At 64.7% G+C, this 55382-nt stretch carries 60 protein-coding genes and 1 pseudogene (2 of these 61 only partly in view); 44 read left to right on the forward strand and 17 right to left on the reverse strand.

The window, feature by feature from the left end; genetic code table 11:
- Together VI26_RS01465 and VI26_RS01470 are read right to left on the reverse strand one after the other, a co-directional pair.
- Window positions 1-291, reverse strand: partial view of a cytochrome b gene (locus VI26_RS01465; protein ID WP_048407972.1) — the 5' portion only. Its footprint begins 237 nt before the window's first position; only the first 291 of its 528 coding nucleotides appear in the window; it begins with the start codon at window positions 289-291; its stop codon lies beyond the left edge, outside the window.
- Window positions 292-487: 196 nt separating this feature from the next.
- Window positions 488-1651, reverse strand: coding sequence for a lytic polysaccharide monooxygenase (locus VI26_RS01470; RefSeq protein WP_048407973.1), 1164 nt, complete (start codon window positions 1649-1651; stop codon window positions 488-490).
- A gap of 441 nt (window positions 1652-2092) precedes the next feature.
- On the opposite strand from VI26_RS01470, the gene VI26_RS01475 reads away from it, so the two are divergent.
- The 6 genes from VI26_RS01475 to gap all read left to right on the forward strand — a co-directional run bounded on the left by VI26_RS01475 (window position 2093) and on the right by gap (window position 10605).
- Window positions 2093-2827, forward strand: coding sequence for a GntR family transcriptional regulator (locus VI26_RS01475; protein ID WP_048407974.1), 735 nt, complete (start codon window positions 2093-2095; stop codon window positions 2825-2827).
- Window positions 2824-3945, forward strand: coding sequence for an N-acetylglucosamine-6-phosphate deacetylase (nagA, locus tag VI26_RS01480; RefSeq protein ID WP_156183694.1), 1122 nt, complete (start codon window positions 2824-2826; stop codon window positions 3943-3945). The genes VI26_RS01475 and nagA overlap by 4 nt, the downstream gene beginning before the upstream one ends.
- Window positions 3938-4948, forward strand: coding sequence for an SIS domain-containing protein (locus tag VI26_RS01485; RefSeq protein WP_048407975.1), 1011 nt, complete (start codon window positions 3938-3940; stop codon window positions 4946-4948). Before nagA ends, VI26_RS01485 begins: the two co-directional genes overlap by 8 nt.
- A 159-nt stretch (window positions 4949-5107) precedes the next feature.
- Window positions 5108-7612, forward strand: coding sequence for a phosphoenolpyruvate--protein phosphotransferase (gene ptsP, locus VI26_RS01490; RefSeq protein ID WP_048407976.1), 2505 nt, complete (start codon window positions 5108-5110; stop codon window positions 7610-7612).
- A 119-nt stretch (window positions 7613-7731) separates the two neighbouring features.
- Complete coding sequence (gene nagE, locus VI26_RS01495) at window positions 7732-9408, forward strand: N-acetylglucosamine-specific PTS transporter subunit IIBC (RefSeq protein WP_082150818.1); 1677 nt, start codon at window positions 7732-7734, stop codon at window positions 9406-9408.
- Between the two features lie 183 nt (window positions 9409-9591).
- Complete coding sequence (gene gap, locus VI26_RS01500; RefSeq protein ID WP_048407977.1) at window positions 9592-10605, forward strand: type I glyceraldehyde-3-phosphate dehydrogenase; 1014 nt, start codon at window positions 9592-9594, stop codon at window positions 10603-10605.
- A gap of 55 nt (window positions 10606-10660) precedes the next feature.
- Here the strand turns inward: gap and VI26_RS01505 are convergent, their stop codons facing one another.
- From VI26_RS01505 to VI26_RS01520, 4 genes are all read right to left on the reverse strand, one after another.
- Entirely contained in the window at window positions 10661-11071 is a 411-nt protein-coding gene (locus VI26_RS01505; protein WP_048407978.1) for a PaaI family thioesterase, read from the reverse strand.
- Window positions 11068-12264, reverse strand: coding sequence for an ABC transporter substrate-binding protein (locus VI26_RS01510; protein WP_053074169.1), 1197 nt, complete (start codon window positions 12262-12264; stop codon window positions 11068-11070). Before VI26_RS01510 ends, VI26_RS01505 begins: the two co-directional genes overlap by 4 nt.
- Before the next feature lie 96 nt (window positions 12265-12360).
- Window positions 12361-13182: an IclR family transcriptional regulator gene (locus tag VI26_RS01515; RefSeq protein ID WP_048407979.1), complete on the reverse strand. Its 822-nt coding sequence runs from the start codon at window positions 13180-13182 to the stop codon at window positions 12361-12363.
- Between the two features lie 223 nt (window positions 13183-13405).
- Window positions 13406-13849 (reverse strand): Lrp/AsnC family transcriptional regulator, encoded by a 444-nt coding sequence (locus tag VI26_RS01520; protein ID WP_048407980.1) that lies wholly within the window; start codon window positions 13847-13849, stop codon window positions 13406-13408.
- 429 nt (window positions 13850-14278) lie between these two features.
- On the opposite strand from VI26_RS01520, the gene phoB reads away from it, so the two are divergent.
- The 3 genes from phoB (at window position 14279) to tal (ending at window position 17664) form a co-directional block, all read left to right on the forward strand.
- A complete protein-coding gene (gene phoB, locus VI26_RS01525; protein ID WP_019101332.1) occupies window positions 14279-14968 on the forward strand; it encodes a phosphate regulon transcriptional regulator PhoB in 690 nt (229 codons plus the stop codon).
- A 6-nt stretch (window positions 14969-14974) separates the two neighbouring features.
- Window positions 14975-16282 (forward strand): phosphate regulon sensor histidine kinase PhoR, encoded by a 1308-nt coding sequence (gene phoR, locus VI26_RS01530; protein WP_048407981.1) that lies wholly within the window; start codon window positions 14975-14977, stop codon window positions 16280-16282.
- A gap of 320 nt (window positions 16283-16602) precedes the next feature.
- Entirely contained in the window at window positions 16603-17664 is a 1062-nt protein-coding gene (gene tal, locus VI26_RS01535; protein ID WP_048407982.1) for a transaldolase, read from the forward strand.
- A gap of 90 nt (window positions 17665-17754) precedes the next feature.
- Here tal and VI26_RS01540 read toward each other — a convergent pair whose 3' ends face one another.
- The gene (locus VI26_RS01540) at window positions 17755-18288 is read right to left on the reverse strand and encodes a hemerythrin domain-containing protein (RefSeq protein ID WP_048407983.1); all 534 of its coding nucleotides are present in this window, start codon (window positions 18286-18288) and stop codon (window positions 17755-17757) included.
- Between the two features lie 225 nt (window positions 18289-18513).
- Here VI26_RS01540 and VI26_RS24925 point away from each other — a divergent pair.
- Both VI26_RS24925 and ampD read left to right on the forward strand, forming a co-directional pair.
- Window positions 18514-18939, forward strand: a pseudogene (locus VI26_RS24925) (GNAT family N-acetyltransferase); the annotation flags it as partial.
- 6 nt (window positions 18940-18945) lie between these two features.
- On the forward strand, window positions 18946-19533 hold the full coding sequence (gene ampD / locus VI26_RS24930) for a 1,6-anhydro-N-acetylmuramyl-L-alanine amidase AmpD (protein ID WP_231580939.1): 588 nt from the start codon (window positions 18946-18948) through the stop codon (window positions 19531-19533).
- Window positions 19534-19595: 62 nt separating this feature from the next.
- Here ampD and kup read toward each other — a convergent pair whose 3' ends face one another.
- Entirely contained in the window at window positions 19596-21461 is a 1866-nt protein-coding gene (gene kup / locus VI26_RS01550; RefSeq protein ID WP_048408038.1) for a low affinity potassium transporter Kup, read from the reverse strand.
- A 309-nt stretch (window positions 21462-21770) separates the two neighbouring features.
- Between kup and VI26_RS01555 the strand changes: the two genes are divergently transcribed.
- Together VI26_RS01555 and VI26_RS01560 are read left to right on the forward strand one after the other, a co-directional pair.
- Entirely contained in the window at window positions 21771-23480 is a 1710-nt protein-coding gene (locus tag VI26_RS01555) for a proline--tRNA ligase (protein ID WP_048407985.1), read from the forward strand.
- A gap of 7 nt (window positions 23481-23487) precedes the next feature.
- On the forward strand, window positions 23488-24123 hold the full coding sequence (locus VI26_RS01560) for a lytic transglycosylase domain-containing protein (protein ID WP_048407986.1): 636 nt from the start codon (window positions 23488-23490) through the stop codon (window positions 24121-24123).
- Window positions 24124-24210: 87 nt separating this feature from the next.
- Here the strand turns inward: VI26_RS01560 and VI26_RS01565 are convergent, their stop codons facing one another.
- The gene (locus VI26_RS01565; protein ID WP_048407987.1) at window positions 24211-24708 is read right to left on the reverse strand and encodes a MarR family winged helix-turn-helix transcriptional regulator; all 498 of its coding nucleotides are present in this window, start codon (window positions 24706-24708) and stop codon (window positions 24211-24213) included.
- 126 nt (window positions 24709-24834) lie between these two features.
- Complete coding sequence (locus VI26_RS01570; RefSeq protein WP_048407988.1) at window positions 24835-25263, reverse strand: carboxymuconolactone decarboxylase family protein; 429 nt, start codon at window positions 25261-25263, stop codon at window positions 24835-24837.
- 106 nt (window positions 25264-25369) lie between these two features.
- Between VI26_RS01570 and VI26_RS01575 the strand changes: the two genes are divergently transcribed.
- The gene (locus VI26_RS01575) at window positions 25370-26272 is read left to right on the forward strand and encodes a LysR family transcriptional regulator (RefSeq protein ID WP_048407989.1); all 903 of its coding nucleotides are present in this window, start codon (window positions 25370-25372) and stop codon (window positions 26270-26272) included.
- Window positions 26273-26275: 3 nt separating this feature from the next.
- Here VI26_RS01575 and VI26_RS01580 read toward each other — a convergent pair whose 3' ends face one another.
- From VI26_RS01580 to VI26_RS01595, 4 genes are read right to left on the reverse strand one after another with little or no spacing between them, the layout of a single operon-like run.
- Window positions 26276-26833 carry an RDD family protein gene (locus VI26_RS01580; protein ID WP_048407990.1) on the reverse strand — a complete coding sequence of 186 codons (558 nt, stop codon included), beginning with the start codon at window positions 26831-26833 and terminating at the stop codon, window positions 26276-26278.
- Window positions 26820-27209: a DUF3106 domain-containing protein gene (locus VI26_RS01585; protein ID WP_048407991.1), complete on the reverse strand. Its 390-nt coding sequence runs from the start codon at window positions 27207-27209 to the stop codon at window positions 26820-26822. Before VI26_RS01585 ends, VI26_RS01580 begins: the two co-directional genes overlap by 14 nt.
- Window positions 27202-27567: a DUF3619 family protein gene (locus VI26_RS01590; RefSeq protein ID WP_082150819.1), complete on the reverse strand. Its 366-nt coding sequence runs from the start codon at window positions 27565-27567 to the stop codon at window positions 27202-27204. The genes VI26_RS01585 and VI26_RS01590 overlap by 8 nt, the downstream gene beginning before the upstream one ends.
- Window positions 27564-28130, reverse strand: coding sequence for an RNA polymerase sigma factor (locus VI26_RS01595; RefSeq protein WP_048407993.1), 567 nt, complete (start codon window positions 28128-28130; stop codon window positions 27564-27566). Before VI26_RS01595 ends, VI26_RS01590 begins: the two co-directional genes overlap by 4 nt.
- Window positions 28131-28326: 196 nt before the next feature.
- Here VI26_RS01595 and ilvB point away from each other — a divergent pair, with 196 nt between their 5' ends.
- From ilvB to ilvC, 3 genes are read left to right on the forward strand one after another with little or no spacing between them, the layout of a single operon-like run.
- The gene (gene ilvB / locus VI26_RS01600; RefSeq protein ID WP_048407994.1) at window positions 28327-30093 is read left to right on the forward strand and encodes a biosynthetic-type acetolactate synthase large subunit; all 1767 of its coding nucleotides are present in this window, start codon (window positions 28327-28329) and stop codon (window positions 30091-30093) included.
- An 11-nt stretch (window positions 30094-30104) separates the two neighbouring features.
- Complete coding sequence (gene ilvN / locus VI26_RS01605) at window positions 30105-30596, forward strand: acetolactate synthase small subunit (RefSeq protein ID WP_019101853.1); 492 nt, start codon at window positions 30105-30107, stop codon at window positions 30594-30596.
- 59 nt (window positions 30597-30655) lie between these two features.
- Window positions 30656-31672, forward strand: a complete 1017-nt coding sequence (ilvC, locus tag VI26_RS01610) for a ketol-acid reductoisomerase (RefSeq protein WP_048407995.1) — start codon at window positions 30656-30658, stop codon at window positions 31670-31672.
- A gap of 74 nt (window positions 31673-31746) precedes the next feature.
- Here ilvC and VI26_RS01615 read toward each other — a convergent pair whose 3' ends face one another.
- Both VI26_RS01615 and asd read right to left on the reverse strand, forming a co-directional pair.
- Window positions 31747-32424 carry a transaldolase family protein gene (locus tag VI26_RS01615; protein WP_048407996.1) on the reverse strand — a complete coding sequence of 226 codons (678 nt, stop codon included), beginning with the start codon at window positions 32422-32424 and terminating at the stop codon, window positions 31747-31749.
- A 52-nt stretch (window positions 32425-32476) separates the two neighbouring features.
- Entirely contained in the window at window positions 32477-33319 is an 843-nt protein-coding gene (gene asd / locus VI26_RS01620; RefSeq protein ID WP_048407997.1) for an archaetidylserine decarboxylase, read from the reverse strand.
- A gap of 235 nt (window positions 33320-33554) precedes the next feature.
- Between asd and VI26_RS01625 the strand changes: the two genes are divergently transcribed.
- The 7 genes from VI26_RS01625 (at window position 33555) to VI26_RS01650 (ending at window position 40891) form a co-directional block, all read left to right on the forward strand.
- Window positions 33555-35363 carry a 2-isopropylmalate synthase gene (locus VI26_RS01625; RefSeq protein ID WP_048408039.1) on the forward strand — a complete coding sequence of 603 codons (1809 nt, stop codon included), beginning with the start codon at window positions 33555-33557 and terminating at the stop codon, window positions 35361-35363.
- Window positions 35364-35663: 300 nt separating this feature from the next.
- Complete coding sequence (gene bioD / locus VI26_RS01630; RefSeq protein WP_048407998.1) at window positions 35664-36302, forward strand: dethiobiotin synthase; 639 nt, start codon at window positions 35664-35666, stop codon at window positions 36300-36302.
- A gap of 177 nt (window positions 36303-36479) precedes the next feature.
- Window positions 36480-37592, forward strand: coding sequence for a cytochrome c oxidase subunit II (coxB, locus tag VI26_RS01635; RefSeq protein ID WP_048407999.1), 1113 nt, complete (start codon window positions 36480-36482; stop codon window positions 37590-37592).
- Between the two features lie 38 nt (window positions 37593-37630).
- The gene (gene ctaD, locus VI26_RS01640) at window positions 37631-39268 is read left to right on the forward strand and encodes a cytochrome c oxidase subunit I (RefSeq protein ID WP_048408000.1); all 1638 of its coding nucleotides are present in this window, start codon (window positions 37631-37633) and stop codon (window positions 39266-39268) included.
- A 10-nt stretch (window positions 39269-39278) separates the two neighbouring features.
- Window positions 39279-39833: a cytochrome c oxidase assembly protein gene (locus VI26_RS01645; protein ID WP_048408001.1), complete on the forward strand. Its 555-nt coding sequence runs from the start codon at window positions 39279-39281 to the stop codon at window positions 39831-39833.
- On the forward strand, window positions 39830-40006 hold the full coding sequence (locus VI26_RS23520; RefSeq protein WP_081544914.1) for a DUF2970 domain-containing protein: 177 nt from the start codon (window positions 39830-39832) through the stop codon (window positions 40004-40006). Before VI26_RS01645 ends, VI26_RS23520 begins: the two co-directional genes overlap by 4 nt.
- A 21-nt stretch (window positions 40007-40027) precedes the next feature.
- On the forward strand, window positions 40028-40891 hold the full coding sequence (locus VI26_RS01650; protein ID WP_048408002.1) for a cytochrome c oxidase subunit 3: 864 nt from the start codon (window positions 40028-40030) through the stop codon (window positions 40889-40891).
- Between the two features lie 78 nt (window positions 40892-40969).
- On the opposite strand, the gene VI26_RS01655 is transcribed toward VI26_RS01650, so the two are convergent.
- Complete coding sequence (locus VI26_RS01655; protein WP_048408003.1) at window positions 40970-41167, reverse strand: DUF2909 family protein; 198 nt, start codon at window positions 41165-41167, stop codon at window positions 40970-40972.
- A gap of 85 nt (window positions 41168-41252) precedes the next feature.
- Between VI26_RS01655 and VI26_RS01660 the strand changes: the two genes are divergently transcribed.
- From VI26_RS01660 to tatC, 20 genes are all read left to right on the forward strand, one after another.
- On the forward strand, window positions 41253-41876 hold the full coding sequence (locus tag VI26_RS01660; RefSeq protein ID WP_082150820.1) for an SURF1 family protein: 624 nt from the start codon (window positions 41253-41255) through the stop codon (window positions 41874-41876).
- Entirely contained in the window at window positions 41873-42391 is a 519-nt protein-coding gene (locus tag VI26_RS01665; RefSeq protein ID WP_048408004.1) for a hypothetical protein, read from the forward strand. Before VI26_RS01660 ends, VI26_RS01665 begins: the two co-directional genes overlap by 4 nt.
- A 74-nt stretch (window positions 42392-42465) precedes the next feature.
- A complete protein-coding gene (locus VI26_RS01670; RefSeq protein ID WP_048408005.1) occupies window positions 42466-43482 on the forward strand; it encodes a heme A synthase in 1017 nt (338 codons plus the stop codon).
- 24 nt (window positions 43483-43506) lie between these two features.
- Window positions 43507-44406, forward strand: coding sequence for a heme o synthase (locus VI26_RS01675; RefSeq protein WP_048408006.1), 900 nt, complete (start codon window positions 43507-43509; stop codon window positions 44404-44406).
- Window positions 44406-44993 (forward strand): SCO family protein, encoded by a 588-nt coding sequence (locus VI26_RS01680; protein WP_048408007.1) that lies wholly within the window; start codon window positions 44406-44408, stop codon window positions 44991-44993. The genes VI26_RS01675 and VI26_RS01680 overlap by 1 nt, the downstream gene beginning before the upstream one ends.
- Window positions 44994-45086: 93 nt before the next feature.
- Window positions 45087-45803: a flagellar brake protein gene (locus VI26_RS01685; RefSeq protein ID WP_231580938.1), complete on the forward strand. Its 717-nt coding sequence runs from the start codon at window positions 45087-45089 to the stop codon at window positions 45801-45803.
- A gap of 54 nt (window positions 45804-45857) precedes the next feature.
- A complete protein-coding gene (gene hisG / locus VI26_RS01690; protein WP_048408009.1) occupies window positions 45858-46499 on the forward strand; it encodes an ATP phosphoribosyltransferase in 642 nt (213 codons plus the stop codon).
- An 11-nt stretch (window positions 46500-46510) separates the two neighbouring features.
- Window positions 46511-47803: a histidinol dehydrogenase gene (gene hisD, locus VI26_RS01695; protein ID WP_048408010.1), complete on the forward strand. Its 1293-nt coding sequence runs from the start codon at window positions 46511-46513 to the stop codon at window positions 47801-47803.
- 105 nt (window positions 47804-47908) lie between these two features.
- Window positions 47909-48850, forward strand: a complete 942-nt coding sequence (locus VI26_RS01700) for an ABC transporter substrate-binding protein (protein WP_048408041.1) — start codon at window positions 47909-47911, stop codon at window positions 48848-48850.
- A 100-nt stretch (window positions 48851-48950) separates the two neighbouring features.
- Window positions 48951-50021, forward strand: a complete 1071-nt coding sequence (gene hisC, locus VI26_RS01705; protein ID WP_048408011.1) for a histidinol-phosphate transaminase — start codon at window positions 48951-48953, stop codon at window positions 50019-50021.
- 3 nt (window positions 50022-50024) lie between these two features.
- The gene (gene hisB / locus VI26_RS01710) at window positions 50025-50618 is read left to right on the forward strand and encodes an imidazoleglycerol-phosphate dehydratase HisB (protein ID WP_048408012.1); all 594 of its coding nucleotides are present in this window, start codon (window positions 50025-50027) and stop codon (window positions 50616-50618) included.
- Between the two features lie 80 nt (window positions 50619-50698).
- A complete protein-coding gene (gene hisH / locus VI26_RS01715) occupies window positions 50699-51340 on the forward strand; it encodes an imidazole glycerol phosphate synthase subunit HisH (protein ID WP_048408013.1) in 642 nt (213 codons plus the stop codon).
- A gap of 20 nt (window positions 51341-51360) precedes the next feature.
- On the forward strand, window positions 51361-52101 hold the full coding sequence (hisA, locus tag VI26_RS01720; protein ID WP_048408014.1) for a 1-(5-phosphoribosyl)-5-[(5-phosphoribosylamino)methylideneamino]imidazole-4-carboxamide isomerase: 741 nt from the start codon (window positions 51361-51363) through the stop codon (window positions 52099-52101).
- Window positions 52102-52176: 75 nt separating this feature from the next.
- The gene (gene hisF, locus VI26_RS01725; RefSeq protein WP_048408015.1) at window positions 52177-52941 is read left to right on the forward strand and encodes an imidazole glycerol phosphate synthase subunit HisF; all 765 of its coding nucleotides are present in this window, start codon (window positions 52177-52179) and stop codon (window positions 52939-52941) included.
- Window positions 52942-53059: 118 nt separating this feature from the next.
- Window positions 53060-53452 carry a phosphoribosyl-AMP cyclohydrolase gene (hisI, locus tag VI26_RS01730; protein WP_048408016.1) on the forward strand — a complete coding sequence of 131 codons (393 nt, stop codon included), beginning with the start codon at window positions 53060-53062 and terminating at the stop codon, window positions 53450-53452.
- Window positions 53453-53577: 125 nt separating this feature from the next.
- Window positions 53578-53904, forward strand: a complete 327-nt coding sequence (locus tag VI26_RS01735; protein WP_043589545.1) for a phosphoribosyl-ATP diphosphatase — start codon at window positions 53578-53580, stop codon at window positions 53902-53904.
- Between the two features lie 22 nt (window positions 53905-53926).
- Entirely contained in the window at window positions 53927-54250 is a 324-nt protein-coding gene (locus tag VI26_RS01740) for a histidine triad nucleotide-binding protein (protein WP_048408017.1), read from the forward strand.
- A gap of 72 nt (window positions 54251-54322) precedes the next feature.
- Window positions 54323-54532, forward strand: coding sequence for a Sec-independent protein translocase subunit TatA (tatA, locus tag VI26_RS01745; protein ID WP_043589548.1), 210 nt, complete (start codon window positions 54323-54325; stop codon window positions 54530-54532).
- A gap of 18 nt (window positions 54533-54550) precedes the next feature.
- Window positions 54551-55051 carry a Sec-independent protein translocase protein TatB gene (gene tatB, locus VI26_RS01750; RefSeq protein WP_048408018.1) on the forward strand — a complete coding sequence of 167 codons (501 nt, stop codon included), beginning with the start codon at window positions 54551-54553 and terminating at the stop codon, window positions 55049-55051.
- 57 nt (window positions 55052-55108) lie between these two features.
- On the forward strand, window positions 55109-55382 hold the 5' portion of the coding sequence (gene tatC / locus VI26_RS01755) for a twin-arginine translocase subunit TatC (protein WP_048408019.1). The gene runs 467 nt beyond the window's last position; 274 of the gene's 741 nt are visible here — the first part of the coding sequence; it begins with the start codon at window positions 55109-55111; its stop codon lies off the right edge, out of view.

The raw sequence follows: 55382 nt of genomic DNA on the forward strand, positions 1-55382 counted from the left end.
CAGCAGATAGAGCAGCGCATGCGCGCGGCGCGCCAGCCGGTGCTTGGCCGGCGGAATGCCGGCCGGCGGCGGCATGCGGAAGCTGGCGCGGTAGACGACGCGCAGCAGGAACACGGGCATCAACAGCGTGGTCAGCGCGACGTTGAATGGCGGAATCGCCGCGGCGACGGCGGGCGGCAGCGCGCCGGAGGCGAGCGCGAAGCCGCTGATCATGGCCCACAGGATCACGACTGCGCAAATCCAGTGCAGCCAGGCGGCGATGGGCGGATAGGTCTGGGTCGAGCTTGGCATCGGAATCGGCTTTCTTGCATATCCCGCAGGCGACGCGCGGCAGCCCTCCTGCCTGTGTCGCGGGCATGGCATGGCCGCCGTCCGAGGCGTGGACCCGCGGCAGGAGGAGGGTGGGAGAAACCGGCCTTCCGGGATCGGGAAGGCCGGCGAGTCAGCGCGTCAGAGCTTCAGCCCGCGCGCCGACTGGGCGGGATGCTCAGACCGGTGCCCACAAGGCGGGCTGGCTGGACGGGGTCCAGCCGGCGCCGGCCCAGGCGGTGTGCGGCTGCAGGCAGCGGTACTTCTTGCCCTGATAGCTGACGATCTGGCCGGCGGTGTAGGACACGCCTTCTTTCCAGGCGTCGCCCACCGGCGGCGGGTTGATGCCGCCGTCGCCCTTCTTCAGGTCGATCTGGTAGGTATAGCCCTTGTAGCCGTCATTCAAATACACGCGGTTGGCGGTGGCGCTGCGTTCCGGCGTGATGCTCACCGTGCGCTGCTTCTGGTTCATCACGCCGATGCGGATCGCCTTGGAAGTCGCGTTCACTTTCACGCCCAGCTCGTATGGCCAGTTGGCCATCTGGCCGCTGACGGCGTCCAACTTGACCTGGATGGTTTCCGCGTCGCCGCCCTTGGCGTCGAACACGCGCAGCGTGGCGGTACTGTTGTTCGGCAGGTTCTCATAGGCGGTCACCTTGCCGATTTCCTTCCACGGATTGGTCACCGGCGGCGGTTCCGGCGGATTGGTGCCATCGCCGAACACCACGTCGGAGCACGAGTAGAACGCTTCCTCGCTGTCCGCGCGTTTCCAGACATTGAAGATGATGTGCGGACCGCTCTTGCCGGCCGGCAGCTTGGCCACCATGTGGTAGCGCTTGTTGGCGTCCAGCGGCGGATTGCCGGTCACGGTGTGGAAGGGCTGCGGATCCAGGTCCGACCATTTCAGCGGCTTGCTCTGATCCCAGCCGTTCTTGGTCACATAGAACTTGAAGTACTTGGTCGAGTGCGGCGCGGTGGCGTGGTAGACGAACTCGTAGTTGCCGTTGGCGTCCGGCACCAGCTTGGTCTTCGGCCAGTCGGTGCGCGCCAGGTTGAAGCCCTTGAACTTGTCCTGGCCGCCGGCGCAGAGCTTGCCGTCCGGCACCACCGCCGCGTGATTGTCGCCCTGCGGATTCTGGTTGATGCCGTTCCAGTCGTACATCGCCTGGGCGCCGCCCACGCGGCGGGCTTCCTGGCAAGCGGCGGACTTGGGTGATTCCGCGCCCTCCTTGAAGCAGCTATAGGTACGGTTGATCGGCACTTCCATGGTGCCGTGGGCCCAGAGCGGCGCGCTGAGGCAGGCCAGGGCGAGGGCGGCGGGAAGGCGCAGTTGTGGTTTCATTCTGACTCCTTTGAGCTACGAGTGGTATGCAAGCGCCCAGCAGTTTGCCGAGCAGTCCAATCATCATATGGATGCCATATGATTTAAAATGGGACGACTATTTTTAATGTAAGTTTGGCGATGGGTACTATTGCCATACTTACTGTGTGGTCTTGCAACCGCTTGATTCTTGCAAAAAACGCTCATCCACAGACCTGTCCCGACGGTCACGGCGCGAGAGGCCGTCATTTTTTCCTGCCAAATCATCCCTTTGTCGTTTTGCTGCCATGCAGCAAGCTGATGGCAAGGCGGGTAAATAAAATGGTATTGACGTGGTATTAATGTGGTATTAACGTTCGCGGTATGCCAGCAGCGCTGGATTCGCGCGGCGCTCGTGTCGGAGATGCCAGCTTGGGGACGCCGGTTATACACTGGTGTTTTCAGACCACTTGCAGACAACCCATGGAAAATCGCTGGCTAGCATTGAAACCGGATGAAACCCTGACCACGCCGCTGTATCTGCAGCTGTCGCGGAAACTGGCCGACGCCATCAACGCCGGCTGGTGGCAGGCGGACGAGGCGCTGCCGTCGGAGCGCACGTTTTCCGAAGAACTGGGCATTTCGCGCGTGACGGCGCGCAAGGCGATGGATGTGCTGCTGGAGCAGGGCCTGATTCGCCGGCGCCAGGGCTCGGGCACCTTCATCACGCCGCGGCTGGAACAGCCCTTGTCGCGGCTGACCGGCTTTACCGAACAATTGCGCCAGCGCGGCTTCGTGCCGTCGTCGGTGTGGCTGGAGCGCGGCGTGTTCGCGCCCAGCAATGAGGAAGTGATCAAGCTGGGGCTGTCGCCCACCTCGCAAGTGTCGCGGCTGAAGCGCCAACGCTTGGCCGACGGGGTGGTGATGGCGATCGAGATGACGACGCTGCCGGTGGCTTATCTGCCGGAGCCGCAGCAAGTGGGCACCTCGCTGTACGCCCATCTGGACGCCAACGGCCATTCGGTGGTGCGCGCGCTGCAGCATATCCGCGCGGTGAACGCCTCCGGCGACATCGCCACGCTGGCCGGCATCCGCCCCGGAGAAGCGATGTTGCTGATCACCCGCATCGGCTTCAACGCCGAGAACATCGCGATTGAATTGACCGATACCTATTGCCGTAACGACTACTACGATTTTGTTGCCGAACTGAGACGATGACCCAACACCGAGTGCTGCAAGGACGCATCCTGACCGAAGCCGGCTGGATGGACGGCGAACTGAAACTGGCTGCCGACGGCCGCATCGAGGCCATAGACGCGCGGCTGGCTTCCGGCCGCGCGGTCGAACGCTATCTGCTGCCGGGCTTCATCGACCTGCACGTCCATGGCGGCGGCGGCGTTGACATCATGGAAGGCGGCAGCGCCGCCGAAAAGGTGGCCAGGCTGCATGCGCGCTTCGGCACCACATCCTTGCTGGCCACCACCATGACCGCGCCGCCGGACGAGATCGAACAGGTGTTGCGCGCGCTCGGTTCCTCCTGTCGCGAACGCCGTCCCGGCGGCGCCCGCATCCTGGGCGTTCACCTGGAAGGCCCCTACATCAACCCCGGCAAGCTGGGCGCCCAGCCGGACGACGCCTGTCGCGCGGTGATGGCCCAAGTGGACGCCTATCGCGCGCTGGCGCCGGTGTCGCTGATCACGCTGGCGCCGGAAATCGCCGGCCATATGGACATCATCCGCCAGTTGGCGCAGCAGGGCGTCAAGGTACAGCTGGGTCATACCCTGGGCAGTTACGAAGACGGGGTGCAGGCGCTGGAGCAAGGCGCGTCCGGCTTCACCCATCTGTTCAATGCGATGAGCGGCCTGCACCACCGCGAGCCCGGCATGGTGGGCGCGGCGCTGGCGCATGCCGAGTACGCCGAGCTGATTCCCGATCTGCTCCACGTCCACCCCGGCGCGATCCGTGCCGCCCTGCGCTCGATTCCGCGCCTGTACTGCGTTACCGATTCCACCGCCGCCGCCGGCATGCCGGACGGCGAATACAAGCTGGGTTCGCACTCGGTGACCAAGTGCATGGGCGGCGTGCGCCTGGCCGACGGTACCCTGGCCGGCAGCACGCTGACCACCGATCAGGCGCTGCGCAATCTGGTGTCCATCGGACTGCCGCTGGCCGATGCGTCGAACCGCATGTCCTTGTACCCGGCCGACTACCTGGGCCTGGCCGATCGCGGCCGCCTCGCCGCCGGCGCCTGGGCCGACATCGTGGTGATGGACGCGGATTTGAATTTGCAGCAAGTCTACGTAGAGGGAGAACAGATTGGCCTCGTTGATGCTTGAAGAAGCGCTGTACGCCGCCGAAGCGGTGGCCGCGCAGCATATGTACGCCGATGAAGCGCTGGCCGCCTTGGGCCGCGCGCTGGCGGCGGAACGCCCCAGCCTGGCGCTGACCGTGGCCCGCGGCAGTTCCGACCACGCCGCCAATTATTTCGCCTACCTGGCGATGCAGCGCCTGGGCGTGCCGGTGGTGTCCTTGCCGATGTCGCTGATCACCCTGCATCAGGCGCCGCTGGCGGTGAAGGGCCAGTTGGCGGTGGCCTTGTCCCAGTCCGGTCAGAGCCCGGATCTGATCGACACCATGAAGGCGCTGGGCGTCGCCGGCGCGCGCACCGTCGCGCTGGTCAACAAACATCAATCGCCGCTGGCCGCCGCCTGCGAATGGGCGGTGCCCTTGTGCGCCGGCGACGAGAAAAGCGTGGCCGCGACCAAGAGCTATATCGCCACCCTGTCCGCGGTGGCGCGTTTGGTCGCGCACTGGCAGGGCGATGAAGGCCTGCTGGCCGCGCTGGCCAATCTGCCGCAGCGCCTGACCGAAGCCACGCGCCAGGACTGGCGGCCGGCGGTGGACGCGCTGGTGGACGCCGAACGCATCATGGTGGTGGGCCGCGGCCTGGGCTTCACCGTGGCGCTGGAAGCCGCGCTCAAGTTCAAGGAAACCTGCGTGATCCAGGCCGAGGCCTTCTCCGGCGCCGAGATCAAGCACGGCCCGATGGCGCTGATCGACGATGGCTATCCGCTGCTGATTTTCGCGCCGCGCGGACCCGAGCAGCAGGGGCTGATCGAATTGGCCGCCGAGATGCGCGGTCGCGGCGCCAAGGTGCTGCTGGCCGCGCCGGCCGATGTCGCCAGCCGCGACCTGACGCTGGCGCTGGCCGACGACCCGGCGCTGGACCCGCTGCTGGCGGTGCAGAGCTTCTACCTGATGGCGGCGAGCCTGTCCGAGGCGCGCGGCCTGAACCCCGACGTGCCGCGCCATCTGTCCAAGGTGACCTGCACCCGCTGAGCGCTCGGCGCGCAGCACCGCACCAGAAGAAAACCGCGCCCCGATCAGCCATGCGAATCGGGGCGCGTCGCAAGCGCCCGTCCTTGCCGGCGGGCTCGCCGCCAGGGCCGATAGGGACCGGCCCGGCGCGGCGCTCAACAACAAGATGGAGGAGTCCCCATGTCTGCTACGCTCGAACTCACCGCGCCGTTCGACGGCCCGGCGGTAGCGCTGAACCGGGTGCCCGATCCGGTGTTCGCCGGCCTGATGATGGGCGACGGCCTGGCGATCGAACCGCTGTCCGGCACCCTGCTGGCGCCCTGTGACGGGGAGGTGGCGCAACTGGCGCGCACCGGTCACGCGCTGACGCTGCGCGCGGCCAATGGCGCGGAAGTGCTGATCCATATCGGCATCGATACCGTCAAGCTGGACGGTGACGGTTTCCGGCCCCTGGTGCGGACCGGAGAGCGCGTGCGTCGCGGCCAGCCGCTGATCGAGGTGGACCTGGACGCGGTGGCGCGCCGCGCACCGTCGTTGCTGACCATGGTGGTGATCGCCAATGGCGAGGACTACGCGCTGGAGCATAAGGCGGAAGGCATGCTGCAAGCCGGGCGCACCCCGTTGCTGACGCTGAGCGGCGGCGGCAATGGCGCCGAAGACCTGGCCGACGAGGGCCCGCAAAGCCGCGGCCAGGCCACGGTGCGCCATGCCGGCGGCCTGCACGCGCGGCCGGCGGCCTTGGTGCAGAACGCGGCGCGTCAATATCGCGCCAGCGTGCGGGTGGAATTCAACGGCCAGGCGGCCAATGCCCGCAGCGTGGTGGCCTTGATGGGCCTGGGCGTGGCCGAGGACGACGATGTGGCGGTGCTGGCCCAGGGCGAGGATGCCGCCGCGGCCGCGGCCGCGGTGATCACCGCCTTGCAGACCCGCACCGAATCCGGCCACGGCGCGCCGGCGACGGTCGTCAGCGCGCCGGCGCGCGACCTGCCGGCCGGCTGGATAGGCGGCGTGTGCGCCGCGCCGGGCCTGGCCATCGGCCAGGTGGTGCGCCTGGACGCTTTCGAGCCGGCGCTGCCGGAGTTCGCGGTCAACGCCGACGAGGAACGCGAACAGCTGCGCCGGGCGCTGGCTCAAGTCAGCTCCGGCATTGCCACCGCCATCGACGACGCGCTGCGTCGCGGCCAGACCTCGCAGAGCGATATTTTCTCCGCGCATCTGGCGCTGGTGGAAGACCCTGAGCTGCAAGCCGCCGCCGAGCGGGACATCGCCGCCGGCCACGGCGCCGGCCACGCTTTCCGCCAGGCGGTGCGCACGCAATGCCGCGTGCTGTCCGGCCTGGGCAGCCCCTTGCTGGCGGAACGGGCAACCGATCTCAAGGACATCGAACGTCAGGTGCTGCAGGCGCTGCTCGGCGACGCGCAAGGCGCGCCCGAACTGTATCCGGCCTCCATCCTGGTGGCCGAGGACCTGGCCCCTTCCGAATTGACCCGGCTGCCGCGCGAGCGGGTGGCCGGCATTCTGTCCGCCGCCGGCGGCGCCAGCGGCCACGTGGCCATCCTGGCGCGCGCGCTCGGCATTCCGGCGCTGGTGGCGTGTGGACCGCAGGTGCTGCGGCTGGAAGCCGGCAGCCAATTGCTGCTGGACGCCGGCCAGGGCTGGTGTCAGCCGGAGCCGGACGCCTACGCCTTGGCCACCGCGCGGCAGCAGATGAGCGCGCTGGAACAGCGCCGCGCGGCGATGCGCGCCGACGCCGATGGCGCGGCGGTGACGCTGGATGGCGTGCGCATCGAAGTGGCCGCCAATATCGCCAATGAGCAGGACGCGCGCGACGCGGTGCTCCACGGCGCCGACAGCGTCGGCCTGCTGCGCACTGAATTCCTGTTCATCGACCGCCAGCACGCGCCGGATCGCTATGAACAGGCCAATGCCTATCAGGCGGTGCTGGACGAATTGCAGGGCCGCGCCGCCATCATCCGCACGCTGGACGTGGGCGGCGATAAGGAAGTGCCCTATCTGACCCTGCCGCCGGAACCCAACCCGGCCTTGGGCCTGCGCGGCATCCGCACCGGCTTCGCCCACCCGGAAATGCTGGACGAACAGCTGCGCGCGCTGCTGATGCTGCAGCCCTTGTCGCGGCTGCGCATCCTGGTGCCGATGATCGCCGAGGTCGGCGAACTGCGACGCCTGCGTCGGCGCATCGACGAACTGGCCGAGGAAATGGGGCTGAGCGAGCGGCCGCAGTTGGGCGTGATGGTGGAAGTGCCCTCCGCCGCGCTGCTGGCCGACCAACTGGCCGCCGAGGCCGATTTCCTGTCCATAGGCACCAATGATCTGACCCAATACACGCTGGCGATGGACCGCTGCAACGCCTCGCTGGCCGCCAGCCTGGACGCGCTGCATCCGGCGCTGCTGCGCCTGATCGCTCAGACCGTGGCCGGCGCCAGCCGGCACGGCAAATGGGTGGGCGTGTGCGGCGCGCTGGCTTCGGATCCGCTGGCGACGCCGGTGCTGGTCGGCCTCGGTGTCGCCGAGCTGTCGGTCAGCCCCGGCCTGGTGCCGGAGATCAAGGCCAGGGTGAGAACGCTGGAACAGCAAGGCTGTCGCCAGCGCGCAGAAGCGCTGCTGGCGCTGGACGCCGCCGCCGCGGTGCGCGCGCGCGCCGCCGAATGGTGGCCGCTGGATTGAAGTTCGAGGTTTGACGCGCATGCCGCGGGGACAACGCGGCAGCGAGACACTTAGCGCAACACACACAAGAAGGCTGGGACGCCATGCCTCCATGGCGACCAAACATTGGGAGATGAGACGTGAGTACCTCTGACAATAAATTCGCCGGCATCCAGCAGCTAGGCCGCGCGCTGATGCTGCCTATCGCCGTTCTGCCGGTGGCGGGCCTGCTGCTGCGCCTGGGCCAGCCCGATCTGCTCAACATCAAGATGATGGCCCAGGCGGGTGACGCCATTTTCGGCAACCTGGCGCTGATTTTCGCCATCGGCGTGGCGGTGGGCTTCGCCAAGGACAATAACGGCACCTCCGGCCTGGCCGGCGCCATCGGCTACCTGGTGATCACCGCGGTGCTGAAGGTGATAGACGAAAAACTCAATATGGGGGTGCTGTCCGGCATCCTGTCCGGCCTGGTGGCCGGCGCCTTGTACAACCGCTACAAGGACATCAAGCTGCCCAGCTATCTGGCCTTCTTCGGCGGCAAGCGCTTCGTGCCCATCGTCACCGGTTTTTCCATGCTGCTGCTGGGCGCGGTGCTCGGCTATGTGTGGATGCCGGTGCAGATCGGCATCGATAGCGTGGGCCGCTGGCTGATCGGCGCCGGCGAGATCGGCGTGTTCGCCTATGGCGTGCTCAACCGCGTGCTTATCGTCACCGGCCTGCATCACATCCTCAACACCATAGTCTGGTTCCAGGTGGGCGACTTCGCCAGTGCCGCCGGCAAGGTGGTGCACGGCGATCTGACCCGTTTCTTCGCCGGCGACAAGACGGCCGGCATGTTCATGTCCGGCTTCTTCCCGGTGATGATGTTCGGCCTGCCGGCCGCCTGCCTGGCGATGTACCGCACCGCCAAGCCGGAAAACAAGCAAGCCGTCGGCGGCCTGCTGTTCTCGATGGCGCTGACCGCGATGCTGACCGGCGTCACCGAGCCGGTGGAATTCGCCTTCATGTTCCTGGCCCCGGCGCTGTACGCCATCCACGCGGTGCTGACCGGCCTGGCCATGGCCTTGATGCACGCGTTCAACATCAAGCTGGGTTTCGGCTTCTCCGCCGGCCTGTTCGATTACCTGCTGAACTTCGGCCTGTCCACCAATCCGTTGTTGCTGATTCCGGTGGGCATAGGCTATTTCGCGCTCTACTACGTGCTGTTCGTGTTCTTCATCAAGAAGTTCGACCTCAAAACCCCGGGCCGTGAAGATGTCGTTGTGGCCATGGCGGCTGTCTCTGCCGGCAGCGGCCGCGCGCGCGCCTTCATCGCCGCGCTGGGCGGCGGCGCCAATCTGAAATCCGTTGACGCCTGCACCACCCGCTTGCGCCTGCAAGTGGCCAGCAATGACAAGGTGGACGAAGCCGCGCTGAAGGCGCTGGGTTCGCGCGGCCTGATCAAGCCGGCCGCCGGCAGCGTGCAAGTGGTGCTGGGACCGGAGGCGGATCTGATCGCCGACGAGATCCGCGTCGCGCTGGGCAATCCCGAAGCGGCTGCCGCGCCGTCCGCCACGGCGCCGGTTCAGGCCTTGGGCGAAGTGGTCGGCATCGACCGCGAACGCTGGCTGGCGGCGCTGGGTGGCGCGGCCAATGTGCGCAAGGTGGAGGCCGTGGCCGGCAGCCGGCTGCGGGTGGAAGTGGCCGACGCGGCCTTGGTGGACCAGGCGGCTTTGCAGCAGTTGGGCGCCAGCGGCGTCACCGCCTTCTCCGGCACGCTATTGCATATAGTATTGAATAGCGACGCTGGCGATTACGCGGCCGCGCTGCAGGGTTGAACACCGGACGGCGGGCAGCGGAATTTGACGCACGGCAAGCGCTGGCGGAATTTCCGCACTGTCGATGTTGGTAATTCGCCCACTACTTATGTAGCGAGTTGATTACAAGCGGAATCAGGCGGACAGTGGTGGCGCAGGGCACGGGAAGATGACCTTGCGCCATTTCAACTTGGAGGATGCATCATGACGTTGCGAGTTGCTATCAATGGTTACGGCCGCATCGGCCGCATGATTGTGCGTGCATGGCAAGAGCGCTATGCCGATCAGGACATCGAGATCGTCGCCATCAACGATCTGGCCTCGCCGGAGCTGCATGAACACCTGACCCGTTACGACAGCGTGCATGGTCCGTTCGCCGCTTCCGTGGCGTTGGACGGCGATCATCTGGTGGTCAATGGCAAGAAGATCAAGCTGCTGGCCATCCGCAACCCGGCCGAGCTGCCGTGGAAAGAATTGAACGTGGACGTGGTGATGGAATGCACCGGCTTGTTCACCTCCCGCGAAAAAGCCGGCGCGCATCTGCAGGCCGGCGCCAAGAAAGTGCTGATCTCCGCTCCGGGCGGCGAAGGCGTGGACGCCACCGTGGTTTACGGCGTCAACCATCAGCAGTTGAGCAGCGCGATGACCATCGTTTCCAACGCGTCCTGCACCACCAACTGTCTGGCCCCGATGGTGCAGCCGCTGATCGACACCATAGGCATCGAACGCGGTTTGATGACCACGGTGCACGCCTACACCAACGACCAAGTGCTGCTGGACACCGATCACAAGGATCTGCGCCGCGCCCGTTCCGCCGCCGTGTCCATGATCCCGACCAAGACCGGCGCCGCCGCCGCGGTTGGCCTGGTGCTGCCGCAGCTGAAAGGCAAGCTGGACGGTTTCGCCGTGCGCGTGCCGGTCAGCAATGTGTCGCTGGTGGACCTGACCTTCACCGCCGGCCGCGATACCAGCAAGGAAGAAGTGAACCAGCTGATCACCGCCGCCGCCAACGGCCCGTTGAAGGGCGTGCTCGGCGTCAACACCTTGCCGCTGGTGTCCTGCGACTTCCTGCACAACCCGGCGTCCAGCACCTTCGACGCGACGCTGACCCGCGTGATCGGCGGTCGCGAAGTCAAAGTGCTGGCCTGGTACGACAATGAATGGGGCTTCTCCAACCGTATGATCGATACCGCGGTGGCCTGGCAGGCCGCCAAGTAAGCTCGCCGGCTGTTGCACCGCTCAGGCCATGGTTCCAAGGAACCATGGCCTGATTTCATTCCGGCGCACCGCGGTAGCGCAGGCAGGCTTCGCCAAAGGCCAGCAGCCGTCGCTGCTCGTCGAACGCTTCCGCGCTGGCATGGTAGATGCGCCGCCCCTGGCTGCGCAGGGTGGCCACCGTGTGGATGCGGCCGGCGCAGACCTGGCGAGTGAAGCTGGTGGTCAGCGACAAGGTGACGCAGGCGCGCGGCGTCTCGCCCAGCGGCCGCCAGGTGCCACACAGCCCGCAGGCCGCGTCCAGCAAGGCGGCGTAGACGCCGCCGTGCACCACGCCGGCCGGGTTCAAATGCCGAGGGCCGATGTCCAGTTCGACGATGGCAAGGCCGGCTTCCCAGCGGACGACGTGGAAGCCCAGCAGTTCGCGCAAGCCGTGCTCGGGGGCGGCGGGGGAAACAAAGTCGGTCATTGATCTTTGCCTTTGATCTGCCACGGCACCGCTGGGTAATTCAGCTTGCCGGTGGCCTGCGCGGCGGGCGAGACCAGCACCACGCGGCCGCCGTCCTGATGCTGGCCTATGTATTGGGTGAAGTGGGGATTGTCGCCATTGGCGTCGAAGCTGAGCGGGCCGATCAAGGTGTCGCGCCGGGTGTTGCGCAGCTCCGCCGCCAGTCCGCCGGGGCGTTTCAGGCTGCCCTTGTCGGCGGCGCGGGCGATGGCCTCGAACAAAACCTGGCCTTGCACATAGGCCATCTCGCTCATGTAGTCCGGCGCATTCCGGTAGCGCGCATGGTAGCTGGCGTAGAAGCGTCGACCGGCCTCGGTTTTGAAACTGGGTGGATAGGACAGCAAGGCCGCTCCCAGCACATTGTTGACCAGTTCCGGGAAATCGGCGGCCATCTTCGAGGTGGCCAGGCCCCAGACCCCCAGCATAGCCTTGACCTCCGGCTTGAGCACGCGGGCGGCGCGCAGCATGCCGATATAGTCGTTTTCATAGGCGATCATCACGATGATGTCCGGCTTGTCCCGCAGCCGCACCTTGTTGAGCAAGGGCTTGAAATCCTGCACCCCGGGTTCGAAGCCATGCATGAGGTTGCGTCGGATGCCGCGTGCCTGGTTGTGCCGCAGCAGCAGCTGAGCCAACTCTTGGCTGGCATCGCGGTTGGAATAAAGAATGGACACCGATGCGACGCCGACCTCTGCGAGGAAGCGGGACACCGCCCGCGCATAGCCGTTGTTGTCGTTGATGCGAAAGAAGTTGGACAGGCCGCGGCGGCTGAGGCCCTGGCTCAGCGCGCCGCTGGTCAGGTAGACCAGGCCCAGCCTGTTGGCGCTGTCCGAGGCCGGAGCGACGATATTGGAGCTGTAGCCGCCGACGATGGCGACGACGCCCTGGCTGGCCAGCCGTTCGACCGCGGCCACCGCCTTGGCCGGCGCGGACTCGTCGTCCTGCACCAGCAAGCGGATGCGATGGCGCGACTGGGACTGGTTGAAGTCGGCGGCGGCGGTGGCGATGCCGCGTTCCATTTCGCTGCCGACGCGAGCCAGGCCGCCGCTGAGCGACAGCGGCACGCCGACCAGGAATTCGGCGGCGCGGCAGTCGGCGGCGAGGGCGCTGGAGATGAGGATGCCGAGCAACAGCCCGCCGTTTAAGACCGGCACCGGACGCGCCCGTGGTGCCGGTTTGTGCAAGCGCCGCGTGGTTTCCGGCCGGGGGCATTGTGAGTTGGGATCGTGAATCATCATCGACTCCTTTTGCTAATGGTCGTTGTCGAAGTCCATCGCGGCCAGACTACGCGCCATGTCCAGCAGCCGCGGTCCGATGTCTTCCTCCAGCCGGCGGCGCTTGAGCTGGAAGCTGGGTCCGCCGCAGTTGAAGGAGATCAGGCCGTGGCTGGGATGGCGCATCGCGACGCCGACTGAGTTGACGCCGCGCTGCCACTCGCCCAGAGACAGGCAGAAACCGCGTTCGGCGTAATCGCGGAATGCCTGTTCCAGCGACAGCCGGATGGCGGCCCAATCGTCGGGGCGGCGGCGGCGGAGGTGTTCCAGCAGAAAGGCGCGTTCGGTTTCCGGCATGGCCGCCAGGCAAGCCTTGCCCATGGCTGAACTGTGCAGCGGAATGCGCGAGCCGACCTGGCGGCGCATGGTGAGGTGGGCCTCGCTGTGCGCCACGTGCAGATACACCATGTCCAAGCGGTCGCGGGCGCCTATCGCCACCGCGGCCTGGGCCTGGCGCGCCAGCGCCGCCATCGGCGCATGCGCGGCGTCGCAGATGGCCAGATTGCCCAGCATCGCATAGCCGAAGGCCAGCACGCCGATTTCCAAATGGTATTTGCCGGAGGCCGGCGTGTAGCGCAGATAACCCAGCCGGGTCAGCGTATGCGTCAGGCGCGACACCGTGGGGCGGGGCAGACCGCTGCGGCATGCCAGTTCCTGATTGCCCAGCGCCTTGCCGTCCGGAGTGAAGCAGCGCAGCAGTTCCAGGCCGCGCGCCAGCGCGGTGACGAATTGCCGCTTATCGTCGGCTTCCACCATGTCTGGCGCCAGCAGCGGCCAGTCCGGAAAGCTGGGCTTCATTGCATCCCCTTCGCTGACGGGCCAGCCATCGGCAACCGGCCCAGAGTGCGCTTCCACTGTATGCGCCGGGGTGGCGGAAGGGGATTGTTTCGAAATTAAGTTTCGCTGTGCGAAATTGCCCGCGTCACTGCGGCGGGGTGCTAGCGCAGGAACGATTAAAAATCAGATAGTTGGGGGCAGAGAGGCGTTGGTGCGGGCTGTGGCCATTTGACCACAAGCGTTTTCAGTCGTCCTGCTGCAGATCGGGTAGGCGTGGCGGCACCGGAACCTCGATCACGATCGAGGTCTTGGTATCGCCGAACTGCATCAGGCGCGCGATCAATGCCTGCAGCGTGGGCATATTGTCCACCACCACCTTCATCATCAGCCCGCTGGTGCCGGTCACCGACATGCATTCGATGATCTCCGGCATGGTGCGGATTTCCTCTATCACCGCGAAGTACTCCAGATGCTTGACCGTCAGCTCTATCATGCAGCAGATCGGCATGCCCACCTTGTTGGGGTCGATGGTGGCGCGGTAGCCGGTGATCACTCCGCCGCGCTCCAGTTTGCTCACCCGGTCCGCCACCGCCGGCGGCGACAGGTTCACGCGCCGGGCCAGTTCCGCGAAGCTGATGCGGGCGTTTTCGTGCAGTGCGGCGATGATTTTTCTATCAAACTTATCCATTCTTCGATTATAAGGAAATATGACGAAACAAACTTATAAAAAAAGGTGAAATGGCTGAAAATCCAATCAACCATCTGATAAAAACGCCTGTTTGCTACGTAAAATGCTGGCCGTATCAGGGTTGGCCGCACTGTCCCGCGGCCCGCCTGTCCAGATCCGTTGCGGATGAGAACTGTCCCAATACGCTCTCATTTGAAACTGTCCTGGTGATCTCTTTGTCCCTGGTCTCTAGTCAGATCAAATCTGTATTGACGACGACCATTCCGGGCCTGTTCACAGCAACAGGCCCGTTTTTTTTGGCTTTGGCGACGTCTACGGCTGGCGCGTTAAAATAATCTGCGCCAAAGTGGGAAAGTTTGACGAAATGTCATATTTTTGTAATCACCCGTTTTTATCCTTGCCACACACTCAAACGGGAATGGATCAACCATGCCAGCCAATATCTTGCTTGTTGAAGACGAACCGGCAATCCAGGAGCTGATTGCCTTCAACCTGGCGCAGGCCGGCCACCATGTGCTGCGGGCCAGCACCGCCGAAGCGGCGCTGACGCTGGTGCGCAACGCGCTGCCGGATCTGGTGCTGCTGGACTGGATGCTGCCGGGCGCCAGCGGCGTGGACATCGCCAAGCGCCTGCGCGCCGACGAGCGCACCCGCCATGTGCCCATCATCATGCTGACCGCGCGCTCGGACGAGCAGGACAAGATCACCGGTCTGGAAACCGGCGCCGACGATTACATCACCAAGCCGTTCTCGCCGCGCGAGCTGCTGGCGCGCATCAAGGCGGTGCTGCGCCGCCGCGCGCCGCAGATGACCGACGATGCGGTGGACGTGCAAGGCCTGCGGCTGGACCCGGTCACCCATCGCGTCACCGGCAACGGCGGCGTCATCGATCTGGGCCCCACCGAATTCCGCCTGCTGCACTTCTTCATGACTCATCCGGAGCGGGTGCATTCGCGCTCCCAGTTGCTGGACCAGGTATGGGGCGACCATGTGTTCGTGGAAGAACGCACCGTGGACGTGCATATCCGCCGGCTGCGCAGCGCGCTGGAGGGCACCGGCCACGATGCGCTGATCCAGACCGTGCGCGGCACCGGCTACCGCTTCTCCACCCAGCAGTGAGGCCTGATGCCTGAATTCCTGAAACGCACGCTGGCCTCGCTGCTGGCGACCGCCGTCATCGGCCTCGGCTTCTGGCTGGGTTCATCGGCGGAAGACGGACTGATCGCGGTGGCCATCTGCCTGGGCAGTTGGCTGGCCTTCAATCTCTACCATGTGGCGCTGCTGCTGCGCTGGCTGCAACGGCCGACGCCGGAGCGGGTGCCGGATGGTTTCGGCGTCTGGCACACCATCTTCATGACGCTGTACCGCATCACGCGCACCCAGAGCCAGAGCCAGAGAAAACTCACCCACGCGCTGGAACGTTTCATCAACGCTGGCGAGGCGATGCCGGACGGGGTGGTGGTGCTGGACGAGCACGACCGCATCGAGTGGATCAACCCGATGGCGGTGGAGCATCTGGGCCTGGACCGCAAACGCGACGTGGGCAACCAGGTTCTCAATCTGATCCGCCAGCCGGCCTTTCACGCCTATATGAGCGAAGCGCGCTTCAGCCAGCCGCTGGTGCTCAACTTCGTGCAGCCGCGCGAACTGGTGATCTCCTTGCAGATGGTGCCCTTCGATTCCACCCGCAAGCTGCTGCTGACCCGCGACATCACTCAGCTGGAACGGGTGCAGACCGTGCACAAGGATTTCGTCGCCAATGTCTCGCACGAATTGCGCACTCCGCTGACGGTGGTGGGCGGCTTTCTGGAGACGCTGGGGGATATGCCGCAGGTGGACGACACCACCTTCCGCCAGTTCCTGCCGATGATGCTGGAACAGTCACGGCGCATGCAAAGCCTGGTCGAGGACCTGCTGACCCTGTCCAAGCTGGAGAACAGCCCCAAGGCGACGGTGTCGGAGCGGGTGGACATGCAGGACATGCTGGACACGCTGATGGTGGAGGCCGAGGGCCTGTCCCACGGTCGTCATCAGGTCAAGCTGGACCGGCACAGCGACGCCTGGTTGTGGGGCAGTCAGCAGGAACTGCATTCGGCCTTCGGCAACCTGGTGTCCAACGCGGTGCGCTACACGCCGGAGGGCGGCTGCATCACGTTGAGTTGGAAGGAGGAGGGCGAGCAGTTGCGCTTCTCTGTCAGCGACACCGGCATCGGCATCCCGCGCGAGCATATCCCGCGGCTGACCGAGCGTTTCTACCGGGTGGACCGCGGCCGTTCGCGCGGCAGCGGCGGCACTGGCCTGGGCCTCGCCATCGTCAAGCATGTGCTGGCGCGCCACCATGCGCGGCTGGAGATCCGCAGCGAGCCGGACAAGGGCAGCGTATTTTCCGCGGTGTTCCCGCGCGACCGCCGCAGCGGCTCGCAAGCGGCCTGAGCGCCGCGCCGCGGGGCCGCATGCGGCGTATTCTTGCAAGCTTGGGTCGGCGCTCTTGGCGCGCCGCTCCAAGCGGGTTAGGATGTCCGTTTTAGCCCGCCGATTTTAGAACCTGTTCAAAGTCTGCTGCGCTTCGGCGATACGGCGTTAGAAACCCGCTTCGAAATGCTCATGTACCGTATGTGCATTCCGCTTCCTCGGCTGTTTTCGTCTTGTCTCGCCCTTGTGCGCGAGACTCTGAACAGGCTCTATGGCGCGGCCACCACCGGCCGGCTCGGCGACGCCGGGCCCGCTCTGACTTTATCCTGGATCGTTCCACCATGAATCGACTGCAATCCATCCGCCCCTTCGGCCAGCGCATCTGGCTGGACAATCTGTCCCGCGAACTGATCGCTTCCGGCGAACTGGCGCGCCTGCTGGCCGACGACGGCATCGCCGGCGTGACCTCCAATCCGGCGATCTTCTACAAGGCGATCAGCGGCGACGCCAGCTACCAGGCCGATCTGGCCCGTCTGAAGGCGGACGCCGGTCTGTCGGCCGAGGCGCGTTACGAAGCGCTGGTGGTGCCGGACATCCAGGCCGCCTGCGATCTGTTGCGCGGCCAGTACGACGCCAGCCAGGGTAATGACGGCTATGTCAGCCTGGAAGTGTCGCCGGAGCTGTCCAACGACGAGGCCGGCACCCTGGCCGCTGCGCGCCGCCTGTGGGCGGAAATCGCCCGCCCCAACGCCATGATCAAGATTCCGGCCACCGCCGCCGGCATCCGCGCGTTTCAGGCGCTGACCCGCGAAGGCGTCAACGTCAACATCACCCTGCTGTTCTCGCTGCCGCAAGTGGAGGCGGTGTGGGACGCCTACATCGCCGGCCTGTCCGCCCGTCTCGCCGACGGCAAGGATGTGTCCGGAATCAAGGCGGTGGCCAGCTTCTTCCTGTCCCGCGTCGACAGCCTGCTGGACCCGCAAGTGGGCGCCGCTCATCAGGGCAAGGTGGCCATCGCGCTGTCCAAGGCCGCTTACGCCCGCTACCGCGAGCGTTTCCATGGCGCCGAGTTCGCCGCCTTGAAAGCCGCCGGCGCGCGTCCGCAATACCTGCTGTGGGCGTCCACCGGCACCAAGAACGCCGCTTACTCCGACGTGCTCTACGTGGAAAGCCTGATTGGCGACGAAACCGTCAACACCGTGCCGGACGGCACGCTGGCCGCCTTCCGCGACCACGGCCAGGCCGCGCTGACGTTGCCGCAAGGCATGGACGACGCGCAGACCCTGCTGCACGCGGTGGGCGCGGCCGGCGTGGATCTGGCCGCCGCCGGCGAGAAGCTGCAGCGGGATGGCTTGAAGCTGTTCGAGGATGCGTTCGAGCAGTTGCTGAAGCTGACCGCCTGAGAATGTAAACAGGCACTGAGCGCGGCAAGATAAAAAGGCTGACCGCTACGGTCAGCCTTTTTTGCGCGTGCGGCCGGGAGCGGCCGTCGCTCAGGCGGCCTGCTGCATCCGGCGCGCCGCCATGCGCTGCCCGGCGGCGCTCATCTCTTCGGCGCTGATGGCCGAGGCGGCGGTGGGAAACAGCCAGCTTTCCTCGGCGGCGGCGTGTTCGCGGTACTGGCGCGCGAACTCGGCCAGCTCATTGCGGCTGATGCTGTGGATCTTGCCGTCGCGCAGCGCCAGCAGATCGTCGCGGATCGCGTTCCAGCAGGAATGCAGATAACCGTGTTCGGCGCTCAGCTGCTCCAGCCGCGAGGCGGCGGTGGGCACCCGCTGCAAAATCAGCGGGAACAGCTCGTCCTCCTCGTCGGTATGATGGGCGGGGCCGGCCAGGTCGAAATAGCGGACCACGCCGTCTATCGTATTGCGGGCGGCCTCGTTGACGCCGTGTTGCTCGATATAGGATGGCAGCTGGTCCAGCTGATCGCAGAAGCGGCGAATCTTGTCATGGCAGGCCAGCAGCATTTCCAGCGGCTGTTCGAAGCTGGGCGCGGCGGCGCTGCTCAAGGTGTCCAGGGTCAGCATTGGCGTTCTCCTGTAGTGGGTGACGGGCTGCATTCTGCGGCATGGAGCGGGCTGCGGCCATGATCCGGCTCAAGCCGGCGCGTGGCGGCGCTAGAATGCCGGGGCGGCCTTGCCGCTCCCCGGTTGTTCTTGATACTGCGTTGGCCGGCAGAAAACAAGTGAGATATTGGACTGTTCCGATGACTAAAATGTTGCGTGCGCAAGCGCTGTGCCACAGGAGGTTGGATGCAAGCCCCGTTTGAAGTGAAATGCCTGGATCTACGCGAGGCGGCGTTGGCCGCGCGCGCCTTGGAGTTGCAATTGGCGGCCCACCAGCTGGAAGCGGAATGGCTGTCCTATCCGCAGCTGCCCTTGCTATGGGCGGATCTGGCCGCGGCGCGGGCCTGCGCCGACAGAGTCTGGGGCGCGTTCGAGGGCGAGGCGCTGCGCGGCCTGCTGGTGGCCTCGCGCCGCGACGACGATGGCTTGCACATTGAACGAGTGGTGGTGGATCCGCAACACTTGCGCGCCGGCTGGGGCTATCGTCTGCTGAACCGGGCGCTGGTGGGTGAGCGCGAGGTCAGCGTGGACACCGCCGAGGTCAATATCGCCGCGTTGTCCTTGTACCGCAAGGCCGGCTTCGTCGCCGAGCAGCGCTGGTCCACGCCGGATGGGCTGATGCTGTGGCGCTTGAATTATCAGCCGCCGCAGCCGCCGGAGTTCCAGCTATTGGACGATGGCTGGGTCGACGGCGCGCGCAGGCTGCCCTCGCCCAATCACGATGAACGCGCCGAGGGCATGGCGCCGGAGTTGCTGGTGGTCCATAACATCAGCCTGCCGCCGTATCGCTACGGCGGGCTGGGCGTGGAGCAGCTGTTCCAGAACCGGCTGAATCCGGACGAGCATCCGTTCTATGCCGAGATCCAGCAGCTGCGGGTGTCGTCCCATTTCTTCATTCGTCGCTCCGGCGAGCTGCAACAGTTCGTGCCGGTGACGCGGCGCGCCTGGCATGCCGGCGTGTCCAGCTGGCGGGGGCGTGAGCGCTGCAATGATTTTTCCATAGGCGTGGAACTGGAAGGCTGCGATTTCGAACCGTTCAGCGAGGCGCAATACCGCACGCTGCAAGCGCTGACGCTGGCATTGCGGCGCAAGCTGCCGCTTAGCGCCATCATCGGCCATGAGCACATCGCGCCGGGTCGCAAGACCGATCCCGGCCCGTTCTTCGATTGGGCGCGGGCGGAGGCGGACAGCGGTCTGCGGCGCTAGAGTCGGCCACGAAAAAACCGGACGGGCAAGGCCGGTCCGGCTTGTGAGCGGGGCGGGAGGCGTTACAGCTCGACTTGCGCGCCCAGCTCCACCACTCGGTTGGTCGGCACCTGGAAGAAGTCGGTGGCGCGCATCGCGTTCTTGCTCATCCACACGAACAGCTTCTCGCGCAGTCGCGACATGCCTGGACGCTCGGTGGACACGATGGTCTCGCGCGACAGGAAGAAGGACGTGTCCATCAGTTCGAAGGCCAGGCCCTGGGCGGTGCAGTCCTCCAGCACCTGCAGCACGTTCGGGTCTTCCTTGAAGCCGTAGCGGGCCACCACGCGCCAGAACGAGGCCGACATCTGCACGATCTCCAGCCGCTCCTCCTCCGCCACATAGGGCACATCCTCGGTGCGCACCGTCATCAACACCACCCGCTCGTGCAGCACCTTGTTGTGCTTGAGGTTGTGCAGCAGCGCGTGCGGCACGCCGTGCAGGGTGCTGGTCAGGAACACCGCGGTGCCCTGCACCCGCGTCGGCGGGTAGGCTTCCAGATTTTCGATGAAGCTGTCCAGCGGCAGCGCCTGGTCGCGCAGGCGCGTGAACAGCAGCTCGCGGCCCTGTTTCCAGGTGCTCATCAGCGTGAAGATGGCCATGCCCAGCACCAGCGGCAGCCAGCCGCCGTCGGCCACTTTGTGGATGTTGGCGCTGAAGAAGCCCAGATCTATGGTGGCGAACAGCAGGGTGATGCCCAGCGCCAGTGGCAGCGGCCAGCGCCAGTTGACCCGGGCCACCACGAAGAACAGGCAGGTGGTGATCAGCATGGTGCCGGTGACGGCGATGCCGTAGGCGGCGGCCAGGCTGGACGAGGTCTTGAAGGTCAGCACCACCACCATCACCGCGATCAGCAGCGCCCAGTTGATGAAGGGCATGTAAATCTGTCCGATCTCTTTTTCCGAGGTGTGCTGCACTTCCAGCCGCGGGCAGTAACCCAGCTGGATGGCCTGGCGGGTCAGCGAGTAAGCGCCGGAAATCACCGCCTGCGACGCGATCACCGTGGCCAGCGTCGCCATCACGATCAGCGGCAGCAGCGCCCAGTCCGGCGCCAGCAGGAAGAAGGGATTCTTGATCGCAGCCGGGTTCTGCATCAGCAGCGCGCCCTGGCCGAAATAATTCAGCGCCAGGCCGGGCAGCACCAGGCTGAACCAGGCGCGGCGGATGGGCGAGCTGCCGAAATGGCCCATGTCGGCGTACAAGGCCTCGGCGCCGGTCAGCGCCAGCACCACCGAGCCCAGGGTCAGGAAGGAGCCCCAGCCGTTGTGGCCGATGAAGTGCAGCGCGTGGTAGGGATTGAGCGCTTGCAGCACCTGCGGCGCTTGCAGGATCTGGTGCAGGCCGAGCAGGCCCAGCACGGAAAACCAGATCAGCATGATGGGGCCGAACAGCAGGCCGACGCTGGCGGTGCCGAAGCGCTGCAGCAGGAACAGGCCGGTCAGCACGCCGATGGCCATCGGCAGCACATAGCTTTCCATCGCCGGCGAAATCAACTCCATGCCCTCGGCGGCGGACAAGACCGACACCGCCGGGGTGATGATGGCGTCGCCGTAGAACAGCGCCGCGCCAAACAGCCCCAGCAGCACGATTTTCCAGCGCGCGGCGTGGGTGGTGTAGTGGCGGGCCAGCGCCATCAGCGCCATGATGCCGCCTTCGCCGCGGTTGTCGGCGCGCAGCACGAAGGCGACGTATTTGATGGAAACCACGAAAATCAGCGACCAGAAAATCAGCGACAAGATGCCGAAGATGTTTTCCGGGGTGGTGGGGATGCCCTGGCCGGTGAAGCACTCGCGCAGGGTGTACAGCGGACTGGTGCCGATGTCGCCGTATACCACGCCCAGAGCGGCCAGGGTCAGGCCAGCCATGGCCTGTTTGTTGTGATCCTGCATAAGCATCCAATGGAATTGATTCGTCATCGTATATTGCTGCACAGCAATATCGATGGTTCTTGAGCGCGCAGATTACTCCAGAGGTCTGGGTAAGCCAAGCAAAGGCCGCGCAAGTGCCGGGATGTGTTCTTGTAAAACGACAGAGTTCGGCCGCTGGCTTGCGCGGCCGGCGCATCTGGGGTAGCCGGCAGGGCGGCGAGACACGCATCTTTATAGCGCAAATAGGCGATACCGGCGCAAGGCTTGGCCGCGAGGCGCGGCAAACGCTACAATCAAGCCCTCATTACACCGTATTACCAAGGACGCATCATGCGCGCATCGCAGTTTTTCATTTCCACCCTGAAGGAAGCCCCCGCCGACGCGGACATCGCCAGCCAGAAGCTGATGATGCGCGCCGGTTTCATCCGCAAAGTGGCCGCCGGCATTTACTCCTGGATGCCGATGGGCCTGCGCAGCGTGCGCAAGGTGGAAAACATCGTGCGCGAAGAGATGGTGCGCGCCGGCGCGATCGAGGTCAGCCTGCCGGTGGTGCAGCCGGCCGGGCTGTGGCAGGAAACCGGACGCTGGGACAAGATGGGCGAGGAGCTGCTGCGCTTCAAGGATCGCCATGAGCGCGACTTCGCCTTGCAGCCCACTTCCGAAGAGCTGATCACCGACATCGCCCGCAACGAGTTGCGAAGCTACCGCGCGCTGCCCAAGAACTTCTTCCAGATCCAGACCAAGTTCCGCGACGAGCGCCGCCCGCGCTTCGGCGTGATGCGCGGCCGCGAGTTCACCATGAAGGACGCTTACTCCTTCGATCGCAGCGTCGAAGCCGCCGGCGTCAGCTATGACAATATGTATGCCGCCTACTGCCGCATCTTCGACCGCCTGGGCCTGAGCTACCGCGCCGTCGCCGCCGACACCGGCGCGATTGGCGGCGACCGCTCGCATGAATTTCAGGTGATCGCCGACACCGGCGAGGACGCCATCGTCTACTGCCCGGACTCCGACTACGCCGCCAATATCGAGCTGGCCGAAGCGGTGGCCCCGGCCGGCGAGCGCGCGGCCGCAGGCGCGGCGATGGCCAAGGTGCACACGCCCAAGGTCAAGACCATCGCCGATCTGGTGGACTTCCTGAAAGTCGATATCAAGCAGACCGTCAAGGCGGTGGTGGTGGACGGCGACGAAGATCAGCCGGTGCTATTGCTGGTGCGCGGCGACCACGAGCTGAACGAAGTCAAGGCCGAGAAAATCGCCGGCATCAAGAAGCCGCTGACTTTCGCCGCTCCGGCCGCGATCAAGGCCGCCTTCGGCGCCAATCCCGGCTCGCTGGGCCCGGTGGGCTTCAAGGGCCGCGTCATCGCCGACCGCACCGTCGCCAAGATGGCCGACATGATCACCGGTGCCAACGAGGACGACCAGCACTATACCGGCGTCAACTTCGGCCGCGATTGCGCGGAGCCGGAAGTGATGGACATCCGCAATGTGGTGGCCGGCGATGCCTCGCCGGACGGCAAGGGGGTGTTGGCGATCCAGCGCGGCATCGAAGTGGGCCATGTGTTCTATTTGGGCACCAAGTACTCGGAAGCGATGAACGCCACCTTCCTGGACGAGGACGGCAAGCCCAAGCCGTTCGAGATGGGCTGCTACGGCATCGGCGTCACCCGTATTCTGGGCGCGGCGATCGAGCAGAACTTCGACGATAAGGGCATGATCTGGCCGGACGCCATCGCGCCGTTCAGCGCGGTGATCTGTCCGGTGGGCTATGACCGTTCCGCCGAGGTGAAGGCCGCCGCCGACGCCTTGTATCAAGGCCTGCTGGCCAAGGGCGTGGACGTGATCCTGGACGACCGCGGCGAACGCCCGGGCGCGATGTTCGCCGACTGGGAGCTGATAGGCGCGCCGCACCGCATCACCATCGGCGACCGCGGCCTGAAGGAAGGCAAGGTCGAGTACCAGCACCGCCGCGATGAAGCGGCGAGCGCGCTGGCCGCGGATGCTATGCTGGAACAAGTGCTCGCCAAACTGGGGCTGTGACCGCCATATGATCCGATCCGGCATCGTCGTGTTGTTGGCCGCGCTGGCAGCGATGCCGGCGTGGGCCGGCGCGCAGAAGGAAGAGGCGCTGGCCGCCAACGTCGCGTCCACCATGCGTCGTTCGGTGTCCGACGCCAACGCGCCGCGGCTGGTGTTCGACGACCAGCGCGAAGCCGACGCCTGGCTGGGCGAAATGTCCAGCCGGCTGGCCAAGCGGATTCCGGACAAGTGGACGCGCGAGCGCCTGCTGACCGCCATTCACTACGAAGCCACCCGCGCTGGCCTGGATCCGCAACTGGTGCTGGGCCTGGTTCAGGTGGAGAGCGGCTTCAACAAGTACGCGATCTCCGGCGTCGGCGCGCGCGGGCTGATGCAGGTGATGCCGTTCTGGGTGCGCAGCATAGGCAATCCGCAGCACAATCTGTTCGATCTCACCACCAATCTGCGCTACGGCTGCACCATTTTGCGCTACTACCTGGATATCGAGCGCGGCAATCTGTTCCGCGCGCTGGGCCGCTACAACGGCAGCCTGGGCCGCGCCGAGTATCCCAATCTGGTGATGGGCGCCTGGAAGGGCCGCTGGCACTGGGTGGCGCCGTTGCCGGTGAAGACGGCGTCGGTCGCGCCGCTACAACTGCGCTGAAGCGCGGATGCAAAAAAACCGGCGCTGGGATCCAGGCCGGTTTTTTTATCGCTTCATAGCGGCAGGCTACAGGAGTGAGCGCGCATCTCAATCCTCCTGGGTTTGCAGCATTTTCTTCAGCAAGCGCGCCAGCGTCGCCCGCTCCTCCGCGTCCAGCATCTCGATCAGTTCCGCTTCCGCCGACAGATGATTGCCGACGGCGTCCTCGATCACCTCGAAGCCCTTGGGCGTCAGCGTCACGATCACGCCGCGGCGGTCGGCCGGGTCCGGCGAGCGGGTCACCAGGCCGGCTTCTTCCAGCCGGTTGATGCGGTTGGTCAGCGCGCCGGAGGAAATCAGCACCATGCCCTGCAGTTGATTAGGAGACAGTTGAAACGGTTCGCCGCCGCGGCGCAGCGCGGCCAGCACGTCGAATTCGCCGACATTCAGATTGTGGCGCGCCAGATCGTGCAGCACGCGGCGGGTGACAAAATACTCCATCCGCACAAGGCGGCCGACCACTTCGGTGGAGGACGGGTCCAAGTCCGGGCGAACCTCGCGCCACAGGGCCACGATACGGTCAATCTGGTCTGGTGCTTGTTGCATCACTGACGGTTCCTGATGTGTGGGTGACAACTGGATGACTACCGGGCGCAGAGATTAGCACGGCTTGAAGCTAGTTTATCTTCATATGAAGCATAGTCGCCAGCGATCGCCCACACTAGACGCGGCTTATTGGCGCATGCCCACCGCCAGCCGGTTGAAGGCGTTCATCAGGGCGATGGCGAAGCTGAGGTCGGCGATCTCCTCGGCGGTAAAATGCGCCTGCAGCGGCAGGTAGTGTCGGTCCGGCGCCTGGGTGACGGCGATATGCGTCAGCGACTCCGCCCACTCCAGCGCCGCGCGCTCGCGCGCGCTGAACCACTCGCTGACGCGCCAACCGGCCAGAGCATCGATGCGCTCATTGTCTTCCCCCCTGGCGCGCAAGGCCGACGCGTGCATTTTCAAGCAAAAGGCGCAGCCGTTGATCTGGGACACGCGCAGATAAACCAGTTCGATCAAGGGCAGGCCCAGGCTGCTGTGTTGCAGGCTGGCCTTGACGCTGGCCAGCCCCTGGTAGGCGGCGGGGGACAATTGGGCATAAGGCAGGCGCAGGGCCATGGCGATTCCTTTCATTCACGTTTGCGTAAGTGCAGCGCGAGTCTAGAAAAAAACCATTTGCGCAAATAGACTTAAAAAATCAAATTCAAATTGCAAAAATGAAATCATGCTGGATGATCTGCAACTTTTCGTGCGCATCGTCGACGCCGGCAGCCTGAATGCGGCGTCCCGCGTGCTGGAGATGCCGGCCGCCACCTTGTCGCGCCGGCTGCAGGCGCTGGAGCGGCGGCTGGGCTGCCGCTTATTGCACCGCAGCGCGCGGCGCATGGAGCTGACGGCGGAGGGCGGACAATACTACGAACATTGCCGGCCGCTGCTGGCCGCGCTGCAACAGCAGACGGAATCGCTGGGAACGGCGCTGAACCAGGTCAAGGGCGTGCTACGGGTGCTGTCGCCGTTGAGCCTGGGCAATGATCTGCTGGTACCGGTGTGGCGGCGCATGCTGCAGCGCTATCCGGAACTGCGGCTGGAACTGCGTCTGAACAATGCCATCGACGATTTGTTCAGCGGCATGGCCGATCTGGCCTTGCGCGTCGGCGAGCAGCCTGATTCGCGGCTGAACCAGCGCTTATTGGGCTGGGTGCGCACCTTGCTGGTGGCGTCGCCCGCCTATCTGGCGGAGCGGGGCGAGCCCGGCGCGCCGGAGGCGCTGGCGAACCATGCGCTGTTGCTGGCGGAACCGTTCGAACGCTGGCGGCTGCGGCGCGCGGCCGATGGCGCGGAATCGGAATTGCCGCCGGCCAGCTTGCAAGTCAACGATATGCTGCTGCCGCGCCGCTTGGCCGAGGCCGGCGCCGGCGTGGCGGTGTGCCCGCACAGCCTGTGCCATGCTCAATTGCGGGACGGCAGTTTGCGCCAGCTGTTGCCGGAGTGGGAAATGGCGCCGCGGCCGGTGTACGCGGTGTGGCCGCAACGGCGCCATGTGCCGGCGCGGGTGCGAGCATTGCTGGACGCCTTGACGGAGTTCACCGAGGCGGAGCCCTTGCTGGCGCGGCCTGCCTGCGTTTAGGGATCAGTCCGGCGCGGAGTCGCCGCGTCGTTTCTTGCCGGGATGCGGCGGTTTGGGCAGCACGATCTGGCGGGTGCCCGCCAGCCTGTCGTGCAGGAAGAGCTTGTCGCGGTCGTAAAACTTGGCCAGGAAGGGAATCAGGCACCAGCTCAGCGCCAGCCACAGCGCCTGCGGCTGGTGGCCGTAGGCGTTGGCCCAGCCGAGATAGGACACCGCCGGCATGCCGACGAACAAGGCCATGCCCACCAGATAGCGCACCGCCGCCTGTTTCCAGACGATGCCGCCGCCGTGGGCGTTGACCAGCTTGATGCGCCAGGTCTTCATCGCCACGGTCTGGCCGCTGCGCACCCAGCAATAGCCGAAGTAGCCGAACAGCGCGATGGCCAGCACCGCCTTGAGCAGCGTCTTGAACAGCGTGTCCTGGCCGATCAGCATCTGCAGCGGCGTCAGCACGGCGGTGACGGTGAGCAGCAAGGCGGCGACCAGCAGCAATTCATAGAACAGGCTGGCCAGGCTGCGTTTCAGCGTGGGCGGGGGCAGGGTGGCGTCAGCGGGAGGCATCTTGGGTCTTGTGTTGTAGCCGCAGGCGCTGGATGGCCTGCTGGCGTTGTTCGGGCGGCATCTGCTGCAGCGCTTTCCAATTGGCGCGAATTTCATCGCGCTGCTGCTGGCTCAGCTCTGACCATGCCTTCAGCTTCTGTTGCACGCGCAGGCGCTGCGTTTCCGGCAGTTGGCGGAACTGCGGCACGATGGCCAGCAGGTTCTGCTTCTTGTACGGCGCGTAGCGGTCCCATTCCTCGGCCAGCGGCGCCAGCACCTCCTGCTGCTCCGGGCTCAACTGCGCCCAGCCGGGATTGGCCGGCGGGCTGGCCTTGGCCGCCGGCGTCAGCAGGCCGCTCAGGCATAGCGCGAGCAGCAGCCGACGGCCGCTATTCATGCAGCCCCCGGCTGAAATGCGGCTCCAGCAGCGATTCGAACGGCAGGTCCTGCGCCAGCACCGCGGCGTCCACCGCCTCTTCTTCCAGCAGCAGGTCCTCGGCCAGCATCATGCCGGCGCCGGTCAGCAGCGCGAAGCCCAGCGCCAGGCTGCCTCGGCGCAGCAGCAGCACATGGCGCTGCGCCCACAGCCCCAGCCGTTCGCGCGAGGACTCCGCCTGGGCGGCCTGGGCATCGAAACGGGCCAGCGCGCGAGCGCGCGCCTGGCGCAGCTTGTGTTCCACGGCGGGGTCGAGATCGGCGCCGGCATGATCCAGCACGCGTGCGACGTGGCCGGGCAGGGGATTGGAAGGTTTCATAGCGTCACTCCCTTTTGCGTCAGGATGGCGGCCAGTGTGTGATTGGCGCGCGAGCAATGCGTTTTCACGCTGCCTTCGGAGCAGCCCATCACGCGCGCGGTGTCGGCAACATCCAGACCTTCCCAATAACGCAGCAAAAACGCCTCGCGTTGACGGGTGGGCAGCAGTTGCAGCGAAGCCTCGATCAGCACCGCGGTTTCCTTGCGCGCATACCAGCGCTCCGGGTTGTGCTGAGCCTCGTCGGCGGCCACGTCCAGCAGTTCCAGCGGATCCGGGCTGTCGTCCTCCTCGCGGGTGGGAATCAGCGAGGACAGCAGCGTGCTGACGAAGCGGCGCGCCTTGCTGCGGCGGTAGTAGTCGCGAATGGTGTTTTGCAGGATGCGCTGGAAGATCAGCGGCAGCTCCGCCGCCGGGGCGTGCGGATAGCGATCCGCCAGTTTCATCATCGAGTCCTGCACGATATCCAATGCGCTGTCTTCATTCTGGACCGCATACCACGCTTGCTTGAAAGCGCGTTTTTCCGCCGACTCGAGAAAGTCGGCCATTTCCTTGCGGCTAGCCATTGGATGAGAGTTTGAGTAGATGCCAACAGAAGATGGTAGCAGAGCGTCGCCGATTCGGCCAAGCCTGATTTTTTTCCTGAATTTACCGAGGCTTAGATGCATATTGCACCTGCACAAAAGCACTTGACCGGCTTCAAAGCTATACGCTAAGGTCGTCCGATACGGGATGAAACTAACACAAAGACAAAGAGGCGATATGCAGATATCGGGCGCGGAAGCGGTTGTCCGCTGCCTGCAGGAAGAAGGTGTCGAATTCGTTTTCGGCTACCCCGGCGGCGCGGTGCTGGAAATCTACGATGCCATTTTCCGGCAGGACAAATTCAAACATGTGCTGGTCAGGCACGAGCAGGCGGCGGTGCATGCCGCCGATGCCTACTCCCGTTCCAGCGACAAGGTGGGCGTGGCCCTGGTCACCTCCGGCCCCGGCGCGACCAATGCCGTGACCGGCATTGCCACCGCCTATATGGACTCCATCCCCATGGTGGTGCTGTCCGGCCAGGTGCCGTCTCCGGCCATCGGCCTGGACGCCTTCCAGGAAGTGGACATGGTGGGCATCACCCGCCCGTGCGTGAAGCACAACTTCCTGGTCAAGGATGTGAACGAGATCGCCGCCACCATCAAAAAGGCGTTCTACATCGCCAAGACCGGCCGTCCCGGCCCGGTGGTGGTGGACATCCCCAAGGACATCACCCAGCAGCGCACGGAATTCCAATACCCGGAAAGCGTGCATATCCGCTCCTACGTGCCGGCTACCCGCGGCCACCCGGGGCAGATCAAGAAAGCGGTGAACCTGCTGTTGGAAGCCAAGCGCCCCTTTATTTACGTGGGCGGCGGCGCGGTGCAGGGCAATGCCGCCGGCGAAGTGACCGAACTGGTCAAATCGCTGGGCCTGCCGTGTACCAACACCCTGATGGGCCTGGGCGCCTATCCGGGTTCCGATCCGCAGTTCCTCGGCATGCTGGGCATGCACGGCACTTATGAAGCCAATATGGCGATGCAGTACTGCGACGTATTGGTGGCCATAGGCGCGCGTTTCGACGATCGCGTGATCAGCGTGCCCTCGCACTTCCTCAGCCAGCCGAAGAAGATCATCCACATCGACGTGGACCCGTCCTCCATCTCCAAGCGGGTGAAGGCGGACATTCCCATCGTCGGCGACGTCAAGCATGTGCTGAAAGACATGCTGGACTTGCTGAAGCAATCCGGCCAGAAGCCGGACGCTCAAGCCCTGGCCGGCTGGTGGAAACAGATAGAGGAATGGCGCGGCCACAACTGTCTGCTGTACACCCCGTCCAGCGAGCTGATCAAGCCGCAATTCGTGGTGGAGCAGCTGTACGAGATCACCGGCGGCAAGGCCATCGTCACGTCCGACGTGGGCCAGCACCAGATGTGGGCGGCGCAGTACTACAAGTTCGACAGCCCCAAGCAGTGGCTGAACTCCGGCGGCCTCGGCACCATGGGCTTCGGCCTGCCGGCGGCGATGGGCGCGCAATTGGCCAATCCGGACGCCACCGTCGCCTGCATCACCGGCGAGGGTTCGATCCAGATGAATATCCAGGAGCTGTCCACCTGCAAGCAATACCACACCCCGGTGAAGGTGCTGGCGCTGAACAACCGCTATCTGGGCATGGTGCGCCAGTGGCAGCAGTTCTTCTATGGCACGCGTTACTCCGAATCCTATATGGACGCCTTGCCGGACTTCGTCAAAATCGCCGAGGCTTACGGCCATGTCGGCTTCAAGGTGGAAAATCCCGCCGATGTGGAGCCGGTGCTGAAGGAGGCGTTCAGCCAGAAGCTGAAAGAACGCCTGGTGTTCCTGGATTTCCGTACCGATCAGTCCGAGAACGTGTTCCCGATGGTGCAAAACGGCAAAGGTCTGGACCAGATGGACCTGCCCGCGCACATGAGCGAGGTGCAGAACGTGCCTTTCGAGAACAACCGTGACTACGGCAATATGTGTTGAGGCCAGCCGGTATGCGACATATCCTATCCATTCTTCTGGAAAACGAAGCGGGCGCATTGTCCCGCGTGGTGGGCCTGTTTTCGGCCCGTGCCTACAACATCGATTCGCTGACAGTGTCCACGACCGAGGACCCGACGCTGTCGCGCATGACTATCGTCACTCACGGTTCCGACGAAGTCATCGAGCAGATCACCAAGCAGCTCAACAAGCTGATCGAGGTGGTCAAGGTGATAGACCTCAATGAATCCGAGCACATCGAGCGCGAGCTGATGCTGATCAAGGTCCGCGCCACCGGCAAGGACCGCGAGGAGATGAAGCGCATGGCCGACATCTTCCGCGGACGCATCATCGACGTGACGGAAAAGACTTACACCATCGAGCTGACCGGTACGAGCGAAAAGCTCGGCGCCTTCATCGAGGCGGTGGACCGCACAGTGATCCTGGAAACGGTCCGTACCGGCGCATCCGGCATTGGTCGGGGTGAGCGGGTTCTGAAAATCTGACGCAGGCGGGCGCCGGCCCAGGGCCGGGCCGCCTAAACAAACGAAATCAAGGATTGCAAATGAAAGTTTTCTACGACAAAGACGCTGACCTCTCCATCATCAAGGGCAAGAAAGTCGCCATCATCGGCTACGGTTCCCAGGGCCATGCCCATGCGCAGAACCTGAAAGACTCCGGCGTGGACGTCGTGGTGGGCCTGCGCAAGGACGGCGCGTCCTGGAAGAAGGCGGAAGCGGCCGGCCACAAGGTCAAGGAAGTGGCCGAGGCGGTGAAGAAGGCCGACGTGGTGATGATTCTGCTGCCGGACGAGTCGCAGCCGGACGTCTACGGCAAGGACATCGCCCCCAATCTGAAGAAGGGCGCGGCGCTGGCCTTCGCTCACGGCTTCAACATCCATTACAACCAGATCGTGCCGCCGGCCGACGTCGACGTGATCATGGTGGCGCCGAAAGGCCCGGGCCACACCGTGCGCTCCGAATACCTGAAGGGCGGCGGCGTGCCGACGCTGATCGCGGTTTACCAGGACAAGTCCGGCAAGGCGCGCGACGTGGCATTGTCCTACGCGGCGGCCAACGGCGGCACCAAGGGCGGCGTGATCGAGACCAATTTCCGCGAGGAAACCGAGACCGATCTGTTCGGCGAGCAGGCGGTGTTGTGCGGCGGCGCGGTGGAACTGGTCAAGGCCGGCTTCGAAACCCTGGTGGAAGCCGGCTATGCGCCGGAAATGGCTTACTTCGAGTGCCTGCACGAACTGAAGCTGATCGTCGATCTGATGTACGAAGGCGGCATCGCCAATATGAACTACTCGATCTCCAATAACGCGGAGTACGGCGAGTACGTGACCGGCCCGGAAGTGGTGACCTCGGCCACCAAGGACGCGATGAAGAAGGCGCTGTACCGCATCCAGTCCGGCGAATACGCCAAGATGTTCATCCTGGAAGGCAAGACCAACTATCCAAGCATGACCGCGCGTCGTCGTCTGACCGCCGATCACCCGATCGAGAAAGTGGGCGCCGAACTGCGCGCGATGATGCCGTGGATCGCCAAGAACAAGCTGGTGGATCAGTCCAAGAACTGATGGCCGTTGGCCGTAGCCGCAATGATGAAGCCGGGCGCGCAGCCCGGCTTTTTTACGTTTGCGCCCAAGGGCGCTTATGCGGCGGAGAACAGCGCCGACCCGGCTGCGAGCGGATTCGCGCTCCAGGCGCTGTCGAAGCGCTGCAGCGCCGCGTCCAGTTCCGGACTGGAGGCGAACAGCAGCCGATAGGTGTCGGCCGGCAGGGTGGCGGCGCCGATGCCGGCGCGCGCGCATTGCATGAACTGCTCCGCCGACTTCACCGCCGCGCCCATGATCACCGTGGGTTGGCCATAGCGATCGAGAATCTGCTGCGACTCCCGCAGCAATAGGGCGGCATCCCGGCCGGCTTGTTCGATGCGGTTGATATAGGGCGCGGCGTAGCGCACGCCCAGCTGGCCGGCCAGCACGATCTGGCGCGATTCGAAAATGGCGGTGGCCAGCGTGGGAATGTCCTCGCGCTCCAGCGTGGCCATGGTTTGAAAGCCTGCGCCGACGGCGGGAACCTTGACGACGATGCGTCCGCTCTTGGCGGCCAGCCGGCGCGCCTGCAGCAACTGGACGGCGGGATCCGCGCTGGTGACCTGCACCGCCAGCAGGCCGGGTTGCAGGTCCAGCAGCGCGTCCAGCACCTCCTCTACCGGCCGCTCCGCGGCGGCGAGTATCGACGGATTGGTGGTCACGCCGGCGAGCACGCCCAACTGGCGGGCGTGGCGGATGGTGATGAAATCTATGGTGTCCAGCCAGATCTGCATGCCGCTCCCCTTCTCATCGTTGCCGGGCGGCGGCGCCGTCCGGCGGTGTCGCTCAATCGGCCATCGCCTCGCCCAGCCGCACCGGCTTGGCCGCGTGCCAGCCAGCGTCGAAACTCAGCGGCCCGGCCGGGAACAATAGCACCACGGTGGAGCCGAGCAGGAAGCGCCCCATCTCCTCGCCCTTGGCCAGGTGGATGTCCTGATCGCGGTAATCCCACAGGCAGACCTCGGCGCGGCGCGGCGGATTGACGACGCCATGCCAGACGGTAGCCATGCTGCCGACGATGGTGGCGCCCACCAGCACCATGACGAAGGGCTGGCCGTCCTCGCCTTCGAAGTTGCAGACCACGCGTTCATTGCGCGCGAACAGGCGGTCCACGCCGCGGGCGGTGGCGGGGTTCACCGAGTACAGTTCGCCCGGCACATAGCGCATGTCCAGCAAACGGCCGGCGCAGGGCATGTGGATGCGGTGATAGTCGCGCGGGCTCAGATAGATGGTGGCGAAGTGGCCATCGTCGAAACGGCGCGCCAGCGTGGCATCTCCGGCCAGTAGCGCGGTGCTGGAATAGCTGCGGCCCTTGGCCTGAAAAATCTGCTCGCGCTCGATGCGGCCGAACTGGCTGATGGCGCCGTCCACCGGGCAAATCAGGCGCGCAGCCGCCAGCGGGCGCGCGTCGGCGCGCAAGGCGCGGGTGAAGAAGGCGTTGAAGCTGGCGTAGGCGGCGGGGTCGCTGGCGGCGGCTTCGCTCATGTCCACCTGATAGCGGGCGATGAAGCGGCGGATGATCCATTGGGTCAGGGCGCCGGCTTCCCAGTTGGCGATGCAGCCGGCGAACCGGGTCATGGCCAGTTTGGGCATCAGGTGTTGCAACAGCACGAACAGGCGTTCGGACACTGGTTTGTCCTCGATCGATCTGACTAAACCCTAGATTATAACCGATCTGCCGGCGCCGAATCGGGTGTCCACTGCCTATAATTTGAGCATGTTACGGCTTAAAATAGACGATTTGTCTGATATTTTGTGCTTGGACATGAGGTGTGACGTTTTAATCACAGTTTTCAATGCGCAGATTTGACTTTGTGTCCTGCTTGCCGGTAGGCTGGATCAAAATTTGCTGCGGGAGCACATGATGCAATTGGACATTGAACGCTTGATTGCGGACTTCGGCGGGCCGGGACAGCTGGCCGAGGACCTGAATCGCTTGTTCGCCGATGAGCCGGTGACTCGGGCGGCGATATACAAATGGAGAGAACGCGGCAGCCTGCCGCTGGCCCAGCTCAACAAGCTGGCCGGCCTGGCGGTGAGCCAGGGAAAACGCTTCGATTTCAACGATTATCTGATCGGCGTCGGGACAGGCGCGGAAATTGCAACGCAGGGACCAGGGAGAAACAGCAAGATGGGCAATCGTCTTTATATATTCGACACCACCTTGCGCGATGGCGAGCAATCGCCGGGCGCATCGATGAGCAAGGAAGAGAAGATCCGGATTGCGCGTCAGCTGGAGCGGCTGGGCGTGGACATCATCGAAGCCGGCTTCGCCGCGGCAAGCCCGGGCGACGCCGATGCCATCCGTGCGATTGCCGAAGTGATCAAGGATTCCACCGTCTGTAGCCTGGCGCGCGCCAACGAGCGCGATGTGCGCGCCGCCGGCGAGGCGATCACGCCGGCCGCGCGCGGCCGCATCCACACCTTCATCGCCACCAGCCCCATCCATATGGAAAAGAAGCTGCGCATGAGCCCGGACGAAGTGGTGGCGGCGGCGGTGGAAGCGGTGACCATAGCCCGCGAATACACCGACGATGTCGAGTTCTCCGCCGAAGACGCGCTGCGCTCGGACATCAACTTCCTGGCGCGCATTTTCGGCGAAGTGATCAAGGCCGGCGCCACCACGCTGAACGTGCCGGATACCGTAGGCTACGCGGTGCCTTTCGCCACCGAGGCCTTCTTCCGCGAACTGATCGCCAAGACGCCGGGCGGCGACCAAGTGACCTGGTCCACGCACTGCCACAATGACCTGGGCATGGCGGTGGCCAACAGCCTGGCCGCGGTGCTGGGCGGCGCGCGCCAAGTGGAGTGCACCATCAACGGCCTGGGCGAGCGCGCCGGCAACGCCAGCCTGGAGGAAGTGGTGATGGCGGTGCGCACCCGCAAGGATATTTTCGGGCTGGAAACCGGCATCGACGCCACCCAGATCGTGCCGGCCTCCAAGCTGGTTTCCACGGTGACCGGCTATCCGGTGCAGCCCAACAAGGCCATCGTCGGCGCCAACGCTTTCGCCCACGAGTCCGGCATTCATCAGGACGGCGTGCTCAAGCACCGCGAAACCTACGAAATCATGTCCGCCGAATCGGTGGGCTGGAGCACCAACCGGCTGACGCTGGGCAAGTTGTCCGGCCGCAACGCCTTCAAGACCAAGCTGGTCGAGCTGGGCATCGTGCTGGACAGCGAAGAAGCGCTGAATGCCGCCTTCGCCCGCTTCAAGGAATTGGCGGATCGCAAGCGCGAGATTTTCGACGAAGATCTGCACGCGCTGGTGTCGGACGAACTGAGCTCCAGCCGTGAAGAGGAATACAAGCTGGTGTCCTTGAAGATCGCCACCGAAACCGGCGAAGCGCCAGTGGCCTCCATCGTGTTCCTGGCGCATGGCGAAGAGCGTCGCGCCCAGTCCAGCGGCTCCGGCCCGGTGGACGCCGCCTTCAAGGCGATTGAGAGCGTGGCGGACAGCGGCGCGGAACTGGAACTGTATTCGGTGAACGCCATCACCAAGGGCACCGAATCCCAAGGTGAAGTGACGGTGCGGCTGGCGCTCGACGGCCGCATCGTCAGCGGTCAGGGCGCCGACACCGACATCATCGTGTCCTCGGCCAAGGCGTATCTGTCGGCCTTGAACAAATTGATGAACCAGGAGCAAAGGCTGAACGCACAAGCGCTGGTATGAGGTTTTCCGGTCGCGGTGGTCAGCGCGGCGCGTCGTCGACAAGGTTTTCCATCCCGTCCTTGTCGGCGCGCAGTCAGCGTTAGACCACCCGGCCCAGGGGGTTCACTTTATCGATTGTGAAGTCCATCAGGCCCACAAGGCCGCCCCATTTGGCCCCGGCTCACAAGGCCGCGCGGCGGATCGCCGACCCAAGAGGTCGGCGTCGTTGCGCGGCGGAGCCGGGGTTTTTTGCGTTTTACGCGCGGCCGGGCCGGCGCTAGACTGCCAGCTCTCAACTTAAATCCATGACGGAAAACGCCCATGTCCGCAGCCTTCTTCATCACCGGCACCGACACCGAAATCGGCAAGACCCATGTCGCCGTGCAATTGATCCGCCAATGGCAGGCCGAAGGCAAGCGCGTGCTGGCGATGAAGCCGGTGGCATCCGGCTGCGAGTTGCTGGCGGACGGTAGCTGGTGGAACGACGATGTGGCGCGGCTGACCGCCGCCACCGGCCAGTCCGATCTGGAGCTGATGAATCCCTACCGGTTCTTGCCGCCGGTGTCGCCGCATATCGCAGCGAGCGAGGCCGGCGTGGAGATTCGGCTGGACGTGATCGTCGACCATTATCAGCAATTGGCCGCCAGCGCCGACGTGGTGGTGGTGGAAGCGGCGGGCGGCTGGATGGCCCCGCTGTCCGATAGGCTGTTCATGGCCGATATGGCCAAGGCCTTGCAATTGCCGGTGATTCTGGTGGTGGGCATGCGGCTGGGCTGCATCAATCACGCCTTGCTGACCGCGCGCGCGGTACTGGACGCCGGCCTGCCGCTGGCCGGCTGGGTGGCCAATCGAGTGGTGCCGCAGCAACAGGCTTACGAACAGAACCTGGAAACCCTGCAACGGCACATGCCGGCGCCGCTATTGCTGGAAGTGCCCTATCAGGCCGGCGAATCCAACTGAGCCGCCGGCGCGCGGCGGCGCGCGCCGCGACTTGCATCCGTAATATTTTATTGCGTTGCCGCAAGACATTTTCTTGTTTTCCTTGACCTTTTTTTCTAGCATGCGATTAACCGGCCGTCAGAACAGACCGGACTAGTCTGCGTTTTTCATGTCAGTCGAGGATTTCAAGGGGGGCTTATGTCCTGTATGCGCGTCCTTTGCTGTTTGCTGCCGATTTCCTGCGCGTCAGCGGCCGAGCTGAACCTGCAAACCCCCGTCACACCCATTGCGCGCCAGCAGTACGATCTGCACACCATGCTGCTGATCATCACCGGCGTGATCTTCGCGCTGGTGTTCCTGGTGATGTTCTACGCCATCGTTCGCCATCGCAAGGCCGCCGGCCATCAGGCCAAGCACTTCCATGAAAATACCACGGTGGAAATCATCTGGACGGTGATCCCGCTGCTGATCCTGATCGGCATGGCCTGGCCGGCCACCAAGGTGGTGTTGTCGCAGAAAAGCACGCGCGGCGAGGACATGACCATCAAGGTCACCGGTTATCAATGGAAGTGGCGCTACGACTATCTGGACGACAGTTTCGGCTTCATGAGCCATCTGTCCACGCCGCGCGAGGCCATCGCCAACGCCGCGGCCAAGCCGACCAACTATCTGCTGGAAGTGGACGAGCCGCTGGTGGTGCCCACCGGCAAGAAAGTCCGGCTGCTGTTGACCGCCAACGATGTGATCCACTCCTGGTGGGTGCCGCAGCTGGGCGTCAAACAGGATGCGATTCCCGGCTTCCTGCGCGACAGCTGGTTCCGCATCGACAAGCCCGGCACCTATCGCGGCCAGTGTTCCGAGTTGTGCGGCAAGGACCACGGCTACATGCCCATCGTGGTGGAAGCCAAGGCGCCAGAGGATTACGCCAAGTGGCTGGAAGCCAAGAAAAAACAGATGGCCGCGGCGGCGGATGATCCCAACAAGGTGTGGACGCTGGCCGACTTGAAAGCCCGCGGCGAAAAAGTCTATGCCCAGAACTGCGTCGCCTGCCACCAGGCCAACGGCAAGGGCCTGCCCGGTGCCTTCCCTGCCTTGGACGGCTCCAAGATAGCCACCGCCGACAAGCCGGCGCACATCCACATCGTGCTGTTCGGCAGCCAGAAAAACCCGGCGATGCAAGCCTGGGGCAAGCAGCTGTCCGATACCGACATCGCCGCGGTGATCACCTATGAGCGCAATGCCTGGGGCAATCACACCGGTGAAATGGTACAGCCCAAAGAGATCAAGGCGGCCCGCGGCGCCACCGGCTGAGCCCGGCGCTGAAGGCGGACCCTCGCAAGGAGAGTGATATGGCAATTGTCGACGACGCCGGCCATGCCGGCCACGCGCCGGAGCATCATGAACGCCCGCGCGGCATCATGCGCTGGCTGGCGGCCACCAACCACAAGGACATCGGTTCGATGTATCTGTGGTTCTCCTTCACCATGTTCCTGTCCGGCGGGGTGATGGCGCTGTGCATCCGCGCCGAGCTGTTCCAGCCCGGCCTGCAGTTCTTCCAGCCGGAGCTGTTCAATCAATTCACCACCCTGCACGGCCTGATCATGGTATTCGGCGCCATCATGCCGGCCTTTACCGGCCTGGCCAACTGGATGCTGCCGTTGATGATAGGCGCGCCAGACATGGCCTTCGCGCGCATGAACAACTGGAGCTTCTGGCTGCTGCCGCCGGCGGCCTTGCTGCTGCTGCTGTCCTTCATCGTGCCCGGCGGCGCCGCCGCGGCCGGCTGGACGCTGTACGCGCCCTTGTCCACCCAGATGGGCATGGGCATGGACATGACCATCTTCGCCATCCACATCATGGGCGTCAGCTCCATCATGGGGTCGATCAACATCATCGTCACCATCCTCAATCTGCGCGCGCCGGGCATGACCATGATGAAGATGCCGATGTTCGCCTGGGCCTCGCTGATCACCGCCTACCTGATCATCGCGGTGATGCCGGTGCTGGCCGGGGTGGTCACCATGGTGCTGACCGACCGCCATTTCGGCACCCATTTCTTCAATGCCGCCGGCGGCGGCGATCCCATCCTGTACCAGCACGTGTTCTGGTTCTTCGGTCATCCCGAGGTCTACATCATGGCCTTGCCGGCTTTCGGCATCATCAGCCAGGTGATCCCGACCTTCGCCCGCAAGCCCTTGTTCGGCTACACCTCCATGGTTTACGCCACCTCCAGCATCGGCGTGTTGTCCTTCATGGTGTGGGCGCACCATATGTTTGCCACCGGCATGCCGGCCACCGCCCAGCTGTTCTTCATGTACGCGACCATGCTGATCGCGGTGCCCACCGGGGTCAAAGTGTTCAACTGGGTGGCCACCATGTGGCAGGGCAGCATGACGTTTGAAACGCCGATGCTGTTCGCCATCGGCTTCATCCTGCTGTTCACCATAGGCGGACTGTCTGGCGTCACCCTCAGCGTGGCGGCGGTGGATATTCAGCTGCACGCCAGCTACTACGTGGTCGCCCACTTTCATTACGTGCTGGTGGCCGGAGCGCTGTTCAGCCTGTTCTCCGCCATCTATTACTGGTTTCCCAAGATGACGGGCAAGATGTACCACGAGGGCCTGGGCAAGCTGCACTTCTGGTGGTCCTTGCTGTGGTTCAACGTCACCTTCTTCCCCATGCACTTCCTTGGCCTGGCCGGCATGCCGCGGCGGATTCCCGACTACGCGCTGCAGTTCACCGAGTTCAACCAGATCGCCAGCATCGGCGCCTTCATGTTCGGCTTCGGTCAATTGATCTTCCTGTTCAACATCCTGCGCTCGCTGCGCCACGGCAAACCGGCGCCGCAACTGCCGTGGGAGGACGCCAATACGCTGGAATGGACGATTCCGACCCCGGCGCCCTACCACAGCTTCATCGAAGCGCCGCAGCTGGAAGTGATAGAGAACGGCGTGGTGGTGTCCAGCCGCGGCGGCGAGCACCACTGAGACCGATGCGATGGAAGCCGCCGCCAAACAGAGCCGCAGCAACCGCCAGCTGATGAAGAAGCTGGCGGTGGTGGCGCTGCTGATGTTCGTCTTCGCCTGGGGGCTGATCCCGCTATACCGCGTGGTGTGCGAAGTCACCGGTCTCAATAACGTGGTCAAGGCCGATAGCCTGGACGAGGCCGCGCCGGCCACGGCGGCGGCGCACGATGTGGAAATGACTTTCGATGCCACGGTGCAGGCCGGCCTGCCGTGGCAGGTGCGGCCCTTGCAGACTCGGCTCAAGGTGAAGCCCGGCCAGTTCGTGCAGGTGGAATATGAAATCACCAATGCCAGCGGCCAGCGGGTTGTGGGGCAGGCGATTCCGCGTTACCTGCCGGCGGCGGCGGCTGAGTATGTGAAGAAGCTGGAATGCTTCTGCTTCCGCCAACAGGCGTTCGCGCCGGGCGAAACCCGGCGTTTTCCGGTGGTATTCGTCGTAGACAAGCGTTTGCCGGCCTCGATAGACAGCATCACGCTGGCCTATACCGTATTCGATGTGCCGGGCAACGCGGGAGCCGGTTCATGAGGGCATGGCAAGGAGTGTTGGCGGTGCTGTCCGCCTTTTTCGGCGTGCGCCGCAAGGCGGACGCGCGCGAGGACAGCAAGCTGTCGCCGCTGCAGCTGATATTGACCGCGCTGTTGTTGGCGGCCACTTTTATTGGAGTGTTGCTATTGGTGGTGCGGCTGGCCACGTCCTAATCGGTGTGCGGGGAGAACGCAATGACGACAGCGAATGAGCAGGAGCAGACGCATTATTTCGTGCCACAGCCATCGCGCTGGCCGGCGGTGGGCGCGGTGGCGTTGTTTTGCCTGGGATTGGGCGCGGCTTTCGCCGTCAATGGCCAGCCGCTGGGCAAGCTATCGCTGGGCGTGGGCGCGCTGATCTTGATCTATATGCTGTTCGGCTGGTTCGGCGATGTGATCCGCGAAAGCCGGCATGGCGATTACCAAGGCAAGGAGGACATGTCCTTCCGCTGGGGCATGGGCTGGTTCATCTTCTCGGAAGTGATGTTCTTCGGCGCCTTTTTCGGCGCCTTGTACTGGGTGCGGGTGGTATCGGTGCCGACCTTGGGCGAAATGGACTACAAGATACTGTACCCGGACTTCGACCCCTCCTGGCCGCTGGCCACCGGGCCCGGCATCACCAAACCCTACCAGGCGATGGGCGCCTGGGGCCTGCCGGCCTTGAATACCTTGATCCTGCTGAGTTCCGGCGCGATGGTGACCTGGGCGCATTGGGCATTGCTGCAGGGCAAGCGGCAGCAGTTGAAGCTGGGCCTGCTGCTGACCGTGCTGCTGGGTAGCTTGTTCCTGTGCCTGCAACTGTTCGAATACGGCCATGCGATGTCGGAGCTGAACCTGACCCTGGCCTCGGGCGCCTACGGCATGACCTTCTTCATGCTGACCGGCTTCCACGGCCTGCATGTGCTGCTGGGCACCATCATCCTGGGCGTGGTCTGGCTGCGGGTGATGCGCGGACATTTTGACGACCAGCACCATTTCGCCTTCGAGGCGGCGGCTTGGTATTGGCACTTCGTCGACGTGGTGTGGCTGTTGCTGTTCGTTTTCGTCTACTGGTTGTGAGAGACAGCTTAGCTATCTGCCGCGCGGCGGCAGAACCAAAGGCCAGGGGCCGCCGCCGGACGGGGGCGGCCGCTTCGGCTAAGCTTGGTGAGGACGCCACCAACCAAACAGCGCGCCCAGCAGCAAGAGCAGGAACAGGCCGATGGACAGGCCTATGCGCAGAGTGAGGGAACGAACCAGGCGTTGAGAGCCCTGATCGGACTTCAGCAAGCCGGTCAGACCCCAGAACAGAGCGAGCAAGATGCAGGCGAGCAAGAACAGGATGACAAATTTCATCGCGCAATCCCCCGGTCGATTGGATCGTCAGTCTTCAGCTTTAAAGTCTAGCGGCAAACGCCTGGCTTGGCTGTGTTTATTGCTCATGGCCTTGCTGCCCTTCCTGTTGGCGGCATGGCAATGGCAGCGCGCGCAGGAAAAGGCCGAGCTGCTGCGCTCGCTGACCAGCGCCATCGGCGTGCAACCGGTCAGCCTGCTCTACCGCGAGGCCAGCCCGCAGCCGGAGTTCACCCGGGTGGCGCTGCCGGACGCGCATCCGGCCGGACCGGTGCTGCAGCTGGAAAACAGCTATCTGGGCGAGGTCAAGGGGCGGCGGGTATTGCAGCCATGGCGGCTCAGCGACGGCGCGATGGCCCTGGTGGACCTGGGCTGGCTGGCCGACGGCGTGACGCTGCCCGCCATCGACCCGCTGGCGCTGACCTTGCGCGGCCATTGGATGCCCTTGCCGCGCCATTTCGTGCTGCCCGGCGCGGTGGCCGGCATCCAGGGGCGAGTCGATTCCATCGATATGACCGCGCTGCGCCAGCGCTACTCCGGTCCCTGGCATCAGGGCGTGGTGGTATTGGAGCATTCGCAGGATCCGCTGCGGCATTGGCCGGTGCTGCCGGAGTTCATGCCGGAACGCCATTACGCCTATGCGGCGCAATGGCTATTGCTGGGCCTGCTACTGCTCTTGTCCTTGTATTCACTGAGGAGGCGTTCCCAATGACGCAGGTGGAGGTGTCGCCGACGGCGCGTCGCGGCCGGCTGAAGCTGTTGTTGATGGCGGCGATCTGCCTGGCGCCGGTACTGGCCTCCTGGGCGGTGTACCGGCTGATGCCGCCGCAGGGTGGCAAGAGCTACGGTCAGTTGCTGCCGACCCGGCCGTTCGTGCTGACCGGCGCGCAAGGCTGGCCGCGCGGCAAATGGGTGCTGGCGGCCAGGATAGAGCCGGGCTGCCAGGCGCGCTGCCAGCAGCGCTTTTTCGCGATGCGTCAGATCCAGATCGCCCAGGGCGAGGCCGCCGGCCGGCTGACCCGGCTGGGTTGGCAGGAACAGGCGCTGCACGAGGATGTGGACGCCACCCACATCGTGCAAACCGTGCAGACGGACGTCGACGATGGCGGCTATTACCTGGTGGACCCGTTGGGCAACCAGGTCTTGTTCTACCCCGATGCCGCCGATCCCAAGAAAGTGATACAGGAAATCGGCCGGGTGCTGAAAACCAATAACGGCATCGGTTGAGTCCATTCTGTCGCGGCGCACGCGCGGTTCGCGACATTCGCAGTTTGTTGGCCGCTCGACAAGGGGAGCGCAGCATGAGGCGACTGATCTGGCTGGCATTCATCCTGGCATGCGTGGTCGTGCCTTTCGGCGCCTATGTGCGCCTGTCCGACGCCGGGCTGGGCTGCCCGGACTGGCCGGGATGCTACGGCCAGATTTCTCCGCACCACGCCGCCGCCGAAATCCTGCAGCAGCACGCACAGAACCCTGACGGACCGGTCAGCCTGGGCAAGGCCTGGCGGGAAATGGGGCATCGCTACCTGGCCGGCGCGCTGGGTTTGCTGATCGTCGCCATCGGCTGGCAGGCGTGGCGGCGCAAATACCATCGCCGCGCGGCCGGCGCCTTGTTGGCGGTGGTGTTGCTGCAGGGCTTGCTGGGCATGTGGACGGTGACCTTGCTGCTGAAACCGGCCATTGTCACCCTGCATCTATTGGGCGGAGCATCGGTGCTGCTGTTGCTGGCCTGGCTGGCGCTGTCGCCGCGGCTGCCGCCTTTGGCCGCGCCGGCGCCGCTGGCCTGGCTGGCGCGCGCGCTGGCGTTGGCGGTGGCATTGCAGCTGGCTCTGGGCGGCTGGGTGTCCACCAATTACGCGGCGCTGGCCTGTCAGGGTTTTCCCGCCTGCAATGGCGAATGGTGGCCGCAGATGCGCTTCGAACACGCTTTCCATCTATTCCGCGCGCTGGGCGAAGCGCCTGACGGCAGTCCGCTGGCAGTGGGCAATCTGGTGGCTATCCACTGGCTGCACCGGCTGGGGGCCCTGTTGGTGGCCGCGCTGTGCCTGAGTGTGGCGCGCGCCGGCTGGCGGCTGCCGGCGCTGCGCGGCCACCTGTGTTGCTTGCTGGCGGCGCTGTCGCTGCAGATCGGGCTGGGCATCGCCAATGTGCTGCTGGCGCTGCCCTTGCCGGTGGCGGTGCTGCACAATGCCGGCGCCGCCTGTTTATTGCTGCTCAGCAGCCTGCTGGCCTGGCGGCTGCGCCCGCTGGCACGGCAGGCGCGGGCGGTGGAGCAGCCGTTGCTGCGCGCGGCCAAGGACGGCCGCGAATGGGTTTGAACGCCGGATGGCAAAGGGGGGAGCATGGACGCAATAGAGCTTAGGCAGGCGCGCCAGCATGCGCTGGCCCTGCTGCTGCTGGCCAAGCCCAGGGTGGTGGGGCTGATCGTGTTTTGCGCGGTGATCGGCATGTTTCTGGCGGGGCCGGGCTGGCCGGACCCGGCGCGCTTGCTGCCGGCCACCGCCGGCATCGCGCTGGTGGCCGGCGCGGCGGCGATGATCAATTGCCTGGTGGAGCGCTCGGTGGACGTCAATATGCGTCGCACCGCCTGGCGCGCCACCGCGCGCGGCGAAGCCGGCGTCGGCGAAACCCTGGTCATCGCGCTGACCGCCGGCGGCATCGGCATGGCCTTGTTGGCAGGCCTGGTCAATGCGCTGACCGCCTGGCTGACGCTGGCCACCTTCGTCGGCTACGCCATCGTCTACACCCTGCTGCTCAAGCCCAATACGCCGCAGAACATCGTGATCGGCGGCGCCAGCGGCGCGATGCCGCCGGTCTTGGGCTGGGCGGCGATGACCGGCGAGGTGCACGCGTTCGCGCTGGTGCTGTTCCTGATCATCTACGCGTGGACGCCGCCGCATTTCTGGGCGCTGGCGCTGTACCGCCGCGACGACTATGCCCGCGCCGGCCTGCCCATGCTGCCGGTGACTCACGGCCAGCGCTTCACCACGCTGTCGATTCTGCTGTACTCGCTGCTGCTGTCGGCGGTGACCTTGCTGCCGGTGGCGATGGGGATGTCGGGCTGGTTCTATCTGCTGGCGGCGCTGGCCCTGGACGCGCGGCTGGTGTTTCTTGCCGTGCGCCTGCATCGTCAGTATGCTGACGCTTTGGCCCGCCGCACGTTTGCTTGGTCGATCTGGTATCTGACTTGGCTATTCGCGGCTCTGCTGATAGACCATTACTGGCTGATACCCGTTTCCTGATGCGCAAATTGATAAAACTCGCCGGCTGGCTGCTGCTGCCGCTGTGGCTGGCCGCCTGCTCGCCGGAAGAACCCAAACTGGACCTGAAAGGCACCGATGTCGCCGGCGCGTCCATCGGCGGCGATTTCACCTTGACCGATCACCAAGGCCAGCGCCGCAGCCTGTCCCAGTACCAGGGCAAGGTGGTGGTGCTGTTCTTCGGCTACACCCATTGCCCGGACGTGTGCCCGACCACCATGCTGGAATACGCGGCCGCGGTGAAGCAGCTGGGCGACAAGGCCGGCGAGGTGCAGGTGCTGTTCGTCAGCATCGATCCCGAGCGCGATACGCCGCAGGTGCTGGCCGGCTATGTGCCGCATTTCAATCGCAGCTTCGTCGGCCTGACCGGCACGGCCGGCGAGGTGGAGCAAATCAAGAACCAGTACAAGATCGTTGCCCAGCGCGTCAGCCAGCCGGGCGGCGGCTATAGCGTGGATCACAGCGCCGGCTCCTATTTGCTGGACAAGAAGGGCCGCTTGCGGGTGTTTGAGGCCTATGGCACGCCGTCGGCGAGCTTGGCTCATGATATTGGCCAGTTGTTACGCTAAACTTGGGCTATCGGAAACTGACGCAGACATGAAAGTCGGATCAAAGTGAGCAACGACCATAACGCTGGCGCAACATCCGGCTCGCAGCCATCGTTGGACCTCGCCAAATACACGCTGTCCACGTCGGTGGAGATCGCCCATCATCTGGCCGGCATCGCCAAGAACGGCCACATGGTGACGGTGTTTTCCAATAAGGGAAAAACCTTCATCCTGACCCGTTTCCTGGAAGTGGACCACAAGGCTGGTACCCTGGTGTTCGACTGGGGCGCGGACCCGGAGACCAATGAACACTTGCTGGCCAGCGAGCGCAACGTCTTCGTCTGCTCGCCGGAAGGGGTCAAGACCCAGTTCGTCACCGGCCAGGTGCGGCGCATAGACTGGGACGGCCAGCCGGCGTTCCAGGCCGACCTGCCCGAGCAAGTGATCAAGCTGCAGCGCCGCGAGTTTTTCCGCATCCAGACGCCGGTGGCCAATCCGGTGATCTGCCATGTGGCCGATTATCCGCACAAACCGGCGGACCTGATCCTATTCGACATCAGCCTGGGCGGCGTCAGCATGTGGCTGCCGCAGGCCGACACGCCCGGCTTCGAGATCGGCCAGCAATACCAGCGCTGCACGCTGGACCTGAAACCGCTGGGCGCATTGCATCTCGGCCTGGAGGTCAGGCATAGGCTGGCCGCCAAGCTGCGCAACGGCAACGAGGCGGTGCGCATCGGCTGCTCCTACCTGGGGCTGACCCCGGCGCTGGAAACGCAGATCCAGCGCTATGTCGGCCTGCTGGAGCGCGAACGCCGCGCGCTGGTGGGCTAGCCCGACGCCTAAGCTCTGTTTTCATTCCGATTTTCATTCTTGCCGCAAGACACCATGAAGCTGACTATTGCCCTGTCCAAAGGGCGCATCTTTGAAGAAACCCTGCCCCTGCTGGCCGCCGCCGGCATCATTCCGGCGGAGGACCCCGAAGCCTCGCGCAAGCTGATCATCGGCACCAACCATCCGGGCGTGCAACTGGTGATCGTGCGCGCATCCGATGTGCCGACCTATGTCCAGTACGGCGCGGCCGATCTGGGCATCGCCGGCCGCGACGTGCTGATCGAGCACGGCGGCGCCGGCCTGTACCAACCGCTGGATCTGAATATCGCCAAGTGCAAGATGATGGTGGCGGTGCAGAATGGCTTTGACTACGAGGCAGCGGTGCGCCGCGGCGCGCGCTTGAAGATCGCCACCAAGTACCCGCAGATCGCGCGCGAACACTTCGCCCGCAAGGGCGTGCACGTCGATATCATCAAGCTCTACGGCTCGATGGAACTGGCGCCGCTGGTCGGCCTGGCCGACGCCATTGTCGACCTGGTGTCCACCGGTGGCACGCTGCGCGCCAATGATCTGTGCGCGGTCGAGCACATTGTCGACATCAGTTCGCGGCTGGTGGTCAACCAAGCCGCGCTCAAGCTCAAACACGACGTGATCCAGCCGGTGCTGGACGCATTCGCCGGCGCCGTGCCGGCCTGAGGTCTGTCCCCATGCTGAAACTGTCCTCCTCCCAAGCCGATTTCACCGTCCGCCTGCAGGCGCTGCTGGCCTTTGAAACCGCGCAGGACCCGGCTGTCGACGCTGCCGTCGCCGCCATCTGCGACGATGTCAAGGCGCGCGGCGACGCCGCGGTGATCGATTACACCAACCGATTCGACCGCATGCGCGCCGCGTCCATGGCCGACTTGACGCTGTCGCGGGAGCAACTGGAAGCCGCCTTCCACCGGCTGAGCGATCCGGTGCGCCACGCGCTGAGCACCGCCGCGGAGCGGGTACGCCGCTATCACGAAAAGCAGTTGGCGCATTCCTGGAGCTACCAGGACGAGGACGGTACCTTGCTGGGCCAGCAGGTGACGCCGCTGGACCGCGTCGGCATCTATGTGCCGGGCGGCAAGGCCGCCTATCCCAGCTCGGTGTTGATGAACGCGATGCCGGCCAAGGTGGCCGGCGTCGGCGAAATCATCATGGTGGTGCCGACGCCGGACGGGGAGCGCAACGATCTGGTGCTGGCCGCCGCCTACATCGCCGGTGTCGACAAGGTGTTCACCTGTGGCGGCGCGCAAGCGGTGGCTGCGCTGGCCTACGGCACCGAGACCGTGCCCCAGGTCGACAAGATCACCGGGCCGGGCAATGCCTATGTCGCCGCGGCCAAGCGCCGCGTGTTCGGCGTGGTCGGCATCGACATGGTGGCCGGTCCGTCCGAGATCCTGGTGATCTGCGACGGCGACACCCCGCCGGATTGGGTGGCGATGGACCTGTTCAGCCAGGCGGAGCACGATGAAATCGCCCAGGCCATCTTGTTGTGCCCATCGGCGGACTATATCGCCGAGGTCGAGGCCAGCATCGCCAAGCTGCTGCCGCAGATGCCGCGCCGGGCCATCATCGAGGCCAGCCTCGGCAATCGCGGCGCGCTGATCCAGGTTGGTGACCTGGCCGAAGCCTGCGAGATCGCCAACTACATCGCGCCCGAGCATCTGGAGCTGTCGGTGGCGAACCCGGACGAATTGCTGCCGCTGATCCGTCACGCCGGCGCCATCTTCATGGGACGCTTCACTTCGGAAAGCCTGGGCGATTATTGCGCCGGCCCCAATCATGTGCTGCCCACCAGCCGTACCGCGCGCTTCGCCAGCCCGTTGGGCGTCTATGACTTCCAGAAGCGCAGCAGCCTGATCCGGGTGTCCCAGGCCGGCGCGCAGTCGCTGGGCCAGGTCGCCAGCCTGTTGGCCCATGGTGAAGGCCTGAGCGCGCACGCGCGCGCGGCCGAGCTGCGGCTGGACGCCTAGCCTAGGGAGCAAAGCGCGGCCGTATCGCTTAAGCTGGGAAGATAACCGGAGAATGCGATGCTCAGCCTGCCACGTATCGCGGCCGGACTCTGTCTGGCCGTTTTCATGTCCGCTGCCTGCTGGGCGCAGCCGCGCGTGTTTGTCGTCGAAAGCTATCACAGCGATTACCCCTGGGATCAGGATTACCGCCGGGCGATACAGGAGCGCCTGGGCAAGCGGACGCAACTGAGTTATTACGCGATGGACACCAAGCGTCTGCCGCCGGCCCAGCACCAGGCGCGCGCAGACGAGGCGCTGGCGATGGCGGCGAAAATAAGGCCGGACCTTGTCATCGTCGGCGACGACGCCGCGTTACAGAGAGTGGGCAGCAAGCTGGCGCAGCAAGGCGTGCCGGTGATCTATCTGGGCATCAACAACAATCCGCGCAATTATTTCCCGGGCGCGGCGCCCCGCGTCAGCGGCGTGCTGGAACGGCCGCTGATCCTGCGCAGCGTCTTCGAGCTGGGCAAAGCCGTCAAAGGGCTGCGCAGCGCGCTGGTGCTGTTCGATGACGACCTCACCTCGCGCATCATCCGCGACGAAACCTTCGTCGGCCGCGACAGCATGCTGCTGGCCAATATCCACGTCGATCTGGCCTTGACCGGTTCCTATGCGGAATGGCAACGGCGGGTACAGGGCGCGGCCGGTCGTTACCAGGCGATCTGGGTGGGGCTCTATTTCACCTTGCGCGGCGCCGACGGCAAGGTGGTGCCGGGAGACGAGGTGCTGCGCTGGACCGCCGCCCACGCCAAGCTGCCCTTGTTCGCGTTCTGGGATTTCGCCGTGGGCAAGGACAAGGCCGCCGGCGGCCTGGTGCTGTCGGGCTACGAGCAGGGCAGGGAGGCGGCCAAGATGGCCGAGCAGGTGTTGTTTCAGCAGCAGCCGGTCGCCAGCCTGTTCCCGGTGACGCCGTCGGAAGGGCGCTATGTTTTCAGCCGCAGCGCGCTGGCGCGCGACGGTGTGGAACTGCCGGCGCGGCTGCAACAACGGGCGCATTGGCTCGAGTAGCTGAAAGCGAATGAACCAGCTACTATAGCTTTTCGCCGTTTCCGATAACGCGGCCTCGTCAGCGGGGCTCTTGTTGGCCGCAAGGCCGTATTGCAAGATCATGAAAAAGTCCGTCCGACAACTGGTGCGCGATGAGATCGCCGCCATCAGCGCTTACCCGGTAGCCTCCGCAGACGGCTACATCAAGCTCGACGCCATGGAGAATCCGTGGCCCTTGCCGGCCGAACTGCGCCAGGAACTGGCGCGGACCCTGGCAGATGTCACCGTCAATCGTTACCCGGACCCGTCCGGCGGCACGCTGAAAGCCCAGCTGAAGCAGGCGTTTGCCATACCCGAGCCGGCCGAGGTGCTGCTGGGCAACGGCTCCGACGAGCTGATCACCCTGGTGGCGCAGTCCTTGGCCCGCCCCGGCGCCAAGCTGCTGGCGCTGGAGCCGTCCTTCGTGATGTACAAGATGAACGCGCTGTTTTCCGGCCTCGACTATGTCGGCGTGCCGCTGCGTTCCGATTTCAGCCTGGACCTGCCGGCGACGCTGGCGGCCATCGCCGAGCATCAGCCGGCGGTGGTGTTCGTGTCCTATCCCAACAACCCGACCGGGCCGCGTTTCGCCCGCGCCGAGGTGGAGGCGATCTGCGAGGCCGCGCCCGGCCTGGTGGTGGTGGACGAGGCTTACCAGGCCTTCGCCAGCGACAGCTTCATGAACCTGGCCGGCCTGCGCGATAATCTGATCGTGATGCGCACGCTGTCCAAGCTGGGCCTGGCCGGCATCCGCCTCGGCTATGCCGCCGGCCCCGCCGCCTGGATCCAGGAGCTGGACAAGGTGCGGCCGCCGTACAACGTCAATGTGTTGACCCAGGCCGCCGCGCGCTTCTCGCTGCGCCATATCGAGGTGTTCAACCGCCAGGCGGCGGAGCTGTGCGAGGAACGCGGCCGGCTGGCCGCCGGCCTGGCGCGTCACGCCGCCATCGAGGCTTTCCCGTCGGAAGCCAATTTCATCACCATCCGGGTGCCGGACGCGCCGGCCTTGTATCAGCATTTCAAGGCCAGCGGCATCTTGATCAAGCAACTGCACGGCAGCCATCCGCTGCTGGCGCAATGCCTGCGCCTGACCGTGGGCGCTCCGCAGGAAAACGACGCCATGCTGGCGGCCCTGGACGCTTACTTCGCCTGAGCCATGAGAACCGCAACCGTTACCCGCAATACCCTGGAAACCCAGATCACCGTCAGCCTGAATCTGGACGGCACCGGCGTCGGCCGCTTTGAAACCGGCGTGCCCTTTCTCGACCACATGATGGACCAGATCTCCCGTCACGGCCTGATCGATCTGGACGTGGTCGCCCACGGCGATCTGCATATCGACGCCCACCACACGGTGGAGGATATCGGCATCACCCTGGGGCAGGCCTTCGCCAAGGCGATAGGCGACAAGAAGGGCATCCGCCGCTATGGCCACGCCTACGTGCCGCTGGACGAGGCCTTGAGCCGGGTGGTGATCGATCTGTCCGGCCGCCCCGGCCTGGTATACAAGGTTGAATACACTCGCGCCAGCATTGGCCAGTTCGATGTCGACCTGTTTTCCGAGTTCTTCCATGGCTTCGTCAACCACAGCATGGTCACGCTGCATATAGACAATCTGCGCGGGGTCAACAGCCATCACCAGGCCGAGACCATCTTCAAGGCCTTCGGCCGCGCCTTGCGCATGGCCTGTGAGGCGGACGAGCGCATGGCCGGGCAGACGCCGTCGACCAAGGGCACGCTGAGCGCATAAGCCGGTCGCGCCGTTTTTTCCCCAGGGTTCCGGATTCGGCTGGAGCCCTGCCACCCCCGAAGCGAACTTGTAGGATGGCGATGAAAGTTGCAGTAGTGGATTACGGCATGGGCAATCTGCATTCGGTGCTCAAGTCGGCGCAGGCGGTCAACGATATCGGCGCCGAGATCTTTCTCACTAGCGAGCCGGAGGCCGTGCTCAAGGCTGACAAGGTGATCTTCCCCGGCCAGGGCGCGATGCCGGACTGCATGCGCGAGCTGCATCAGCATGGGCTGGCCGAGGCGATAAGGGAAAGCACCAAGAACAAGCCGTTTTTTGGCATCTGCGTCGGCGCGCAGCTATTGTTCGAGGAAAGCGAGGAGGGGCCGACCCAAGGCCTGGGCCTGTTTTCCGGCAAGGTGGCGCGTTTTGCCACCGGATTGCGCGACGCCGAGGGCGAGCGCCTGAAAGTGCCGCACATGGGCTGGAACCAGGTGTTCCAAACCGCGGTCCATCCCTTGTTCGCCGGCATCGCCGACGGCGAACGCTTCTATTTTGTGCATAGTTACCACTTCGCGCCGGCCGATGCGGGCCTGACGCTGGCGGAAAGTGAATATCCAGAGCGGTTTTCATGTATTGTCGGTCGTGGGAACATCTTCGCAAGCCAGTTCCACACCGAAAAGAGCCACCGGGCCGGCCTTCAGATGATGAAGAACTTCCTGGCCTGGGATGGCAGTGTTTAACTCACGTTTGATTTAGCACCATGCTGCTCATACCCGCGATAGACCTGAAAGACGGTCAATGCGTACGCCTGAAACAGGGCGTGATGGACGATGCCACCGTTTTCTCCGACGACCCCGTGCAAGTCGCCGCCCATTGGCGCGATCAAGGCGCCCGGCGCCTGCATCTGGTCGATCTCAACGGCGCTTTCGCCGGCAAGCCCAAGAATCTGGCGGTGATCCGCGACATCCTGGGCGAAGTCGGCGACGAGATGCCGGTGCAATTGGGCGGTGGCATCCGCGACCTGGACACCATTGAAAAATACCTGGACATGGGCTTGTCCTACGTGATCATTGGCACCGCCGCGGTCAAGACCCCGGGCTTTCTGCACGATGCCTGCGACGCCTTCCCCGGTCAGGTCATCGTCGGCCTGGACGCCAAGGACGGCATGGTGGCGATAGACGGCTGGGCCAAGATCACCAACCACCACGTGACCGATCTGGCCAAGCGCTTCCAGGACTACGGCGTCAACTCGGTGATCTACACCGACATCGGCCGCGATGGCATGATGAACGGCGTCAATATCGACGCCACCGTCAAGCTGGCGCAGGCCTTGACCATCCCGGTGATCGCCTCCGGCGGCCTCAGCAACCTCGACGACATCCGCGCGCTGTGCGCGGTGGAGGACGAGGGCATTGAAGGCGCGATCACCGGTCGCGCGATCTACGAGGGCAGCATCGATTTCGCCGCCGCGCAGACGCTGGCCGACGAACTGTCGGACTGATAGCCTGTTTCTGACTCATCAAGCCGCCGGCCCGTACGCACTGTTCGGGCCGGTTGGCCGTTTGCCGGACCCCATATGCTTGCCAAACGCATCATCCCCTGTCTGGACGTGACCGCGGGTCGCGTCGTCAAAGGCGTCAACTTCCTGGGTCTGCGCGATGCTGGCGATCCGATTGAAATCGCCCGCCGCTACAACGAGCAGGGCGCGGACGAATTGACCTTTCTCGACATCACCGCCAGCTCGGACCAGCGCGACATCATCCTGCATGTGATCGAGTCGGTGGCGGAACAGGTATTCATTCCGCTGACCGTGGGCGGCGGCGTGCGGGAAGTGGCGGACATCCGCCGCCTGCTCAGCGCCGGCGCGGACAAGGTCAGCATCAACACCGCGGCGGTGAGCAATCCACAGCTGGTGAGCGAGGCGGCGGATCGCTTCGGCAACCAGTGCATCGTGGTGGCGGTGGACGCCAAGGCGGTGACGCCGGAAAACGATCGCTGGGAAGTGTTCACCCACGGCGGCCGCAACCGCACCGGCATCGACGCGGTGGAGTGGGCGCGCAAAATGCAGCAACTGGGCGCCGGCGAAATCCTGCTGACCAGCATGGATCGGGACGGCACCAAGATAGGTTTCAATCTGGAGCTGACGCGCGCGGTGTCGGAAGCGGTGGAGATTCCGGTGATCGCCTCCGGCGGCGTCGGCACGCTGCAGCACCTGGTGGACGGCGTCAAGCTGGGCAAGGCCGACGCGGTGCTGGCCGCCAGCATTTTCCATTTTGGCGAACACACCGTGGGCGAGGCCAAACAGGCAATGCGGAACGCCGGCATCGAAGTGCGGCTGTGAGCGCCTTCCGATCGACACTCTTGCCGGCGTCTTAATTTGAGGCGAAGCGGGCGCCGCGCTGAATCATTTGCCGCGCCGCCACTCATAGCCAAGGCGCGCGGCCTTCTAAAGGTGAACCATGAATTGGTTGGATGAAGTCAAATGGGATGGCCAGGGCCTGGTCACCGCGATTGCCCAGGACGCCGCCAGCGGCCGGGTACTGATGGTGGCGTGGATGAACCGGGAAAGCCTGGAACTGACCGCCGAAACCGGCGTGGCCCATTACTGGAGCCGTTCGCGCGGCAAGCTGTGGAAGAAGGGCGAGGATTCCGGCCATCTGCAAAGCGTCAAGGAGCTGCGGCTGGATTGCGACGGCGACGTGGTGGTGATGCAGATCGAGCAGGCCGGCGGCATCGCCTGCCATACCGGTCGCGAAAGCTGCTTCTATCGTCGCTTCGACCCGGCGCGGCAGGACTGGGAAGTGGTGGACGCGGTATTGAAGGATCCGGACGCCATCTACGGCAAGGGCTGACTTGCGCGCGGTCAACGCCTTGCGGCGGTTGGCCGTTAGAATGGCAGCCGGCGAGGCGATTGTTATCGTTTTGCCATCGGAACGACATATACTTGCCGGGGTTGCGGCGTTAAAGGAGGAGAGACATGAGCCAGGATGTGCTGAAAACCATAGCGGACACGCTGGAAGCGCGGCGCGAGGCCAGTTCGCAGTCTTCCTACGTGGCTTCCCTGTTTCACAAGGGCGAGGACGCTATTTTGAAGAAAGTGGCGGAAGAGGCGGCGGAAACGCTGATGGCCTCCAAGGACAAGGACAAGCTGCACCTGGTGCGCGAAGTGGCCGATCTGTGGTTTCACAGCATGGTGTTGCTGACCTACCATGGCCTGCGACCAGAAGACGTGCTGATGGAGTTGAAACGGCGCGAAGGCATTTCCGGCCTGGACGAAAAAGCCTCCCGCGCGCCCACCCCTTAAGATTGAGCGAGAGCCGACAATAATGACAGACTGCATCTTCTGCAAAATCGTGGCCGGGCAGATTCCGGCCAATAAAATCTACGAAGACGACGATGTGCTGGCCTTCCACGACATCCGTCCGATTGCCCCGGTGCATTTCATGCTGATTCCCAAGCAGCACGTGGATTCGCTGGCCCATTGCGGCCCCGAGCACGAGGCGGTGCTGGGCAAGATGCTGACGCTGGCGCCCAAGCTGGCGCGCGAGCAGGGCCTGGAGGGCGGCTTCAAGACCGGCATCAATACCGGCCGCGGCGGCGGGCAGGAAGTGTTCCACCTGCACGTGCATGTGTTCGGCCACAAGAACTGATTGGCCCACGCGGCCGCAGCGGGAGGCCGGGCGGCCTCCGCGTACTAATTCGATTTGATAAGGAAGTGAATCATGGGTTCTTTCAGCATCTGGCACTGGTTGGTGGTTCTGCTGATCGTGGTGCTGGTGTTCGGCACCAAGAAACTGCGCAATATCGGTGAAGATCTGGGCGGCGCGGTCAAAGGCTTCAAGGAAGGCATGAACGGCGAGAACGACAAGGCCGCCAAGGACAAGCCGGCTGAAACCGGCCGCATCATCGACGGCGACGCCGACAAGAAATAAGGCGCGGGCGGCTCTAGCGTGTTTGAAATCAGCTTTGGCGAAATCCTGTTGATAGGCGTGGTGGCCCTGGTGGTATTGGGGCCGGAGCGCTTGCCGACGGTGGCGCGCACCTTGGGTGCGCTGGTGGGCCGCGCGCAGCGCTTCGTGGCCACGGTGAAGGCGGACATCCAGCAGCAGGCCAATCTGACCGGCTTGAACGAGCTGCGTCAGGATATCGAGGACGCGGCGCACTCGTTCAAAGGCCAGATCGACGCCGAAGTGCGGGGCGTGCGCGAGGCGATGGAGCAGAACAGCGCCGAACTGCGTTCGCTGGCGGACGAGGCGCGCGCGCCGGTGGAGGAAGCGGCCAACGCCATCCATGGCGGTTTGCAGCCGGATTTGCTGGACCCGCCGCCGGAGCAGGCCGAGGCCGCGCCGGCCAAGGACGAGAACCAACTGGATCTGTTCGACGATATCCCGCCGGCCAAGCCCGCCGCTTCCGCGGCGGCGCAGCCGGCCGAGCCGCCGGCGGCGCATTGAGCCCGGCAGGCCGGGCGGCCAGCCACGCCAACCTGACTCCATTGGAAACCCCCGCGAATGAATGAACAACCCTTGCTCGCGCATTTGATCGAGCTGCGCACCCGCCTGGTGCGGGCGCTGCTCGGCGTCGCGCTGGTGTTTCTCGGCCTGTTCCACTGGTCGGGCGATATCTACCATTTATTGGCCAAGCCCTTGCTGGACGCGTTGCCGCAAGGCGCCAACATGATAGCCACCGATGTCACCGCGCCGTTCTTCGTGCCGGTCAAGGTGACCATGCTGGTGGCTTTCCTGATCTCGCTGCCCAATACCCTGTACCAGATCTGGGCCTTCG

This window comes from Chromobacterium sp. LK1, assembly GCF_001043555.1.
Lineage (GTDB): Bacteria > Pseudomonadota > Gammaproteobacteria > Burkholderiales > Chromobacteriaceae > Chromobacterium > Chromobacterium aquaticum.

Coding starts and splice junctions, on each gene's coding strand:
- VI26_RS01470 (WP_048407973.1), bottom strand. CDS start 1,651: ATGAAACCACAACTGCGCCTTCCCGCCGCCCTCGCCCTGGCCTGCCTC.
- VI26_RS01475 (WP_048407974.1), top strand. CDS start 2,093: ATGGAAAATCGCTGGCTAGCATTGAAACCGGATGAAACCCTGACCACG.
- nagA (WP_156183694.1), top strand. CDS start 2,824: ATGACCCAACACCGAGTGCTGCAAGGACGCATCCTGACCGAAGCCGGC.
- VI26_RS01485 (WP_048407975.1), top strand. CDS start 3,938: ATGCTTGAAGAAGCGCTGTACGCCGCCGAAGCGGTGGCCGCGCAGCAT.
- ptsP (WP_048407976.1), top strand. CDS start 5,108: ATGTCTGCTACGCTCGAACTCACCGCGCCGTTCGACGGCCCGGCGGTA.
- gap (WP_048407977.1), top strand. CDS start 9,592: ATGACGTTGCGAGTTGCTATCAATGGTTACGGCCGCATCGGCCGCATG.
- VI26_RS01505 (WP_048407978.1), bottom strand. CDS start 11,071: ATGACCGACTTTGTTTCCCCCGCCGCCCCCGAGCACGGCTTGCGCGAA.
- VI26_RS01515 (WP_048407979.1), bottom strand. CDS start 13,182: ATGAAGCCCAGCTTTCCGGACTGGCCGCTGCTGGCGCCAGACATGGTG.
- VI26_RS01520 (WP_048407980.1), bottom strand. CDS start 13,849: ATGGATAAGTTTGATAGAAAAATCATCGCCGCACTGCACGAAAACGCC.
- phoB (WP_019101332.1), top strand. CDS start 14,279: ATGCCAGCCAATATCTTGCTTGTTGAAGACGAACCGGCAATCCAGGAG.
- phoR (WP_048407981.1), top strand. CDS start 14,975: ATGCCTGAATTCCTGAAACGCACGCTGGCCTCGCTGCTGGCGACCGCC.
- tal (WP_048407982.1), top strand. CDS start 16,603: ATGAATCGACTGCAATCCATCCGCCCCTTCGGCCAGCGCATCTGGCTG.
- VI26_RS01540 (WP_048407983.1), bottom strand. CDS start 18,288: ATGCTGACCCTGGACACCTTGAGCAGCGCCGCCGCGCCCAGCTTCGAA.
- ampD (WP_231580939.1), top strand. CDS start 18,946: ATGCTGTGGCGCTTGAATTATCAGCCGCCGCAGCCGCCGGAGTTCCAG.
- kup (WP_048408038.1), bottom strand. CDS start 21,461: ATGCAGGATCACAACAAACAGGCCATGGCTGGCCTGACCCTGGCCGCT.
- VI26_RS01555 (WP_048407985.1), top strand. CDS start 21,771: ATGCGCGCATCGCAGTTTTTCATTTCCACCCTGAAGGAAGCCCCCGCC.
- VI26_RS01560 (WP_048407986.1), top strand. CDS start 23,488: ATGATCCGATCCGGCATCGTCGTGTTGTTGGCCGCGCTGGCAGCGATG.
- VI26_RS01565 (WP_048407987.1), bottom strand. CDS start 24,708: ATGCAACAAGCACCAGACCAGATTGACCGTATCGTGGCCCTGTGGCGC.
- VI26_RS01570 (WP_048407988.1), bottom strand. CDS start 25,263: ATGGCCCTGCGCCTGCCTTATGCCCAATTGTCCCCCGCCGCCTACCAG.
- VI26_RS01575 (WP_048407989.1), top strand. CDS start 25,370: ATGCTGGATGATCTGCAACTTTTCGTGCGCATCGTCGACGCCGGCAGC.
- VI26_RS01580 (WP_048407990.1), bottom strand. CDS start 26,833: ATGCCTCCCGCTGACGCCACCCTGCCCCCGCCCACGCTGAAACGCAGC.
- VI26_RS01585 (WP_048407991.1), bottom strand. CDS start 27,209: ATGAATAGCGGCCGTCGGCTGCTGCTCGCGCTATGCCTGAGCGGCCTG.
- VI26_RS01590 (WP_082150819.1), bottom strand. CDS start 27,567: ATGAAACCTTCCAATCCCCTGCCCGGCCACGTCGCACGCGTGCTGGAT.
- VI26_RS01595 (WP_048407993.1), bottom strand. CDS start 28,130: ATGGCTAGCCGCAAGGAAATGGCCGACTTTCTCGAGTCGGCGGAAAAA.
- ilvB (WP_048407994.1), top strand. CDS start 28,327: ATGCAGATATCGGGCGCGGAAGCGGTTGTCCGCTGCCTGCAGGAAGAA.
- ilvN (WP_019101853.1), top strand. CDS start 30,105: ATGCGACATATCCTATCCATTCTTCTGGAAAACGAAGCGGGCGCATTG.
- ilvC (WP_048407995.1), top strand. CDS start 30,656: ATGAAAGTTTTCTACGACAAAGACGCTGACCTCTCCATCATCAAGGGC.
- VI26_RS01615 (WP_048407996.1), bottom strand. CDS start 32,424: ATGCAGATCTGGCTGGACACCATAGATTTCATCACCATCCGCCACGCC.
- VI26_RS01625 (WP_048408039.1), top strand. CDS start 33,555: ATGCAATTGGACATTGAACGCTTGATTGCGGACTTCGGCGGGCCGGGA.
- bioD (WP_048407998.1), top strand. CDS start 35,664: ATGTCCGCAGCCTTCTTCATCACCGGCACCGACACCGAAATCGGCAAG.
- coxB (WP_048407999.1), top strand. CDS start 36,480: ATGTCCTGTATGCGCGTCCTTTGCTGTTTGCTGCCGATTTCCTGCGCG.
- ctaD (WP_048408000.1), top strand. CDS start 37,631: ATGGCAATTGTCGACGACGCCGGCCATGCCGGCCACGCGCCGGAGCAT.
- VI26_RS01645 (WP_048408001.1), top strand. CDS start 39,279: ATGGAAGCCGCCGCCAAACAGAGCCGCAGCAACCGCCAGCTGATGAAG.
- VI26_RS23520 (WP_081544914.1), top strand. CDS start 39,830: ATGAGGGCATGGCAAGGAGTGTTGGCGGTGCTGTCCGCCTTTTTCGGC.
- VI26_RS01650 (WP_048408002.1), top strand. CDS start 40,028: ATGACGACAGCGAATGAGCAGGAGCAGACGCATTATTTCGTGCCACAG.
- VI26_RS01655 (WP_048408003.1), bottom strand. CDS start 41,167: ATGAAATTTGTCATCCTGTTCTTGCTCGCCTGCATCTTGCTCGCTCTG.
- VI26_RS01660 (WP_082150820.1), top strand. CDS start 41,253: ATGGCCTTGCTGCCCTTCCTGTTGGCGGCATGGCAATGGCAGCGCGCG.
- VI26_RS01665 (WP_048408004.1), top strand. CDS start 41,873: ATGACGCAGGTGGAGGTGTCGCCGACGGCGCGTCGCGGCCGGCTGAAG.
- VI26_RS01670 (WP_048408005.1), top strand. CDS start 42,466: ATGAGGCGACTGATCTGGCTGGCATTCATCCTGGCATGCGTGGTCGTG.
- VI26_RS01675 (WP_048408006.1), top strand. CDS start 43,507: ATGGACGCAATAGAGCTTAGGCAGGCGCGCCAGCATGCGCTGGCCCTG.
- VI26_RS01680 (WP_048408007.1), top strand. CDS start 44,406: ATGCGCAAATTGATAAAACTCGCCGGCTGGCTGCTGCTGCCGCTGTGG.
- hisG (WP_048408009.1), top strand. CDS start 45,858: ATGAAGCTGACTATTGCCCTGTCCAAAGGGCGCATCTTTGAAGAAACC.
- hisD (WP_048408010.1), top strand. CDS start 46,511: ATGCTGAAACTGTCCTCCTCCCAAGCCGATTTCACCGTCCGCCTGCAG.
- VI26_RS01700 (WP_048408041.1), top strand. CDS start 47,909: ATGTCCGCTGCCTGCTGGGCGCAGCCGCGCGTGTTTGTCGTCGAAAGC.
- hisC (WP_048408011.1), top strand. CDS start 48,951: ATGAAAAAGTCCGTCCGACAACTGGTGCGCGATGAGATCGCCGCCATC.
- hisB (WP_048408012.1), top strand. CDS start 50,025: ATGAGAACCGCAACCGTTACCCGCAATACCCTGGAAACCCAGATCACC.
- hisH (WP_048408013.1), top strand. CDS start 50,699: ATGAAAGTTGCAGTAGTGGATTACGGCATGGGCAATCTGCATTCGGTG.
- hisA (WP_048408014.1), top strand. CDS start 51,361: ATGCTGCTCATACCCGCGATAGACCTGAAAGACGGTCAATGCGTACGC.
- hisF (WP_048408015.1), top strand. CDS start 52,177: ATGCTTGCCAAACGCATCATCCCCTGTCTGGACGTGACCGCGGGTCGC.
- hisI (WP_048408016.1), top strand. CDS start 53,060: ATGAATTGGTTGGATGAAGTCAAATGGGATGGCCAGGGCCTGGTCACC.
- VI26_RS01735 (WP_043589545.1), top strand. CDS start 53,578: ATGAGCCAGGATGTGCTGAAAACCATAGCGGACACGCTGGAAGCGCGG.
- VI26_RS01740 (WP_048408017.1), top strand. CDS start 53,927: ATGACAGACTGCATCTTCTGCAAAATCGTGGCCGGGCAGATTCCGGCC.
- tatA (WP_043589548.1), top strand. CDS start 54,323: ATGGGTTCTTTCAGCATCTGGCACTGGTTGGTGGTTCTGCTGATCGTG.